The organism is Ligilactobacillus ubinensis (assembly GCF_024160875.1).
In the GTDB taxonomy this organism is placed as follows: Bacteria; Bacillota; Bacilli; order Lactobacillales; family Lactobacillaceae; genus Ligilactobacillus; species Ligilactobacillus ubinensis.
Genome location: NZ_JAIULA010000022.1, coordinates 1 through 48,356 on the forward strand (window position 1 = coordinate 1; position 48,356 = coordinate 48,356).

General features: G+C 32.8%; 35 protein-coding genes, 1 pseudogene and 1 other annotated feature. Of the genes and pseudogenes, 18 read left to right on the plus strand and 18 right to left on the minus strand.

All coding sequences use genetic code 11. The features are described from left to right. A pseudogene (locus LB941_RS12595) lies at positions 1-71 on the plus strand (IS200/IS605 family transposase); the annotation flags it as partial. Here LB941_RS12595 and LB941_RS09880 read toward each other — a convergent pair. Both LB941_RS09880 and LB941_RS09885 read right to left on the minus strand, forming a co-directional pair. Next, positions 59-331 (minus strand): hypothetical protein, encoded by a 273-nt coding sequence (locus LB941_RS09880; RefSeq protein ID WP_253361714.1) that lies wholly within the window; start codon positions 329-331, stop codon positions 59-61. The pseudogene LB941_RS12595 and the gene LB941_RS09880 overlap by 13 nt on opposite strands. A 35-nt stretch (positions 332-366) precedes the next feature. After that, positions 367-720: a transposase gene (locus LB941_RS09885; RefSeq protein WP_253361716.1), complete on the minus strand. Its 354-nt coding sequence runs from the start codon at positions 718-720 to the stop codon at positions 367-369. An 89-nt stretch (positions 721-809) separates the two neighbouring features. Between LB941_RS09885 and LB941_RS09890 the strand changes: the two genes are divergently transcribed. The 7 genes from LB941_RS09890 to LB941_RS09915 all read left to right on the plus strand — a co-directional run bounded on the left by LB941_RS09890 (position 810) and on the right by LB941_RS09915 (position 4,270). After that, entirely contained in the window at positions 810-1,520 is a 711-nt protein-coding gene (locus LB941_RS09890; protein WP_253361718.1) for a potassium channel family protein, read from the plus strand. Positions 1,521-1,591: 71 nt separating this feature from the next. Next, complete coding sequence (locus LB941_RS12600) at positions 1,592-1,738, plus strand: S24 family peptidase (RefSeq protein ID WP_425270535.1); 147 nt, start codon at positions 1,592-1,594, stop codon at positions 1,736-1,738. Between the two features lie 239 nt (positions 1,739-1,977). Continuing rightward, positions 1,978-2,298 (plus strand): YjgN family protein, encoded by a 321-nt coding sequence (locus LB941_RS09895; RefSeq protein WP_253361720.1) that lies wholly within the window; start codon positions 1,978-1,980, stop codon positions 2,296-2,298. Between the two features lie 217 nt (positions 2,299-2,515). After that, on the plus strand, positions 2,516-2,905 hold the full coding sequence (locus tag LB941_RS09900; RefSeq protein WP_253361722.1) for a tyrosine-type recombinase/integrase: 390 nt from the start codon (positions 2,516-2,518) through the stop codon (positions 2,903-2,905). Positions 2,906-2,966: 61 nt separating this feature from the next. Then, complete coding sequence (locus LB941_RS09905; RefSeq protein ID WP_253361780.1) at positions 2,967-3,152, plus strand: hypothetical protein; 186 nt, start codon at positions 2,967-2,969, stop codon at positions 3,150-3,152. Positions 3,153-3,395: 243 nt separating this feature from the next. Beyond that, positions 3,396-3,788 (plus strand): hypothetical protein, encoded by a 393-nt coding sequence (locus LB941_RS09910; RefSeq protein WP_253361725.1) that lies wholly within the window; start codon positions 3,396-3,398, stop codon positions 3,786-3,788. A gap of 308 nt (positions 3,789-4,096) precedes the next feature. After that, positions 4,097-4,270, plus strand: coding sequence for a hypothetical protein (locus tag LB941_RS09915; protein WP_253361727.1), 174 nt, complete (start codon positions 4,097-4,099; stop codon positions 4,268-4,270). 98 nt (positions 4,271-4,368) lie between these two features. Here LB941_RS09915 and LB941_RS09920 read toward each other — a convergent pair whose 3' ends face one another. Then, positions 4,369-8,640: a 2-hydroxyacyl-CoA dehydratase gene (locus tag LB941_RS09920; RefSeq protein ID WP_253361729.1), complete on the minus strand. Its 4,272-nt coding sequence runs from the start codon at positions 8,638-8,640 to the stop codon at positions 4,369-4,371. 362 nt (positions 8,641-9,002) lie between these two features. Then, positions 9,003-10,019 carry a glycosyltransferase family 2 protein gene (locus LB941_RS09925; RefSeq protein ID WP_253361731.1) on the minus strand — a complete coding sequence of 339 codons (1,017 nt, stop codon included), beginning with the start codon at positions 10,017-10,019 and terminating at the stop codon, positions 9,003-9,005. Positions 10,020-10,239: 220 nt separating this feature from the next. Between LB941_RS09925 and LB941_RS09930 the strand changes: the two genes are divergently transcribed. Next, a complete protein-coding gene (locus LB941_RS09930) occupies positions 10,240-10,554 on the plus strand; it encodes a heavy metal-binding domain-containing protein (protein WP_253361782.1) in 315 nt (104 codons plus the stop codon). Between the two features lie 139 nt (positions 10,555-10,693). Here the strand turns inward: LB941_RS09930 and addA are convergent, their stop codons facing one another. From addA to LB941_RS09950, 4 genes are read right to left on the minus strand one after another with little or no spacing between them, the layout of a single operon-like run. After that, the gene (addA, locus tag LB941_RS09935) at positions 10,694-14,770 is read right to left on the minus strand and encodes a helicase-exonuclease AddAB subunit AddA (protein WP_253361733.1); all 4,077 of its coding nucleotides are present in this window, start codon (positions 14,768-14,770) and stop codon (positions 10,694-10,696) included. Continuing rightward, positions 14,760-18,521 (minus strand): PD-(D/E)XK nuclease family protein, encoded by a 3,762-nt coding sequence (locus tag LB941_RS09940; RefSeq protein WP_253361735.1) that lies wholly within the window; start codon positions 18,519-18,521, stop codon positions 14,760-14,762. The genes addA and LB941_RS09940 overlap by 11 nt, the downstream gene beginning before the upstream one ends. Before the next feature lie 15 nt (positions 18,522-18,536). Then, positions 18,537-21,629 (minus strand): AAA family ATPase, encoded by a 3,093-nt coding sequence (locus LB941_RS09945; protein WP_253361737.1) that lies wholly within the window; start codon positions 21,627-21,629, stop codon positions 18,537-18,539. Continuing rightward, the gene (locus tag LB941_RS09950; protein ID WP_253361739.1) at positions 21,626-22,771 is read right to left on the minus strand and encodes an exonuclease SbcCD subunit D; all 1,146 of its coding nucleotides are present in this window, start codon (positions 22,769-22,771) and stop codon (positions 21,626-21,628) included. Before LB941_RS09950 ends, LB941_RS09945 begins: the two co-directional genes overlap by 4 nt. 170 nt (positions 22,772-22,941) lie before the next feature. Between LB941_RS09950 and LB941_RS09955 the strand changes: the two genes are divergently transcribed. After that, positions 22,942-23,484: a biotin transporter BioY gene (locus LB941_RS09955; protein ID WP_253361741.1), complete on the plus strand. Its 543-nt coding sequence runs from the start codon at positions 22,942-22,944 to the stop codon at positions 23,482-23,484. A gap of 79 nt (positions 23,485-23,563) precedes the next feature. Then, positions 23,564-23,860: a hypothetical protein gene (locus tag LB941_RS09960; RefSeq protein WP_253361743.1), complete on the plus strand. Its 297-nt coding sequence runs from the start codon at positions 23,564-23,566 to the stop codon at positions 23,858-23,860. A gap of 63 nt (positions 23,861-23,923) precedes the next feature. On the opposite strand, the gene LB941_RS09965 is transcribed toward LB941_RS09960, so the two are convergent. The 5 genes from LB941_RS09965 to ezrA all read right to left on the minus strand — a co-directional run bounded on the left by LB941_RS09965 (position 23,924) and on the right by ezrA (position 31,911). Beyond that, a complete protein-coding gene (locus LB941_RS09965; RefSeq protein WP_253361745.1) occupies positions 23,924-24,619 on the minus strand; it encodes a glycerophosphodiester phosphodiesterase family protein in 696 nt (231 codons plus the stop codon). A gap of 55 nt (positions 24,620-24,674) precedes the next feature. Next, entirely contained in the window at positions 24,675-27,329 is a 2,655-nt protein-coding gene (locus LB941_RS09970) for a valine--tRNA ligase (protein WP_253361747.1), read from the minus strand. Between the two features lie 52 nt (positions 27,330-27,381). Continuing rightward, positions 27,382-27,596: a binding site (T-box leader), on the minus strand. A 38-nt stretch (positions 27,597-27,634) separates the two neighbouring features. Beyond that, complete coding sequence (thiI, locus tag LB941_RS09975) at positions 27,635-28,852, minus strand: tRNA uracil 4-sulfurtransferase ThiI (protein ID WP_253361749.1); 1,218 nt, start codon at positions 28,850-28,852, stop codon at positions 27,635-27,637. Positions 28,853-28,870: 18 nt separating this feature from the next. Further along, positions 28,871-30,019, minus strand: a complete 1,149-nt coding sequence (locus LB941_RS09980) for a cysteine desulfurase family protein (protein WP_253361752.1) — start codon at positions 30,017-30,019, stop codon at positions 28,871-28,873. Positions 30,020-30,213: 194 nt separating this feature from the next. Further along, complete coding sequence (gene ezrA / locus LB941_RS09985; RefSeq protein ID WP_253361754.1) at positions 30,214-31,911, minus strand: septation ring formation regulator EzrA; 1,698 nt, start codon at positions 31,909-31,911, stop codon at positions 30,214-30,216. A 162-nt stretch (positions 31,912-32,073) separates the two neighbouring features. Between ezrA and msrC the strand changes: the two genes are divergently transcribed. Beyond that, complete coding sequence (gene msrC / locus LB941_RS09990) at positions 32,074-32,547, plus strand: free L-methionine (R)-S-oxide reductase MsrC (protein WP_253361757.1); 474 nt, start codon at positions 32,074-32,076, stop codon at positions 32,545-32,547. Positions 32,548-32,744: 197 nt separating this feature from the next. Next, positions 32,745-33,353, plus strand: a complete 609-nt coding sequence (rpsD, locus tag LB941_RS09995) for a 30S ribosomal protein S4 (protein WP_253361759.1) — start codon at positions 32,745-32,747, stop codon at positions 33,351-33,353. A 159-nt stretch (positions 33,354-33,512) separates the two neighbouring features. On the opposite strand, the gene LB941_RS10000 is transcribed toward rpsD, so the two are convergent. Further along, on the minus strand, positions 33,513-35,591 hold the full coding sequence (locus tag LB941_RS10000; protein WP_253361761.1) for a hypothetical protein: 2,079 nt from the start codon (positions 35,589-35,591) through the stop codon (positions 33,513-33,515). A gap of 112 nt (positions 35,592-35,703) precedes the next feature. On the opposite strand from LB941_RS10000, the gene LB941_RS10005 reads away from it, so the two are divergent. Continuing rightward, on the plus strand, positions 35,704-36,981 hold the full coding sequence (locus LB941_RS10005; RefSeq protein ID WP_253361784.1) for a replication-associated recombination protein A: 1,278 nt from the start codon (positions 35,704-35,706) through the stop codon (positions 36,979-36,981). An 880-nt stretch (positions 36,982-37,861) separates the two neighbouring features. Further along, positions 37,862-38,371: a universal stress protein gene (locus LB941_RS10010; protein ID WP_253361763.1), complete on the plus strand. Its 510-nt coding sequence runs from the start codon at positions 37,862-37,864 to the stop codon at positions 38,369-38,371. Between the two features lie 185 nt (positions 38,372-38,556). On the opposite strand, the gene LB941_RS10015 is transcribed toward LB941_RS10010, so the two are convergent. The 3 genes from LB941_RS10015 to LB941_RS10025 all read right to left on the minus strand — a co-directional run bounded on the left by LB941_RS10015 (position 38,557) and on the right by LB941_RS10025 (position 42,233). After that, the gene (locus LB941_RS10015) at positions 38,557-39,096 is read right to left on the minus strand and encodes a DNA-3-methyladenine glycosylase I (protein ID WP_253361765.1); all 540 of its coding nucleotides are present in this window, start codon (positions 39,094-39,096) and stop codon (positions 38,557-38,559) included. A 22-nt stretch (positions 39,097-39,118) separates the two neighbouring features. Then, positions 39,119-40,753: a glycerophosphodiester phosphodiesterase gene (locus LB941_RS10020; RefSeq protein ID WP_253361767.1), complete on the minus strand. Its 1,635-nt coding sequence runs from the start codon at positions 40,751-40,753 to the stop codon at positions 39,119-39,121. A 343-nt stretch (positions 40,754-41,096) separates the two neighbouring features. Further along, positions 41,097-42,233 (minus strand): D-alanine--D-alanine ligase family protein, encoded by a 1,137-nt coding sequence (locus LB941_RS10025; protein ID WP_253361770.1) that lies wholly within the window; start codon positions 42,231-42,233, stop codon positions 41,097-41,099. A 296-nt stretch (positions 42,234-42,529) separates the two neighbouring features. Between LB941_RS10025 and LB941_RS10030 the strand changes: the two genes are divergently transcribed. From LB941_RS10030 to LB941_RS10040, 3 genes are read left to right on the plus strand one after another with little or no spacing between them, the layout of a single operon-like run. After that, positions 42,530-44,050, plus strand: coding sequence for an exopolyphosphatase (locus LB941_RS10030; protein WP_253361772.1), 1,521 nt, complete (start codon positions 42,530-42,532; stop codon positions 44,048-44,050). Beyond that, entirely contained in the window at positions 44,050-46,206 is a 2,157-nt protein-coding gene (locus LB941_RS10035; RefSeq protein WP_253361774.1) for an RNA degradosome polyphosphate kinase, read from the plus strand. Before LB941_RS10030 ends, LB941_RS10035 begins: the two co-directional genes overlap by 1 nt. After that, entirely contained in the window at positions 46,206-47,141 is a 936-nt protein-coding gene (locus LB941_RS10040; protein ID WP_253361776.1) for a Ppx/GppA family phosphatase, read from the plus strand. The genes LB941_RS10035 and LB941_RS10040 overlap by 1 nt, the downstream gene beginning before the upstream one ends. 212 nt (positions 47,142-47,353) lie before the next feature. Here the strand turns inward: LB941_RS10040 and LB941_RS10045 are convergent, their stop codons facing one another. After that, on the minus strand, positions 47,354-48,199 hold the full coding sequence (locus LB941_RS10045) for a phosphotransferase (protein WP_253361778.1): 846 nt from the start codon (positions 48,197-48,199) through the stop codon (positions 47,354-47,356). Positions 48,200-48,356 lie beyond the last annotated feature (157 nt).

Below are 48,356 nucleotides of genomic sequence, written 5' to 3' on the forward strand. Positions count from 1 at the left end.
AACACGATCAGGCAGTAGATAAATTGAGTGTCAGGGAATATGAAGACCCTTTTAAGGGTCAAGGTAAGTAGTTCAGGTACCGCTTAAAGCGGTAGCAAAAGTGGCAAATGCAGTTTGACTTTGATATAAAAAGCCAGCGCCTTGAGACGCTGGCAAGTACATAGGGCTTATAGCTCTGGAGCAAACCACCCGTTTGACGGGTGGTCATGATTTTTTGGTATCTCTCTTCTTTTTTTGACTCTTTTTCAAGCAATTTGCTATTTTCATCATTTGCATTAATAATTGCTTTTTGTTGAGAAGTCAAATGATTTGTATCATACCTATATCCCAAATAATCACCACCTTTATTTTAAAAAAACTTGTTGATTAAAGCAATAAAAATAGCACTAACCACAATGGTAAGCACCACGGAGTGGCATATATCAGTCCTTTATAAACTTGAGAAGCTGAGATATTAAAAACAGCAGCAACTTTAACAACTCCAAGATTGTGCGTTTGATAATATTCTACCACTTTGGCCTTAAAATCGAGACTATATTTGTTTGTGTGTCGTTTGACTCTCAGCGCTTCAAGTCCTTGTTGGCAAGCAGTATAGATCCATCCTCTTAAAATAGTACTATTTGGCAGTTTAAGTTCTTTAGATAAACTACTTATCGAAATATTTCCCTCAAAATATTTTTGAACGGACTTAATTTTAAAATCAGTTGAATGTTTGGTCATAAAAGCACCCCATAATATAAAAAATTCTCGGATATTTTTATATAAAATTGTATTATAATTAGAGCATAAAATACGAATTGGGTGTTCTAATGAAAAAACTATACGATATATTTATTGTTATTTTGGCTGTAATATCAATTGCAATGGTTATTTTAGATTATTGCGGTCAACTAAATATAGGTGCCTTCCCCTATAATATTGTTGATAATGGCATTCTGATAATTTTTGCGATAGATTATTTCACGCGCCTAGCCCTTTCAAAGAACAAGAAATATTTCTTTACTCACAACATATTTGATCTTTTAGCAATTATTCCAGCTAGTTCTTTTTCACTGTTCAGAGTGGCTAGAATCGCAAGACTATCTCGTATCTTTAGATTATTTAGGCTTGTCGGTTTATCGGGTAAATTGCAACGCAATGCAAAGAAATTTTTGAAAACTAATGGCCTTATCTACTTAATTATTACTTGTACAGCTATACTATTGATTTCTGCAGTTCTCTATTCTCTTTCAGAGAATGTTTCCTTTAGCGAATCCTTGTGGTGGGCGATTGCCACCGCCACAACTGTTGGATATGGTGATATTTCGCCTCATACTGCTATTGGAAAACTAGCCGCAGTATTATTAATGTTTGTAGGTATTGGCTTCATAGGCATGCTCACGAGCTCAATAACGGCATACTTTACTAATGAAAAAGAAGATACTAACGCTGAAGAAAAACTTGATTTTTTAATTAAAAAAGTAGATAGTTTAGAAAATGAAATATCTTCTTTAAAAGAAGAACTGAAAAATAAGGAGTAATTCGTCATCACATTGTTCTACCTTAAAGCAAAGGTAAATAGCATGAGTCCACCTATTGCTAGTAAATCCCTGTGAGACACACGCTAAAACTTATTAGGCACATAGGTAATTCAATTTTGTTAATGTCTGATAATCCCGATTACGATCCAATAGTAATCTATAGTAGCAACCCTATACGAGTTTTAGGAAAAGCCGTTAAAATGACTACTGATTTTTAGGCAAGAAAATAAGCTCTAGCCTCTTACGTGAAGGAAAAAAGGCTAAAGCTGATGAAATGTCCGAGTTATTATTACCATATTCTCGGATATTTTTATACATATAATTCTCTAGGTTATGATATTATTAAGATAGTTAGGCTTATATAAAGCACATAAAAAGAAATAATTATTGAATATCTAACTTATGTCTAAATACTGATGACATTAAAAGCTGAATACTAGGTTCGGGGGAATCACATATGGAAATGAAACATGGTCGTAGCTCTTTTTTTGATGGTAGCTTACTATCTTATATTGGATGGAACATTCTAGGTCTTGTACTTACTATTTGTACCTTTGGAATTTGTTATCCATGGGCTTTATGCTTAGTTTACGGATGGAAAATAAATCATACCGTTATTGACGGTCATAGAATGAAGTTTAAAGGATCAGCAATTGGACTATTTGGAAATTGGATTAAATGGTTCTTACTAAGCATCATAACAGTTGGAATTTACTTGTTCTGGGTTGGTATTAAATTGGAAGACTGGAAAGCAAAAAATACAAATTTTATAAATTAATATTTATTATGGGAAAACAATATGATTTGGAAAAATTGCAATAGAAAATATCAGATGGTTATTACCACCTATGGTAAACACCATGCAAAATCTACCATCTACAAATACAATTCTTTGTTTCATGCATGTGTTAAAGATGCTATCTATGATGGTGTCATATCCAAAGGATTCATTCAAAACGTTAATATAGTTTTTAACAAAGGCAAGACAAGGAAAATTGACTATCAAAGAAATGAATTCTTTGGTAGAATATATTATAGACAGTCATAATATTAATTATACTTCTAAATATCTAATATTATTAGCCATCTACACTGGTGCCCGCTTAGGTGAACTACAGGCACTCACATGGAAAGATATTAATTTTCCATTTAAAACTATCAACATCAATAAGTCCTGGCAAGAAGGACTTCAAAAGACTAAAGATACTAAAAACGAATCTTCCAAAAGAATTATTCGTGTTAACTCGGACATACTTGATGTAATCAAAGAATTGGCAGTGAATAATTCTAACTATATTTTTACAAATCAATATGGCACTATAACAACGTCAGTAGCCGTAAACAAGACTCTAAGGCAGTGTTTAAAAGTATGTGATATAAAATAAGCCTAGTTTCCATTTTCACAGTCTAAGGCATACTCATGTCGCATACCTGCTGGCTAATAATATAGATTTATATGTCATTTCTAAACGACTAGGCCACTCGGATATTTCAACAACCCGTAGAGTATATTCCTACCTGATTGACGAATATAAGATGAGGTCAGATAACATGATTGAAAACGTATTAAATAAGCTTTGTGCACAGGTGGTGCACAAAGAGACTACAAACGTTGATAAAACAGCAATGTAATATCCTGTGCTGTCCTTATTTTATTAATTCAATATGTTACAAGACATATAGAAATACCTATATAATGGTATTTCCTTTTTACTTATCCTATTATAAAATGTTCTATGATACTTTGTTATACGATATCAAAATAATTTCATTTATTCTTATAAAATTATTTAGTATGCTTATCTCTATAAAAGATATCTTGAACAGATTTTACTCCGTAACTCACTTTCCTCTTTTATTTTTCAAGGAGAATCTATGCAATTTGAAAAGAAAATAGCTTTACCTCGCCTATTAGCTGGTATCCTCTTATTATTACTTTCAACTTATGAATTTCTTGAAAGTGCTGAGTTTGTCGAAAATGGAAATAGCATTAACCTATATGAAACAATCAGCAATTATACAAAACAGGGGCAAGTAGGTTTCATTGTTACTCTAATTAGCTTTATAATCGCATTAACCTTTTTAATGACTATTAAAATAAAGTTCATTCCTTGGTTAGAAATTGCTATTGTTATTACAGTGTTTCTTCTTTTTATCCTAGTATCAGTTACTAATAGTAATCTTTATACAGATCTAAGATGGTTTAAATGGTGTAATCTCATATTGACTTTATTAGGAATTCACTATCCTAATAATATTTTCAACTAACCTTGGTTGATATATATAACTAACGACTGTAACTCTTTAAAGACATGAACATATTTTATCTCTGGATGTTTGATGCATAAAACATACCAAAAAAAGCAACTAGTTGCGCACAAATTCTGTGTCACTAGCATATCTGATTTACAATGTTAGTATTCTCTAGCTAATTGCCCTTAGTTCCATCATCAGGAAAAATAATAGACTTTCATTTATTTTTCAAAATCTATTAAAGAAAAAAACAAATTTACTTCTATTATACTAAGAATTATTGACCTATACTTTTCTTTAAATTACTTTAAGGGGATCTTATTATGCATACAAAAAAAACAAAGAAAGCCGCAACTATTCTAATTACACTATTACTAATGTTTACAAGTGGTGTTGTCGGCTATTACTTTGGAATTCATAATACACAAGGAAATTTAAGAAGAACAAAAATAGTTCATACTAAGAAGCAGCACACATTCAAAAAGAATATTAATTAATGTTATTAAAGAGGCGTTATACCTAGATTCATTACGAACATAGATATAACGCCTCTTTAAGGCTAATCACATTTTACAATTTTAACATCTCTAGAAAACTATGCTTTTGCAAGTATGACTTCGCTACTGTCTTTCTTTAAATTTTTCTTTGCCGTAGCCAACATTAGGCGCAAACGATTCAACTGATTTACCACTGACAACGATGGATCATAGTCAATCATTGCTATATTAGCTTTAGGATATTGGTGACGCAACTCTTTTGCAACACCCTTTCCTACAACATGATTTGGTAAGCATCCAAACGGTTGCATACAAACAATATTATTAATATCATTTTGCAAGCATTCAACCATTTCACCAGTTAAAAACCAGCCTTCACCGGTCTGGTTACCTAATGAAATAATGGATTCTGCTCCTTGTGCAACCTTCTCAATTGCTTGAATTCCATCAAAACGTTGTGATTTCTTTAGCGCCTCGTTCATTGGCTTTTCGCACCATTCAATTATTTTCAAAGCAACTTCAGCTATCCACTTAGTTTTAAGTGAAAAGCCAAGATGATCATGTCGATAAATTTGATTATAAAGTGAATAGTTCATAAATCCTACAATATCTGGACAAATTACTTCTGCGCCCTCTTCTTCAAGAACACGAACTATATTGTTGTTGGCAATTGGTGAATATTTAACTAAAATTTCACCAACGATTCCTACACGTGGCTTAACAATATCTTGTAGCTCAATTTCATCAAAATCATTGATAATTTTCTTAACATTTTTCTTGAATTCACTAAATTTACCATTTTCTACATTAGACTTAACCTTACTCAACCATTTTTCATGTAAAGCATCTACCGAACCTTTAACCATTTCATATGGTCGTGTTCGATAAACAACTCTCTCAAATAAGTCACCATATAAAAAGGCTAAGGCTGCACGTTTAAGTAGGATTGGTGTTAACTTAAACCCTGGTGTATCTTCAACGCCTTGATTTCCTAGTGAAATCGAAATAACTGGAACCTGCGGATAACCTGCATCTTTTAACGCTTTTCTAATTAAAGGTATATAATTTGTTGCACGGCACCCCCCACCAGTTTGACTCATCATCACAGAGGTATTATTTACATCATATTTACCACTATTTAATGCTTCAATCATTTGACCAATCGTTATAATAGCTGGATAACATGCATCGTTATTTACATATTTAGTCCCTTCATCAACTGCGTGCTTATCTTTAATAGGTAAATTAACAACATTGTACCCTGATGCACGTAACGCAACATCAACTAATTTAGATTGATGAATTGGCGATAACATTGGCATTAACAATGTATGTTTCTCTTTCATTTCCTTGGTAAACTTAACTGGTTTATCGTTTTCAAACATTTTTTGTGGCTTAATGTTTTGCTCATGTCTTTCGGTGACTGCCGCCTTAAGAGAACGAATTCTAATTCGAATTGCGCCTATATTTGTTCCTTCATCAATTTTTAAAACTGTATATAACCTATTATATTGTGCTAGGATTTCCTGTACTTGATCTGTAGTAATTGCATCAATTCCACATCCAAATGAATTAAGTTGAACAAACTCTAATTCAGGAATTTTAGCAGTAACACGTGCAGCAGCAAATAAACGTGAATGATAAGTCCACTGATTTACAACTCTTAGTCCTGAAACATCTCCCATATGTGAAACACTATCTTCTGTCAACACATTGAATCCTTCAGCCGCAATCATTTGCGAAATTCCCCGATTAATTTGTGGGTCTAAATGATATGGTCTACCTGCTAAAACAATACCTTTTTGCCCTTTTTGACGCATATTGAGAATTGTTTCCTCACCACGGTTTTGAATCCAACGCTTGAAACTATCCATTTCTTTCATACCTGCATCAAATGCTTGACTTACTTCTTTTTTTGAAACTTCAAAATCTTGAAATGCTTGATATAAGTTTTCAACTGTAGATTCACGATCAGCTAGATTCAAATATGGATTACGATAATCGACTTTATTTTCCCTAATCTCATCAACATTCATTCGAATTACATCTGGATATGACTGAACAATTGGACAATTAAAGTGATTATCTGAATTTTTGCTTTCCTGACGTTCAAAAACGACTGCAGGATAAAAAATAGTTTTTAGTCCGCGATCAATTAACCATTTTATGTGACCATGAACCATCTTAGCTGGATAACAAACAGTGTCCGACGGAATTGTTTCCATCCCTGATTCATACATTTCATCTGAAGATCTAGTTGATAATTCTGCTCGAATTCCCAACTCTTTAAAAAATGTAGCCCATAATGGATAATTCTCATACATGTTTAAAACTCTTGGAATACCAATTGTTCCATGAACAGCTAGTTTCTTTCTTAAAGGACGGTACGAAAATAGTTTGTGGTATTTCTCTTTAACCAAGTTAACTCGTTCATCTTGACGTTTTAACTTGATTCGTAGTCCCTTTTCACAGCGATTTCCTGTAATAAACTGGCGACCGTCATTAAAATGTGTAATTGTTAACAGACAATTATTTTCACAACGTCCACAATGATCAAATTCTTTTTCGCATGACATCCCAGCCATTTCATCAGTAGTCATCAAAGTGGTTATATCGCCTTCTTTAGCACGCTCTTGAGCAATCAATGCAGCTCCATAAGCTCCCATCAAGCCTGCAATGTTGGGACGAATTACTTCTTGTCCACTTAATTTTTCAAACGAACGTAAAACTGCTTCATTATAAAATGTTCCACCTTGACAAACGATATTTTCGCCTAAATCACGTGCTGAACGTGCTTTGATAACTTTAAATAATGCATTTTTTATAACTGACATTGAGAGACCAGCTGAAATATCAGCAACTGATGAACCCTCTTTTTGCGCTTGCTTAACGCGTGATTGCATAAATACAGTACATCTTGAACCTAAATCTGCCGGATATTTAGCTAATAATGCTGCTTTCGCAAAATCCTTTATATCATATTTCAATGACTGTGCAAATGTCTCTATAAAAGAACCACAACCTGATGAACATGCTTCATTTAATTGAATTGTTGACAATGCCCCATCTTTGATATGCATTGCTTTCATATCTTGACCACCAATATCTAAAATAAAATCGACATTTGGCATAAAGAAATGTGCGGCTTTATAATGAGCTACTGTCTCAACTTCACCTATATCACATTTCAAAGCTGATTTAATTAAATGTTCCCCATATCCAGTGGTACACGTTTTTACAATTGTAATATCAGCAGGTAAATGTGTATACATCTCTGTTAAAATATCAATTGTCTTTTGTAATGGATCACCATCATTATTTCCATACCATGTATACAATAATTTATTATCTTCACTCATTAAAGCAATTTTTGTTGTAGTTGAACCAGCATCGATTCCTAAATAAGCCTTCCCTGTATAATCCGTTAAAGAACGAGACTCTACTTTTGCTTTTGCATGCCGATTCCTAAATTCTGCTAATTCTTCTTCATTGTTAAATAGTGGTTCTAGAGCTTTAGTTGGATGTAAAGCTTGTCCTGAATTATCAAGATGCTTTATTAAGGTCTTAATTGTTGTATTTTGTGAATCTTCAGCATATAAAGCAGCTCCATCAGCAACAAAAAGTTGTGGATTTTCCGGAAAAATAACATTTTCTGGTTTCAAATTTAGCGTTTCGATAAAACGTTGGCGTAACTCACTCATAAAATACAGTGGGCCACCTAAAAAAGCTACATTTCCCTTAATTTTATGTCCTGAAGCTAATCCTGCAATCGTTTGGTTAACAACTGCTTGAAAAATACTAGCTGCTAAATCTTCTTTGCGTGCACCATCATTAATTAATGGTTGAACATCCGTCTTGGCAAATACACCACAACGAGAAGCGATTGGATAAATTGTATTATAGCTTTTAGCTAATTCATTTAGTCCATTAGCGTCGGTCTTCAATAAAGATGCCATTTGATCTATAAAAGCACCTGTTCCACCAGCACAACTACCGTTCATTTTTTGTTCGGGTGATCCGCCTTCAAAAAAGGTGATTTTGGCATCTTCGCCACCTAGTTCAATAGCTACGTCTGTCTTTGGTATCAAGGTTTCAACTGTTCGTGTACATGCTATCACTTCTTGCACAAAATCAAGATCCAATACATCGGCTAAACCCATTCCCCCAGAACCAGTTATTGTAAATGCGATTGGCGTATTTTCACCTACTATTTGTGCTGCTTCATGCAATACTTTTTTACTTGCTTTTTTTACATCAGAATAATGACGTTGATATGTTTGATACAGCGGATGGTTATTTGGATCCAAAATAACTACTTTTACTGTAGTAGAACCGACATCAATTCCTCCGCGAAGTTTATTTTGTTTCAACTTTTTCACCTGCTTAAATTTAACCCACTCTTTTAACAAAAAATTAATTTATAACTTCATTTTAAAATTTCAATTTAAAGTGTCAAGACTAATGATTTTATAAATCCTTGATAAATCAATATTTCATGAAGATTGTTGTGAAAATGAATGTACGTTCATTCCTAGTATGGCAAGCTTTTTTGCTGATTATTTTTTTAAATATTCCATATTTAGAATATTTTTGTATACTATTCTTTTTTTATTTTGTCACAATTATTGTGCTTTATTTGAAATGAAGCATCGTAATTATAAACTTTTCTACACAAAAAAATGCCCTAAAATAACCTCATTAAATTTGGTTACTTTATGACATCATCTTGTCACTAGTTAAATCCATACATCCTACGTGCTAACTTATATACACCAATCGCTGTTTTACGTCCTAGTTTCCATGGTAAATTTACACCGGTCCCAAAAAGTCCCCAGCGCAGTTCTCGATATAAATGTACATCTTTTCGTTTAATATAGTTCCATAGTGCTCTTTTCTTACGTAAATTTTCTTTAGTTCCAGACTTCAATAACAAAATTGAAGAAACAGTTGTTATTATCTCAATGTATCTAAATAAATAAGTCCGCAAAGAAGAATCTATATCGTCCAACTGAGCATAGTAGTTGATTAGTAATCTATTAACTTTTAGTTGTTGATCAATTCGACTAATCATTACTTTTTCATTAACTGATTGATCATCTCGACCAATAAAATAATGGTAAAAATTAATGTCTAAGTAATATATTTTTTTTACATATGGTAATGGATTAAATACGTATATATTATCTACATAAAACGTATGGATTGGTAATTCAAGCTGTGCTTGTTGTACTACGATATTTCGTCGATAAATAACAGAATGCATTAATAAATATTTTCCTAACGGAAAGTGTACTTCATCCCATGAAAATACCCGATTAGTTGGTAAAAAGCTTGCATAGTTCATTGCCTTCTTACGCTTTACTCCCTGCTTGTCATAGATAAAATTACTAACTAGCATGTCAATTGTATCTTCTTTTTCACTCTCTCCTTCTAAAAAAGAAAGTATTTCTTTATATGCATCTGCATCAACCCAATCATCGCTGTCAACTACTTTTATAAACATTCCGGTTGCTTTTGACAATCCAGTATTGACTGCTTTTCCATGTCCTCCATTTTCTTGATGAATAGCTCGAACAATTGTCGGATATTCATTTGCATATTCATCTGCAATTTGTGCAGTTTCGTCTGTCGAACCATCATCAACCAATAAGATTTCAACGTGTTCTTTACCTACCAATAATGATTCAATCGCATGGCGCATATATGTAGCTGCATTATAACAAGGAACTATAATACTAAGTATCTTCATCTATATAATCTTCCTAACTGTATCTACTAATTATATTTTATCATTATTTGCTACTCTACTAAATAACTATTTAATTAAAACCGTTTTTATTCTTAAAAAAGATTAAAATTATTACGCTAAAAGAAATGGTCTTATCTAGGAAAGTTTAACTTTTACTATACCAAATTTTATATGGTATACTAAAAGAAATTACCCTTGGGGGGACAAAGTAATGACTAAAATATTAATTACAACGACTGAAAATATACCAGGAAAAAATTATGAAATTATTGGCGAGGTCTTCGGTGTTACCACACAAAGTAGAGATGTCCTTAGTAACTTTGGTGCTGGACTTAAAAACATCGTAGGTGGCGAAATTAAAGGATATACCAAAATGCTAACTACTTCCCGTAATAATGCCATTGATCGAATGTGTGATGAAGCACTTGAAAAAGGTGCTGATGCTATTGTTATGATGCGTTTTGACTCTGGCTCTATTATGCAAGATATGCAATCCGTTGTTGCCTATGGTACAGCAGTAAAATTTATAAATTAATAATTATCAACTAAAAAAACTATTAACTATTGCCCATTAATGAAACAAACCGAAGAAAGGGAGAACAAACCCAGACTGTGGAACAATTCATAAAAGCAATTAACTAATAGTTTTTTTGTTGTCTAACTAATTTATACAATTAAAGTTCAATAACCTGCCCACTATCTACCAAATATAAATAGCGATGTGCTACTTTTTTTCCCGTAATGCTTTGTAAGGCTAACGAATATAAATTAAGTTGACCTTGATAATTTTCTTTGATTTTCTTAATATTATTTTTAGGTGTCACATGATCTGTCTTGTAATCAAAGATTGTTATTTCGCCATGACTGTCTTTAAAACAGCCATCAATTATTCCATGAATTAAAATTGGATAATCACTATCTGTATCTAAACTATCAAACAAACCACTTGCTGGATAAATTAACGAAAAAGGCATTTCACGCTCTACTCTTTTCATATTTTGCTGAATATCCAATCCAAGCTTAGTTTGATAAAGCTGGATAATTCCTTCAATATTCACCTGCTTAATTAATTCATCAGTAATTAATTTGGCCTTTTTTAACTTATCAATTGTTTCTTGGACTACCTTCGCTGTTATCTCCATCGTTAATGGTAAATGCTGAAAAATCAAGTGTGTCGCCGTTCCCACAGCTCGTGGTGTAATATTAATTTCCGTAGTAATAAATTCTGGTCTTTTAAATGGATGATTTCCATAACTGAAATTATCTTTTTCTGCTGTTTTGAAGTTCAGTTTTGCTCCAGATAGATTTGTGATTTCAATATTATCCATTAAACTATTATCTGGATCATCAAATAAGCGTTTAATATCCGTTACTGCTTGATAAGCAGTTGTCTGCGTCAATTTAATATCAGGATATTTATACTCTAAAATATTTTTTATTTCTTCTATGTCTACATCAGTTTTCTCTAACTGCTTTTTTTCCCATTCCGCAAAAGGCCTTTTTGCATTATTTATACCAGTCTCATTAATTACTTGGCTTAAACTCGCCTGAACTTCCTCTTTATTCCAAAATTCGACTTTAAATGGCACCTGAGCGAGCTTAGCTGAATTATTGCCTACAGTTTCAAAATCAAAGTCAAGATCTCTATCAGTAGCTGCTTGAACATACTCAATGAGATTAGCATGTCTCATTAAAGCAAGACCTATCCAGTCTATATATTTTGATACATCTGCACGCATCTTTTCATCTAATACTAACTGATCTTGTGAAGTACTCTTATTCCAACTTGTGAGCAACTCTTGGGCATCTTTACAATATCCAACGATATATAAGCGTTGCTCTGCACGTGTTAATCCCACGTATAGTTTTCGCATTTCCTCTGCTAAAGCTAAATTATGCTGTCTTTGTTTGATAACTTCATATACCATTGAAGGTGCAACTACTGTCACATTTTCAGGAATATCTGCTTTAAAATTAGTTTCTTCATTTATTAATTTAATTCCCATACCCAATTTATCATCTAAAATATAACTGTTATTATTAATATTTCGCATATTAAATTGTGTAGACGTATTAATTAAAAAAACAATTGGAAATTCCAAACCTTTACTTTTATGAATCGTCATAAAACTAACTGCATTGCTATCTTGATGAACCTCTAATTCAGCTAAATCATCATTATTGGCTTGCATTTGTTGGATGAATCTTAAAAACTGAAAAATACCTTTATAACTTATTTTTTCGTAGTCTGCTGCCCTTTCATATAACGCATGTAAATTTGCTAAACGTTGTGCTCCACCCGGCATTCCACTTACGTATTCTAAAAAACCAGTTTGCTCATATATTTTCCAAATCAACGAAGCTAATTCACTTGTACGTGCTAATTCACGAAAAATTGCTAAATCGTTTAAAAAGGTGTTAACTTTATCTGCCAATTCTTTTTCAAACATAAAGTCATTATCTAATTTAAACCTAAATAATTTATCCTGATTGTTTTCAAATATCATTTTAAAATGCTTTAAAGTTCCATAAAAATCACCATTTTTTTTCATAATACGTAAATATGATAATTCATTTTCATCAAATTCATATAATGGCGACCGTAATACCGCAACTAATGGAATGTCCTGATGTGGATTATCAATAATTTTTAATAAGGCTAGCATTATCTGAATTTCAGTTGTCTTAAAATAATTGTTTGTATCGCTAACACTAATTGCAATCCCTTGCTTCTTAAATTCTTCTGCAATCAATGCCCCATCTCTATGTGTTGAGGCTAAGATGGCAATATCCTGATACTTTATTTTACGCATACTGCCCAATTCACGATCATAAATATCTTTTTTATCCACAAGCTCATTTATCTTAGCGCTAATTATATCAATCTGTGCTTGCTCTTTAGAATCAATCGTAAAATCAAGAGTGTTTTCTTTCTCATCCATTTTCTTATCATCAGTTTCATAAATCAAAACTTCAGTTGGAATTTTCGAAAGGAGCATATTCTTTGCATATTCTTCGTTTGCAGAAATCAATTTGTCATCTGCGTAATTTATTTCACCTAGTTTTTCATCCATAATCTGTGTAAAAATTAGATTAGTAAAATCAGTAACATTTTTGGCTGAACGATAATTTTGAGGTAATTTAATCAGTTTATGTCTTGTACTATTTTGCTTGTAGCTATGATACTTAGAAATAAATAAACTTGGATCGGCTAACCGAAAACGATAAATTGACTGTTTAACATCACCCACCATAAAAAATGTGCAATTTTTATTTTGAGCAATTGCATTTAATAAAGCTTCCTGTAACCCATTAGTATCTTGATACTCATCAACCATTACTTCTGTATATTTAGCTTGCAGTGCTTGCTGAATTCTTTTTTTCTCTTCACTGTTACCAGTCATTAATTCCAAAGCTAAATGTTCCATATCACTATAATCCAGAAGATGCCGATGCATTTTTTCTTTTTTATAACTCGTTTTAAACACACGTGTGATTTCAACTAACTTTTTTACAACCTGATAAGATTCAGCTAACACTTCTTTAAACTCTGTCTTTGTATATAAAAAATAGCGTTTAGTCAATTTATTTATGTCATCACTTATGGCATCTTTCTCGCTTTTAATTTTTTTCCATACATCAACTAAATCAGCAGGATAATCTCCCTTACTCTTTCCAGCAGCACGTAAAGTAGGTACTTTGAAATCAATTTGTAATTGTTCTTGCAACTTTTCATACGTATATTCCTGACAATGGGCACTTAAATTGGCTAATTCACGTGCCTGTCTTTCAAAACTTGCTTTTATTTCTTCAAATTTTGTATATCGTTTTTTTATATCTTGGTCATAATTTTGCTTTGCTTTCGTTTTTCCTTCAAAATATGCACCAAAAACTGTGTTTTCCCAAAACACTCGCATTTTTTCATCAAACTTCTGATATGCTTCATAATTAGCATGTGCCCTTTTTTCAATTTGGGTTAATTGTTGCTTAACATCAGGAAATAAATATTCTTGCCATAAATTTGAATCTTCGATATTGCCTTCACTTATATATAAGTCAGCTAAATGTTCTAACCATTCATCCGGATTGGCATTTGCATTTGCGTATGTATCCATACTCATAATAATATCAGTTAACGCATCATCATCTTTTCCTGTATTAAACATTTGGCATACTTGTAAAAAACTATCAGCTTTTTTCTTTTCTAAGTTTTCAGCTAAGTTTTGATAATACTTCTCGCGCACTTTTTCCCAAACATCAGCCTTAATCATTTCACTCTCAGCTTGATCTGCCAAAATTCTAAAGTCTGGATCTATATCTAAAGCATAATAATATCGTTTTAATAAGCGTGAGCAAAAAGAATCCATTGTACTGATATCAGAAATATTCAATGTCAGCAGCTGCTTATGAATATGAGAAAGTGCTGTTTTAGCCTTAGTGGGATTTGTTTTTTGCAACTGCTCAATTGCTACTAAACGTTCCCGTAATGCTTTTTCCACTCGGTCTTTCATTTGTTTTGCTGCTTTATTAGTAAAAGTCACTACCAGTAAGTTTTCAATGTTTTGCAACAAGTTTCGTTCATCGCTGTCATCATCTTCTAAATAATGACCTACAAGCTTATAGACAATACGTTCAACTAATACCGCGGTTTTCCCCGAACCAGCAGATGCAGCAACTAAGATATTTGAACTTTCATCTTTAAAAGCTTCTAATTGCTGTTTAGTTGCTCGTAGTTCAAATTTACTTTTCATCTATTGCCTTCCTTTCTTGCACTGTTGCAATAATTTTTCGCCAAGCATCCGTATCCGTTAACGGTACAATCTGTTTATATTCGTTACCCACCAAAGGATCAAATACCATAATTGGCTGATAATCACTATATTGTAACCCATTAGCATCATCACCTAATTTAAATGGACGTAAATCAATCACACCATTAAAAATATCTTTGCGGGCTTCATCTATCTTCAATAAATCTAGGTCAATCAATGTTTGCATCTGATCCAACGTTAAAATCTGACTACCGTGACTTGCTTTATAGCCATTTTTTTGTTGCTTTAAATTATATAGATAGCTCTTATTCGATACATTAGCTAATCTTTGGTCTAATGCATTTAACAAATCATCGTCCTTTGTTTTTTCGCCTCTAAACAAACCTCTATACTGATATTGTTGCATAAATAATTCTTCAAAGTTTTTGTTTTCGTTCAAAACTTCGCGATAGTCTTCAAATTTAAACTTAGGCCCAAATAAGTTTTGATAAGTTGTGCTTCCAAGTTCTAACTCACTCTTTGCATCCAATTGGACGTTTGGATTTGTTTCTTTCAACATTTGGATTAACTTAGCTTGATTATTTTCCTTTTGTAAAACTGCTAAGTATGTCAGCAACTGTAATGAAAGTCCATTTAATGCCTTAGTCAAAAAGTTTTTTAATTTGATATCAATATTACCCGATTTGTAGTCAATAACATTTAGATACTTGCGTTGTAAATCGCTTATAACTAAATCTAACCGATCAATTCGTCCCTGTAGGTTCAGTGATAAATCACTGCCAAATTTTTGATTTTCTGGAAAAACAAGTCCTTCTAACTCTGTTGCACCACCAAAACCAAATGTTGTTTCCGAACGTAAGGTCAAACTCGAGTCATCTTTTCGTTGTTTCCACAATGTTTGTGCGACTTGATATGCCTTTTTTTCTAGTTGTTTTCTTTGAAACACTATTCGTGCCGTATTATCAAAAATTGCTGTTTTTTGTTGTTTATTTAACTCATGCACTTTATCAATCGCCACGTGCATTATTCCATCAAACTCTTGGCTGCTCAATTCACGAATATACCTTTTTTGATCATGGACAACTTTAATGAATTGATCTAACAAACTATGAAAATATGTTCCTGTATCTGCACTTGTTACTTCAAATGTCGCACGCTTATTTAAGCGAAGTCCATATTTTAAGAAAAATTCATATGGATTTGAATAGAAATTCTCTAACCGCGAAATTGAGCCAAACATATATGTTTTTTCACCATGCTTATATAATTCGCGCACTAATTCTTGAATCAGCTGCTTGTGTCCGTTTGTATTTGGTGTATTCGGTAAAATTTCATTTTTGTATTTTAAACTCATCAGCAATTTTTTGCTAAGCTTAGGTAAAGTAGCTAATTCATATTGTAAGATAGCTCGCCAAATTTCAGCTAAATCAATGTCACTTTGAAATGCAATTCGACTTTTATCCATTACATCAGTTAATATCGTTCTAGGTGTACCAATATAAGTATATACATCATTCTTTTTATTAATTTTTATATCAAATGCCTTGGCAATTCGGATTACATATGGTGAGATCTCTAGCAATTCTCCTTCACTATCATTTAATGGGTATGTAAACCATAATTTTTTAGTCGGTGTCATGAAAGCTAAATAATTCTGATAAGGTTCATTTGCCATCATTATAGTTGAACGCTCATTTAGAAATTTAGTCGGATTACTTTCTTCATCTTCAATTTTCTTTCGCTCTTGTTCTGTTAATAAACTAGCATCTTCAAAGTGTGCAGGCATCACATCATCGTTCACACCAATAATAAAAGCCTGCTTTCGATTATTTCTTTGCATAATGCTTGTTTTTGAAAAAATTACTTGATCTAACGTTGTAGGTACCTGTTTGTAAGTTGCAGAATCAAAGCCATTTTTAAAGATATCAACTGTATTTTCTTGATCAAATGGTTCATCGCCTAACGCTAAAACATATTCATCTAACAAATCACAAAATGTATTCCATACTTGCTCTGCTTGTGTCGCATCTTGAGCTGTTGTCTGCATTGTCAAATTGCTTTGCTTTTTTAGATTTGTTTGCATTTTATTTTGTAAATAAGCCAAGTTTTGCGGTACACCTGCACGTGTTAAAAAGTTAATAAGCACTTTAGCAAAATCTCGATTAGTCTTAACTTTATCAAGTTCATGCCAAAAATAATTTAATAATCCTGCTACCTCATCTTTTATCAGATTAGCATTTTTATTGTGCACTAACTTCAATTCTCGCTCTAACAGTTCCTGTTTTGACTCTTGTGCACGTTGACCTAAGTTCTTAACTATCCAAACCTTTTTTGTTTCCCAACTGCGCCGTAAATTAATTCCCATTTTTAACAAGTAATTTTCCAACCAATCAAGTGTTTCACGAAAAGTGTCTTCTGATTGTTGGAGAATTAACTCTGATTTATTTTTATAATCACTAACGTATAATTTGGGAATAAATAGTTCTGTCTTTAATAATCGCATCATTTCTTGATAAGTATACAGATTTCGATGCCGCATCAAATCAAATAGCGCCTCTAAAAATTCAACTAGCGGGTGGTTTGACATTGATTTACTTGAATCCATAAAAAGTGGAATTTGATACTGCTTAAACACAGGTTCAATTAAATTAGTATATTTCGTTATATCAGGTGTTAAAATCAAAAAATCGCGATACTTAAAGTGGTTTTTTGATACTGCTTGTCTAATCTGACTTGCAACAAAGCGAACTTCTGCTATCCTATCTGGTAACTCATGGATCTCTACATCATTATCTATTGACTTTTGTTTTTTTACAGGTCCATAAGAAACTGATTCTTGCCAATAGTTAGCTAGGTTTTCTAGCCCTGTACTAACTCTTTTTGAACTTGCAAATATAACTGGTTCCATTGGTATTTGTCGTTGTTGTGCCCAATCACACAGGTAATGATATATTTTTTGAGAGCGTTTAAACAATCCCGTTCCATCGTCTTGGTACGTTAACGCACTTTTTTTATCCATAATTAAACTGATTCGGACATTCTTAGCTCGTTTCGCTAAAATCATTAAGATTTGAATCTCAAGCGCTGTAAATTTTTCAAAACCAGTAATAATAAATGAACTAGTACTCAAATCAGCTGTGTTCAAATATTCTGCTAGTTGTAACATCACTTTTGCACTATCAACATAATCATCTTTTACCAAACGTTCAAATTCACGATATACTAACACTAAATCATGCAATTTAGCCTTTAAATCACCTGTATTATCAGTTAAGCCCTTTGCTAAATCTTCCAAATTTTCAGGCGTATAGCCACCTGTTTTAATCTCCAATAATTGCGTCGCTAATTTTTTTGCAAATCCAATTTGCTTTTTTTGACTACTAAATACATAAAGATTATCCAACTTTTGTAAGATATGCTCCACAATCATCGTTAATCCCGTTTCAGTTAAGTGCCGCCCTTGCATTGTCCGATGATCTTTAAGAAAATACCATGCTAAGCGTGAAAAGGAAAAAATTTGAGTGTTTGTTGTTGCAAATAAACCTTTAGCCGTTGAATCTTGCTGACGTAAATATTCTAATACACTAACTTCTGTTTCAAATTTTATATGATTAGGAACAATATAAAAGCTTTTATCAGTTGGATTTTGTTTGCGCCACGTTGCTAATTGCTCAAGCAACACTTGCTCATGATTAACAGCTGCTGTACCTAATATAAAACCTAATGTCATCTTTTCTCCCTCCCTTTATTCATGAATATATGCTATTTTACTTTTACCATCTTGATTTGCAACTTGCAGTCTATCTGGAATACTCGATTTTAATTCTGTTACATGGCTAATAATTCCTACCATTTTATTTTCATCTTCATTTGTTTGCAAATATTCAATTGCTCTACTTAAATAATCCGCATCTAAACTACCAAAACCCTCATCAATGAAAAGTGCATCAATACTAATACCACCATTTTCGTTTTGAATCGTTTCTGCCATTGCCAATGCAAGCGAAAGTGAGGCAATAAAACTTTCTCCTCCTGACAAAGTCTCCGTCGATCTTTTTTCACCAGTCGTTTTATCAATTACATCAAGCAACAATCCCGCCTTAGTTCCACTTCCTACCTGACTATCTGTATTGATTTGAAAGACATACCTATCTAACGTTAAATTTTTCATGATTTGGTTTGCAATTACTATTATTTTTTGAAAATGCTGTTGTAATACAAAACGTTGCAAGTCAAGTTTTCCTTGACCTTTTCCTTGAATTGGTTCAGTTAATGTGATTAGTTGCTCATACTTTTTTGTTAATTCATCATTTTTTTTGAGCTCTGTTGCAATATTAGTAGCACTTTTTTGTAAAGCACTTAACTCTATTTCTTGTTGTCCCAATTGCTGACGCTTTTCAACCAAGCTTTGTGTTATCTCACTAAGCTTTTCGCCTATTTCTGCAAGATCTTGTATTTGAACATTTTCTAATCTTTGCTTTAAATCTAACAATGTTTCTTCAACAAATTTAGCTTGCTGCTCATATTCCATAATATTGCTACGCACAATTTCAATTTCAGAAAGATGCTTGCGTAATTCTGCTAGTAATTCTAAACTCGCACTAAAATCTGCTTGTTTACAAGCTATTTCCAATTTGTCTAAACTTACTTCAATTTCTTTTTCAACTTGTTTTTTTTCAGTTGTGCTCGATGTTATGTTGTCGCGCGCTACGGCTTGTTTACGACTAACTTCATTCACTAAATTCTGATATTCTTCAATTTGTGCTTTATTTTTTGTTTGCTGTTCACTTAATCTACTAATTTCGGCTTTTATCTTAATTTCATCAGAAAAATGTGAATCTAATCGTGTTACCGTATTTTCAAAGTTAACTTGTTGCTTAATTCTTACTTGATTTAATTCTGTAACCACTTGCTTTAGTGTTTCTGCTTGTTTTCGATATTCTTCAAGATTATTATTTAAATCACTCACTTGGTTATTCATTTTAGTACTTGTTTCTTTTTTCACCACAAATTTTTCTTCAAATTCTGCATTTTTATTCTTTTTTGCTTGTATAAATTTATTGATTTGTGTTTCATCAGTTAATGCATAGCTGCTCAAAAAATCACTTATCTCAGATTGATATTTTCCTTTTATCTGCTGCAGTTTTTGCCGTTGTACGTCTATTTTTCCCACTAATTGATTATATAGCTGTTTTTCTCTTTCTAATTGCTCCTTACTGATTGCTAAATTTTTATCTAATTTTGCTAAATCAGTTTCTTTTAAGTCCTCTTTTAAAGCAATTGCTGGATGTTCTACAGCACCACAAACGGGACATGGTTGGCCTGGCTTGAGCTTTTTTGTTAATCTAATAATCTGCGTACGTGTATATTCATCATCCAATTTTGCATATATTTCTTGTCTCTCAATAACTCTTTGTTTAGTCGCAAGCTCTTCTTTTATTAATGAATCTAATTTCAACTGGTTTTCTTGAACTTCTTTAATTAATTGACTTAACTGTTTGTTTTTTTGTAATAATTCCTTTAAATCATTTTTTGACAACAATAATTCTTCTTGCAATTCATCTAAGTCATCGTACTTTACCAATTCTTTTTTTAATTCAGCTACTTTATTCTCTACCTGCATCATTTTTTGCTCATAGCGTTGCAATGTTATTTGCTTTTTGTTCATTTTATTTTCTGTTTCTTGTAGTTTTAGCTTTTGTTCGGTTGCAGTTGCATAAAATGGTAAAATTTCTAGTAATGTCTTTTTTCTTTGCGTATAGTCTTCATTAGCCTGAATAATTATTGTAATCTTGGGTTTTTTCAATTCTAAACTTTCTTGTTGTTGCTTACATTCAAGTATTAATTGCTGATTCTTTAAAATTTTTTGTTCAAGCTCATTTTTACGTTTTTTATTTTGAGTCATAATTAACCAATTTTCCTGGTTGTTTTGAGCCCATAAAAGTTGCTTTAATCTTTCTTGTTTTTTCGTTATTTCAGGTGTCTTTTCCTTTAGTTCTTCTTTTTCTTTTTGAAATTCTTTTAATTTTCTATAATCAGCCTGAATAGTTTCTTGACGGATCTTTTGTTCAGTTAATGTGTCTTTCATTTCTTCAAGCTTTTTTTCTTGCTGTTTTAGCTGGCTTTTCAAAGTGTTTTTGCTTTCTATTTCGCAATAAACTGCATCTAGCCACTCCATGTTTGTTAATTCATTTTCGAAAGTAAAACTTTGTCGTTCCTTTGTAATATAGTTATTTTTCTGCTGGATTTTTTCAGCTAACATTTTACTTTTAAAAATTAATTTTTCTTCTATTCTTTTATAGATTTCTGTATCAAAAAACCTCTCCAACAGTTCGCTCTTTTTATTAGCATTCGCACTTAAAAAATTAGCGAATTCACCTTGCGGTAATAAAATAACTTGCTTAAATTGTTTAACATCTAAACCTAAAAGTTCTTCTATTTTTTTATTAACAGCAGTGATTCCTGTGATAACTTCTTGCTTGTTATCATCCGTTTTATATATTAAATCTGGTTTTTCATTTTTTAAATTCCCGCCACGAGTGACTTTCATTTTTCTACTAACAGTGTAAATCACACCATTGTGCTCAAAGATAAATTCAATCAGCGTAGGTTCTGTTTCAGGAGCAAATTTTGAACGCATTTCTTCGCCACTGCGTGCCCCAACTTCTACAGATGTTTTTCCATATAATGCATAACACATACCATCAAAGATTGTTGTTTTACCGCTGCCCGTTTTACCACTAATTAGAAAAAGCGGACTGGCATAAAAATCCATAAAATCAACTGTTTCATCTACGTAAGGACCAAAGTTTTGCATATGTAACTTCATTGGTTTCATTGTTGATCCTCCTCTAAAACTTCATCAATAATTTTTTGTAATACATCTTTATCTTGAGTGGTTAGTTCTCTATCTTGTGTTTGACTAAAAAATTGACTTGTCACTTCAAATGGTGTCAATTTAGCCTCTAATAAATTAATCGTGTTCTCTTTTAATGCAATTAATCCATATTTTCTTTCTACATGGACTACACGTGGGTAACACTGTTTTAGTTGTTGCATCACAGTCGGAATAACCTCACGATCAGTAAGCGTTACAAAAACAAATGCATTATCTGGAACAGCCCGATATTTTGAGGGCTGACATAATTCGTATAAACTTCCTTCAATTTTTACAATTGGCGTTTTATCCTTTAAAGCTACAAATTCTTCTGTTTTGGTTAACGTATCATAGATATAAACACCTTTTTGATTTTTGATTTCTGATAAAGAAAATTTAACTGGTGAACCACTATATTTCGCATTTTTTGCTTTTAAGGCATTTTTATTATGCAAATGACCTAAAGCGACATAATCAAAATCTTTAAAGATATCAACTGGAACCTCATCTAAGCCTCCAACCATACTTTGTATCTCAGAATCTTCATGGCTACTACCCGCAACAAAACAATGTCCAACTAAAACATGTGCTTTGTTTGGCTTAAATTGCTTTTTACATTCTGCAACAACACATTTCATCGCATCGCTCATTGTTTCAATTTTTTCGTTATTAAAATAGCTTCGCGTGCTTTTGGGATTAAAGAAAGGAACCAAAAAGAATTGCGTATCTGCAAATTCAACAGCATCTAGCGTTCGCACTCCTGTTTCTGATACGGTCAACTCTGTTCTTAAATAATACTTTCTCGCTTCATACCAACGCTTTGCTGCACCTAATCTACGTGCTGAATCATGATTTCCACTAATCGCAATTATCGGAAATTCATTTTCGATATTCAAATCTACCAACATTGACTCTAGCAACCTAATTGCCTGTTCGCTTGGAATACTACGATCATATAAATCACCAGCAATTACAATTGCATCAACTGCATACTTATTAGCAATTTCTTTAATTTGTTGAAAAGCATATTTTTGCTCATCATATAAGTCATACTCATATAATTTTTTCCCAATATGCCAATCTGCTGTATGTAGAATTTTCAAACTGAATTCACACACCCTTCGAATAATCATTACCGTTATTATACCTTAAAGCAATAAAAAGTGAAATTATGTTCGCTTTACGTTAACTATTTATAAAATTAAGGTTGACATTGTTTTTAGAATTATCTATTATAATTTTATATCAATCATCTTATTTGTTAGGAGAAAAAATGCAAAAATCACGTATTCAAAACAATCTTAATATTGCTTTAATTTCAACTGTTATCGTTATTCTCGGTTTTATACCACCTATTCCTTTAGGTTTCATACCTGTACCACTTGTCCTCCAAAATTTGGGTGTCATGCTTGCTGGAATTTTATTGGGGGCAAAAAAAGGCACAATTGCAATTATCCTTGTTTTTTTAGTCGGAATAATTATTCCTACCTTTTCTGGTAGCCTTACTTTAGCAGCCATTACTAGTCCATCTTCTGGTTATGCTATTGCTTGGTTATTTGTACCTTTTTTTACATCGTTAGGATTACAAAAATTTCCAATTCAAAACAGCTACTCCCAATTTTTTATTGTTTGGCTAGCTGGTGTTTTATTTGTCGATCTCACCGGTGCACTTTGGTTAGCTTATGCAACACAAATTTCAATATATAGTGCCATATTATCCAGTATGATTTTCATCCCTGGAGATACACTAAAGGCATTTATTGCTCTAATTATCGCAAAACGATTACTTAAAATAAAACCTATGTCTAATGTTTAAATCTTAATTTTGATTTTTAATTGACAACGTATATTATGTAGCTTATTCTGAAGTTAAAATATACGTGGAGGTAATAGTTATGGATAAAAAACAATTTGAACAAGAGATGTATACTGAAGCATACAAAATTGCTCGTTATTTAAAGGATACCAAGCAGGATCTCATTTTTTTCAAAACCATTCAACAACGCGGAAAAGATATCTTTAAGAGCACAGCCGCCTTGGGACTTACTATTACAGGATTAAGTATTGAACTAAATCTGCGCTTAGTTAAGTTAGTAATAAAATATGGTATAAACATTATTGATATAGTAATCGACATCTTAGAAGGAAAAGCCACTGGGATAAAATTAACAGTAGAAAGTAATAAAAAATAAATACCACAAATCGTCGATAATGCCGATTTGCGGTATTTATTTTTATCTAGAATACTATCTAGACTAACTATTATCCATGCTATGTTTTAATTGCATCATTTGTTCAAATCTATTAGTAAAAATACCAGCAACATGTTTAGATAATAAAAAACGAGCTGTTTTTTCATCATCAATTGTCCAAATACGTTGAACTATATTCTCATCTAGGTAGTGCTTAGGATGTAGTCCAGCTAATTTTTCTTCCGCAATAAAAGTAATTGGATCTTTCACTTTTGACTCTGTTAACCAACAGTATTGTTCAGCCGGTAAAATCTTCTGACAATTCTTTAATGTTTGTAAGTTAAATGACGAATATATTACTGGATTTAATAAGGCAAATTTGTTAACCATTGTTAAAACCGTTCTCTCGATATTTGGATACGCTATTTTATCTGTTTTGAATTCTAAGTTAACAACCAAATCTCGTCCAACTAACAGCTCTAAAAGTTCTGTTAATTTTGGAATTTTTTCTCCATTGGCTAATCTAAAATTACTCAATTCTTCAAAACTCATTTGCTTGATTAAACCAGTTCCATTAGTTGTTCGATCAATTTTTTCATCGTGCATTATCACTGGAATGCCATCTTTTGTTAAATGAACATCAAATTCAACTCCATCAATTCCATGTTCACAAGCATACTTAAAGCCAGCTAATGAATTTTCCGGAAATTTTGCTGGATAACCTCGATGACCAAAAATCAATGTTTTTTCTTGTTCCATATTGCGCCTCAATATTCAAAGTATTTATTATCCTAATAGCCTAAACAATTAAAATTTAAATTTCCTTTTGCAAAGCCAATATCCGCTTGTTTGTTGCATCTTTTTTAGCTTTATAATCTGCTAATTTTGTTTTCTCAGCTGCTACAACCTCGCTAGGTGCATTGGCTACAAAACGTTCATTAGATAATTTCTTTTCCGCTCTTGTCACTTCACCAACAAGCTTTTGTTCTTCTTTTTTCAAGCGATTAATTTCTTCTTTAAGATCAATCAAATCGCCTAATGGAATATAGACTTCAGCACCAGTAATTACAGATGTCATTGCTAAAGCAGGAGCTTCAACATCAGCACTAATTCTTAATTCTTTTGGATGACAAAAACGTTCAAGATAGTCTTTATTAGACTCTAGCATTGATTTTACCTTTTCATCTTGTGTTTTAATCAAGATATCAATTGCACTAGACATTGGTGCATTAACCTCAGCTCGCGTATTCCGTACTGCCTTAATCAATTCGATAAGAATACTCATTTGTGTATCTGCATTTTCATCGATTAATTCGTCCTTAGCAACTGGATAATTGGCAGTAACAAGTGATGTTCCCTCATGCGGCATAGAAAGCCAAATTTCTTCAGTTACAAATGGCATAATTGGATGCAATAATCGTAATGTTTGATCTAAGACATAGCACAGTATATTTTGTGTGTTTTTCTTTAAGCCTTCATTATCACCATAAAGATTATTCTTAGCCATCTCAATATACCAATCACATAAATCATTCCAAATAAAGTTATACAATGCTCTATCTGCTTCACCAAATTCAAAACTATCAAAAAATTTAGTTACATCACAAACCGTGCTGTTTAATCTATTCAAAATCCATTTATCAGCTAATTGCCAGTCTTCTTTGGGTGGCAAAACAGGCTTTGTATCGTCGGAAAGATTCATAATAACAAAACGACTTGCATTCCAAATCTTATTAATAAAGTTCCAAGATGCATCCATCTTTGTATATGAAAAACGAATATCTTGACCAGGTGTTGAACCATTTGTCAAGAACCACCGTAATGCATCAGTTCCATACTTATCAATGACATCCATTGGATCAATTCCATTACCTAAAGACTTGCTCATCTTTCTACCTTGCTCATCTCGAATCAATCCATGAATCAAAACATGTTTAAATGGACGTCGCTTCGTGAATTCAAGTGCTTGGAAAATCATCCGCGAAACCCAGAAAAAGATAATATCATAGCCTGTTACTAAGGTATCAGTTGGGAAGTAGCGCTTAAAATCAGGCGCCTCGGTATCAGGCCAACCCATTGTTGAAAATGGCCAAAGAGCACTTGAAAACCATGTATCTAAAACATCCTTATCTTGCTCCCAATTTTCAATATCAGCTGGAGCCTCTTCACCAACATATATTTCACCTGATTTTTTATTATACCAAGCAGGAATTTGATGTCCCCACCATAATTGCCGTGAAATAACCCAGTCATGAATGTTTTCCATCCATTGTGTAAAGGTATTTTCAAAGCGTGATGGCACAAAATCTACTCTATCAGCATTTTTTTGATTAGCTAAAGCTGCTTGCGCCAATGGTTTCATCTTAACAAACCACTGGGTTGACAAACGTGCTTCTACTTGAACACCTGTTCTTTCAGAGTGACCAACGCTATGAACTATTGGATCAATTTTTAGCATATATCCTTGGTCTTCAAGATCTTTAACAATTGCTTTACGAGCGTCAAAACGATCCATTCCCTCGTATTTACCTGCATTAGCATTCATGGTGGCATCTTCATTCATCGTATTAATACGTTCTAAATTATGACGATTACCTACCTCAAAGTCATTAGGATCATGTGCTGGTGTAATCTTAACCATCCCAGTTCCAAATTCAGGATCTACATATTGGTCAGCAATTATCTTGATATGACGTCCCTGCAATGGTAAGACTAAAGTTTTACCAACAATATCTTTATAACGTTCATCATCAGGATGAGCAGCAACGGCTACGTCGCCCATCATAGTTTCAGGACGTGTCGTTGCTATTTCAATATAATTTTTGCCGTTAAATGTCGTGTCATCTAAAAATGGATATTTAACATGATAAAATGCACCTTTATCATCTTCGTGAATAACTTCGATATCTGATAATGCTGTTCTAGCTTTTGGATCCCAGTTAATTATATATTCTCCACGATAAATTAATCCTTTTTTATATAAAGAAACAAATACTTTTCGAACAGCTTTAGATAAACCTTCATCTAAGGTAAATCGTTCACGATCATAATCAAGTGATAATCCTAGTTTAGCCCATTGATTATGAATAATATCGGCATATTCACCTTTCCATTCCCAAACCTTATCGACGAATTTTTCGCGTCCCAAATCATAACGTGAAATTCCATCTTCAGCTAAACGAGCCTCTACTTTTGCTTGGGTAGCAATACCTGCGTGATCCATTCCAGGCAACCATAGTGTATCAAATCCTTGCATTCTCTTTTGTCGAATAATTAAATCTTGTAATGTTGTGTCCCATGCATGTCCAAGATGGAGTTTGCCTGTGACATTTGGCGGTGGAATTACAATTGAATAAGGTTTTGCTTTCTTATCACCACTTGGTTTAAATAAACCTGCATCAACCCATTTTTGATATCTGCCTGGTTCAACTTTACTTGGATCATATTTTGTTGGTATTTCTTTTGCCATATTCATCTTCCTTTCTTACTTTAAACAAGCATAAAAAAACACCATCATCCATAAATAGGACGACAGTGCCGTGGTACCACCTAAATTGGGTTATTAAACCCCACTTGTTTTCTTGTTAACGAATTTTTGCATCCGGTCATTTCTACTTTTTAAATCAAAATGACAGCTCCCAAGCTACAAGAAAAACATATGGTCAAATTCTCTCAGCTGCTGAATTATTCTCTGTAACACATAATTTGTTTTTCCACTCTTGTTCATTGCTTATACGTGTATTTTAGCGTTGAAATTAAATAACGTCAAGACAATTATAATAATTGTGCAAATGATTCTTCTTGTTCATTCATAAATTCATCGCCAATTTTAATTTCAGTAATTTTAACACCATCTAAAGACCGTTGCATAAGTCCATTTACATCTAACCGTTTTTCATATTCACGGGCTCTGTCAATACGCGGCTTTGTTTTTGGTGCTGGTGGTGCAAAAATAGTACAGCAGTCCTCAAATGGCATTATTGATAGGTCAAACGTATCAATCTCCTGTGCAATTTTAATAATTTCATTTTTGTCCATTGAAACAACCGGACGGATAACTGGCATTGTTGTTACATCATTAATTGCAGCCATACTTTCTAATGTTTGCGAAGCAACCTGACCTAATGCTTCACCATTAAAAATTGCAAGTCCTTTACGTTTCTGGGCTAATGCTTCTGTTAAACGTAACATAAAACGCCTTTGTACAGTCATTAAATAACCGGAGGGCACATCATGTTTAACTGTTTCTTGAATTTCTGTAAACGGAACTTCAATGAATCGGATACTGCCAACATATGGTGTTAATTTGGCGGTTAACTCTTTAGCTTTATTCAAGGCTTGTTCACTTGTATATGGTGGACTAAAGAAATGCACCATCTCAATGTCCACACCGCGTTTCATTGCTAAATATCCAGCAACCGGTGAATCTATGCCACCAGAAAGCATTAACATTCCTTTGCCAGCTGTGCCAACTGGAAGACCACCAGCTCCATTTATGGTTTCGTATGACAAGAAAATTCCATTTAAACGGACTTCTACTCGTAAAATAAAATCAGGATTCTTCATCTTAACTTTAATTCCGGGAATATTATCTAATATATATCCGCCAATCATATCATTCAGTTCATTAGTATCATAAATAAATTGGTGATCTGATCTGCGTGTATTAACTTTAAAGGTAACGCCTGCGTGAAATTTTTCTTGTAGCATTTCAACAGCAACTTTTTCCACTTCTTTTACATCGCGTTCAACTTTAATTGAAGGTGAAAAATTTTGAATTCCGAAAACTTGACCTAAACGTTGCATTACTTTTCTGGAATCTTCACCATTTAGTTGAATATGCATCCTATCTCGATGTGCTTTAGTTACTAATTCAGGAAAATCATGTAAACTTTGCCGTACATTAGTTGCAAGTCTATCAATAAAGCTACGTTTATTTTTTCCTTTTGTAGAAAGTTCGCCATAACGAACCATTATTTCAGTATATTTCATTGAACAATCCTTTCATTCCTATGAATTAATTTTTTCAAACTGCTTATATAAAATATCAAAAACTCGATTAAATTCAGTTGCTTCTGCCAATGTATTATGTTCATCTAAACTAACACGAATTGCTGAAGTAGCAATCTTTTCAGGTATCTTCATTGCACTTAGCGTCCCTGAAACTGTTCCTTTTTTTGAAGAACATGCACTAGTCGTTGAAATATATATATCATATTTCTCAAAGGCATGTACAATAGTTTCGCCCCGTACACCATCAATTGTAAAACATAGAATATGTGGTGCAAAATTATCATTTAATTGTGAAAACATTGTCACTTTAGAAAAGCTTGTCACATGTTGATAAATTGCTTGTCTAACAGCTTGCTGCTTAGCTACTTTTTCACCTTCATTGGTTAATAACAAGCGTAATGCCTTACTCATAGCTGCAATAGCAGGTAAGTTTTCGGTCCCACTTCGCTGGTTTGTTTCTTGTCCGCCACCAGCTATAAGAGGTGCTAATTTTCGTCCTTGACGTTTATAAATAAACCCTGTTCCGCGTGGGGCATGAAACTTATGTCCTGAAAAAGTAATAAAATCAACACGTGAATTCATTATTAATTCTTGAATACCTTTTCCAATACCTTGTACGGCATCAACATGAAAATGAATCTTAGGTCTTTCCTGTAATAATTCTGCAATTTCATTTAGCGGTTGAATTGCCCCTACTTCATTATTAACTGCCATCACCGAAACTAATATTGTATCCTTGCGTAAAGCATCCTTAACATCCTGAACGCTTACTTGCCCATTCTTATCAACTGGTAAGTATGTTACTTCAAAACCAAGTTTTTCTAATTGTGCCATTGTATTTAAAACCGCTGGATGTTCAATACTTGTCGTTATCAGATGTTTTCCAAACTGCTGTTTTTCAAATGCAGTTCCTTTAATCACCATATTATCGCCTTCACTACCGCAACTTGTAAAAACAATTTCATTTGGCTGACAGTTGAGCAATGTCGCAATTTGTTTACGTGATTGTTCCAACAAGTTATAAGCACTCTCTCCCATTTTATGCAAAGAGGAGGGATTTCCCCATACTTGTTGACTTACTTTTGTGTATGTTTCTAATACTTCTGGCGCTATCTTAGTAGTTGCACTATTATCAAAATAAATCATGTTCACCCTTCTTAATCCTTACTTATAGTTAACAAATATTTTACTAGAAAATTTTAAAAAAACAAGCAACTATCTCACTATTCTGAACTTTGTCTGGCCTAACAATAAAACAAGAAGGTCAGATGCTTACACCCTTTCCTTCTTACCAAGTTATGCTTTTACCGCTATATTAAATTTTTAGATTTAACTCTTTATTATCTCTTCTGTGCTTTGTATCGATCTGCTATTCTTTGGTATGCCCCAGGTTCAACTGTATCAACAGCCTGTGCAATTGCATCGAGTGCGCCTACATAATCATAATCATGTTCAAACAACTGCTTTGCATCCTGATATGCTTGTAATACCTCAGGATACCGATTTCGATAACGATTTGAATATTGCAACATTTCTTCCGTCAACCTTGAACTATCAATTATTTCAGTTGTTCTTTCTTCTAATGAATCTAAATCAGACTGAATATCAATCATATTTTTGGTAATTTCATCTATATCTATTTTTACATGGTTTAAATCTGCATATAATGCATCAATTTCATCACTTACACGGTAGTAATAATCTAGGTATTCTTTGCTTAACCCAGGTAAGTTTAATTTTTCAATTTCACGTCGATATTGCAAAATATCAACTCCAAATTGATTCACAGCTGTCCATGCCTGCTTTTCTTCTTTCCAAAGTCCTGAAACACTGTCATTTATCCGCTTTTGTTCTTTTTCGATCTCAGTTAACTCATTCAATGCATTTTGAATCTTTTCCCAAATTTGCGAATATATAGCACCTTCTTCGCTAACATGTGCAGTGTAATCCGTATACTCTTTTCTTAGCTTTTTTAAATTTGCTGCTAAAGCTAACGTATCATCATTTTCATTATGATTTAAAACATAGTTTTGTTCTAAGCGATCTAATTCCAAAACTAATTCATGTTGCTGCTTTTCTGCATGCTTAAGAAAATCATTCCAATAGTCAACTTTTTTTTCAACTCGGTTTCGTGCTGTGTATTCACTCTCAAATAATGTATATACTTCATCAATGGCTACTACTATCTCAGAATCCACACTCTTAGCACTCGGTAAATCAAGTATTTTTATATTTTCTAAGTTGGTATCACATAAAGCGTCAATATTAGCAAGTAAATCGTGAACATTCTTCGTAAATTTATATTTTTGACTCTCTAAACGTTCTAAAGCATCTTCTAATTCTTCAATCTGCTTTGGAAAAACATTATGTAAGTTTTTATATAAAGGCGGTATATCCTGAAGCGCCACTTGTATTGTTTTAACATTTTTCTTCAAAGAAATAAGTATTTTGGCCGCTTTTACATAATCGCCACTCTCTGCAATATTATTGTATTCTTTAAAACTCTTTTCTAAATCCGCAAAATCATTTTCCAAACGATCAATTGCCGGTCCATACGAAAAATTCTTAGCTAACAATTTTTTTCGGATATCTTGGTATTCATTACGTAAATTATTTACATTTTTCTGATGTTCTCTAGTTCTTAAACGAATTGCCTTAATTCCGGCATTAATATCGTCAGCTTTTTTTAATACTAATTCAGCATCTAATTCTAGATTTTTTAAGTCTTGGTGGACAGCAAAAAAATTAAATCTCTGATTAGCTTCTTTAATTTCTTTAGTTTGTTCTACTAATGTAGGTAGGTTTTTATTGACTAAAAAGCGATATTCTTTATCAATTTTGTCAAAATCCGTTAAACTTTCACCTGTTAAATTCAACTTGCTAATTGCAGCTAATTCAGCTTCTTGTGAATTATTCTCCAATTCTGCAGTCAATTCTTCTATGGTGTTAATACGTGAGTTATTTGCGCGTTGAAGATAGACCACACCCAAATAAAACACAATCGCAACAATAACGATTCCAACCAAAACTGCTACCATTTAAATCCCATCCTTTATCCCAAATCGAAAATAAAATCAATTTGACCTCATTTGCATACACTTAAATAATTGCATAATTACTCAATCAAGCATAAAATATATCTATTCTTGATTATACCATTATATTGTATATTAAAAAAGAATTAATCCGGAGGAACTCATATGGAACTATCACTTGTCGCTCAACAATTAGACGCACTATTGGAAAACGAAACAAATGTAATTGCTAATTTAGCAAATGCAGCAGCACTATTAAACTCTACATTAGCTGATATTAATTGGGTTGGGTTTTATTTATACACTGAAAAAACTGATTCTTTAATTCTTGGGCCTTTTCAAGGTAATGTTGCCTGTATGCATATTGCTAATGGATCTGGTGTATGTGGAACAGCACTTAAAACTCAAAATATTCAACGGATTGCTAATGTTCATGAATTTGCTGGTCATATTGCGTGTGACTCAGCAAGTAATTCAGAATTAGTCGTTCCGCTAACACTTTCTTCTGGAAAAAAGCTAGGTGTACTCGATATAGATTCACCCATACTTAATCGCTTTAAAGCTTCAGATGAAGCCTTAATTAAAGAATTTGTACAAGTTTTACTGCAACATCTACCCTCAACTATAAATTTACCTTGACAATTACATGTAAAACTGCTATGCTTGCGTTTGTGTAAAATAACGCAGCAGTGAGTGGTAAGCTCGTCAACATTTTATTGCCATAAGGTCCGATAAGTACCCCTTCGGCTGCAAGGGTGAACACGCAAAATAAAATGCACGAATACTAAACTCATACAGCTTATTTTACTCCAACAAAAATATTGGAGGAATTTTTAATGTCACGTTATACAGGTCCTAGTTGGAAAATTTCACGTCGTTTAGGCGTTTCTCTTTCTGGCACAGGTAAAGAATTAGCTCGTCGTCCATACGCACCAGGTCAACATGGTCAAAATAATCGTCGTAAATTATCAGAATATGGTATGCAATTACGCGAGAAACAAAAGCTACGTATGACTTATGGTGTTTCAGAACGTCAATTTGCTAACTTATTCAAAAAAGCTGGTAAAGTTCGCGAAGGTAAGCATGGTGATAACTTCATGATTCTCTTGGAACGTCGTCTTGACAATGTTGTTTACCGTTTAGGTTTAGCAACTACTCGTCGTCAAGCTCGTCAATTAGTTAACCATGGTCATATTACAATTGATGGCAAACGTGTTGATATTCCATCATATGAAGTAAAACCAGGTGAAGTTATTTCATTACGTGAACGTTCTAAGAATTTAACAATCGTTAAAGAAGCTTTAGAATCAGTTGTTGGTCGCGCTCCATTTGTTTCATTTGATGAAAACAAAATGGAAGGTTCTCTTGTTCGTTTACCAGAACGTGATGAATTAGATGCAAACATTGATGAAGCTCTTGTTGTTGAATACTATAACAAACTTTAATAATCTGCATTAAAGTCCCAGCATCGAAGCTATTATGTTTCGATGCTTTTTTATTTTCCAAAATAAAAAATCCGATAGCTATCAAACAATATTACTTAAAATCATACTTCTAAGTCTTGTTTTAAGTAACCTGTTCTCTTAATCAGATTTTTTAGAAAACTATTCAATTAACGTTTGTAACACCATGCTGCCAATATCTTGTTTTGGTTGCATCAGCACATTTTCATGCAATTCAAAATCTGCATTTGAGTGAGCGTTTAAAAAGACTAACCTATCAGAATGCTCAGCTGTGTATGGTTGATATAAGTTTGGAATTATTATATCGATTGCACCTTCGCCCATTTTTAAGCCTACTGCCATTTTAGCTAACTCTTCCAAATATGATTCATCAACTTCGTTTATACTTTCAACTGTTTGACATCCTGTCTTTTCTGTAGCATCGTAGCGTAATAATACTTGTGTACCACGAGGGATTATCCTTTCTAATCCAATGCCTCTTTTTTTAAGCAAATTAATTTCTGTTTTTTGTAACCTTATTTTCCTTGTTAGAGACACCCTATTATTATAATTTTCGATTAATTTCTGTACTGAGTTTCTTCCATCACCTACAATATTAACCGGAATTCTCTCAATAAGACTGATTACTTTTCCCTTAACTATTAATGCACGGTAAACAGCTCCTGAGACAACTTGCTCAATTAACACTCGCTTAGTATCCTTTAACACATTAGCAACTGCGCGTTTTAATTCAGATTCAGTTGGTGGTAACCGAAAAACTTGTGTCTGCGTACTGTATGTTGCTGTGGCACTTTTCACAACAACTGCACGTTTCTCTAGTTGTGAGTATAACCCATCTAATTCTTGCAAGGATCTGACGCACCACCCTTTGGCCGTTCGATATCCAATACTTGCTATTAATTGCTTTGCACTTTGCTTATCACTCCAGATTTCTTGCATCAAAGCACTATTGTGTGGTGTCTGCAGGCCATGTGCTAGTAAAACATCACCTATTTTTACAATCCCTTTTTCTTCTATAATTACTTGAAAATCTATGCCCCTTAAAATAGCAGCTTCAAGAATGCTTTGCGAATTGTAATCCAAATGTCCAAGTTTTATTAAATTGAAATTTCTTTTCTGTAACATCGCATCCGTTAATGTTGCAGCATTTCCTTGATTCCGCAAGACTTTAGCAGCCGGCGTTTCTTCAGGAGAATTTAACCGTTTATTCAGAGCATTATATACTTCTTGCCAATTTGGATAAGAATATTTTTTAGCAAAATTGTTTATTTCTTCAAGAAACTTGCGTAAATTAGTATATTGCTCTGTTTTAGCAAAAGGATTTTCTGTCGCAATTTTTTGATTTAATTCTCTTCTTTCATTCAATACATTTTGCAAATCAACGTTTTGTATTCCTGGAGTCATCAAAAAATAACCTACAACAACATTAATAAAAGTCAACATTACATTATCAATCCGTAACTCACTATTAGGGTTGAAATCACATCCTCTAATTTCTAAACATTCAATTGCCTGTTTTCTTTCTTTTCTAGAAAAGTTCTGTGTTTTTATCACAATATTATCTAACGTTGAATTGGGAGATTGACTATCCAAATAAGCATCTAGATTCGTATACATTAACGCTTTTACTTCTTTTAATTGAACCGGATTCAAATAGTTAGCTACGCTTCGTTGTGGAGAACTACTATTTTCTTTTTGACCATTCAACCAGTTAAATGGCGTTGCACCAAAAAAATATGTAAATACATATCTATTAGCAATTAATTGTTGCGCGATTTTTAAATAAACTTGATTTCTAAAATCAACATAGTCTATTCCAGCTTTTTTAAAAGTTATCTCATACATTTCTTTAAATAATAACTCTGGAAGCATAACACGAATCTTTGCTCCTAATGTTTCTTGTGAGTTTTTAAATAATCCCATACTAAATGGCCAAAGTAGTTTGTTTGAATCTAGTCTTTTAATAAAAATATTTTCTTGTAACTTAAGTTCTTCCTTAACTCCAATTAAATCTTGGACTTCTCTCGTACACATTATCAAGTTGTTTTTATTTTGTTTTAAATATTTACAATCATTTTTAAAAATTGAAAGTGGTTCAATCACTTGTTGCCCATTTGAGTTGCATATTTCAACACATTGCTCAATTTGCCAAGCAAAATGCTGTAATGAATCTGTTAAATAGCTATTTTCTATTTGTCTGCCAATCTCGTCAAATTCCACTTTTCTCACCCTTCATATCTTTTTCTATATTATAACAGACACTTACTGAAGAGACCAAAATGAAAAAGGATTTGTGTTAAAATAAATATATAATTTAGATGAAAGGAAAAATATAATGAAACCTTTAGCCTACCGTATGCGTCCTAAAAAGATTGAAGATATTGTTGGTCAACAACATCTGATTGGTCCAGGAAAAATTATTAGACGAATGGTTGATGCACGCTTGCTTTCTTCAATGATCCTATACGGACCTCCAGGAACAGGAAAAACTAGTATAGCAAGTGCCATTGCTGGTTCTACTCAGTATGCATTTCGTTCATTAAATGCTGCAACTGATTCAAAAAAAGATTTAGAGGTTGTAGTCGAAGAAGCTAAAATGAGTGGCACCGTGATTTTATTACTTGATGAAATTCATCGTCTGACAAAACCTAAACAAGATTTCCTTTTACCTCATTTAGAAAGTGGTAAAATCATTCTCATTGGCGCAACAACTGAAAATCCATACATCTCAATTAACCCAGCAATCCGAAGTCGTACTCAAATTTTTGAAGTTAAACCCTTAACAGAAGAAAATGTAAAGCAAGCTATTCTAAGAGCACTAAAAGATACAGAAAACGGCTTAGGTTCTTTACCTATTACACTGACAGATGATGCGCTCCTTCATCTAACTCGTGTCACTCATGGAGACTTACGTAGTGCTCTAAATGGACTAGAATTAGCTGCCAAATCGACCCCACCATCTACTAATGGTGAAATACTTCTTACTCTTAAGATTATAGAAGAATGCGTCCAACGTAAGGCACTTGTTCATGATAAAAACGGCGATGCTCATTATGATGTTATTTCTGCTTTTCAAAAATCAATTCGTGGTTCTGATGCTAACGCTGCACTTCATTATATGGCGCGTTTAATTGAAGCTGGTGATTTGCCTAGTATAAATCGACGCTTACTAACTATTGCATATGAAGATATTGGACTGGCTAACCCCCAAGCAGCTGCTCGTACTGTTTCGGCTGTTACAGCAGCTGAAAAAATTGGATTACCTGAAGCAAGAATACCGCTTGCCGTAGCTGTAATTGATTTGTGTCTTTCATCTAAATCAAATTCTGCTATTGTTGCAATTGACTCTGCCATCACAGATATTCAAAAAGGTGATTATGGTGAGATTCCCAACTACCTTCGAGATGCTCATTATAAGGGTGCTGCTGACCTAAACCGTGGTGTTGGTTATAAATATCCGCATGACTATGCTCATGACTGGGTTAAACAACAATATTTGCCTAACAAAATAAAAAATGCTCACTATTACCAACCAAAGGAAAATGGGCGTTATGAAAAAGAACTCAAAGAACGTTATTTAGGCTTAAAAAACGCTCAAATTCCTCATTAAGTTAGCGCTGCCATTAACATTTGAAATACACAAATTCCTATGGTATCATGTAGGTAGAAAATCTGCTGTGTACGCGTTATCCTTTAACGTAAGGTTGACCGAACAATTTTAATCTAAATACTCGGATTTTGCTGTTGTAGCTGTTATACCATCTCACTTGGGAAACAAAAACTCAGCTAGGAGTATATTCCTGCTATCTGCGGGTACAACTACCGGGATGATTAACGACACAAGCGGAAATTCACAAAGTTAAGTCTTTGCAAAAGTCTGGGATAAAAAATCCCGGGCTTTTTTGTAGTCACCTATTTGGTTAACAAAATACAGCCGATTACGCTTAACGTCATAATCTAAATTTTATGATACCAATACTTTACATTTGACCGCTCTTATTTTATTTTGCATTTCAAATCATTAATGTAGTATCATAAATACGTAATATCTAGAAAGGAACCTAAGTTAACTTAGGTTAGTGTATTAACTTGAAATTATTACCATTTATCTTAATTATCAGTTTAAGTTTAATTATTATTTTCATGGGTATCTATCTCTGGAATCACCGTAAGAAACCTTTTTTTATTTATCATCCCGAGTCTACTCCTACTCTTTCAAAGGTAGTCGCTTTTTGCGGAATAAGTCTTATCATATTAGGGCTATTAACTCTTATCTTCAGCTTGTTAAATATGATTTTACTTGCCGTTATCTTTATGATAATTGATGCTTTCTTTGTTTCTGCACTCTCATTTCTAATGGTCATTTATTCTAACTGGAAATGATATTTCCGAAAATCATATTTCTGCTTTACTTTTAATCATCTTGATACTTTTAATTTTTCTAAAAATGAAGTAAAATAAGAGTGTGGAATAAAGAAAGGGTGATTCTTATGTTACAAAGATACAAAAACATTCTTGTCCCAATTGATGGTTCGTATGAAGCTGAATTGGCTTTTAAGAAAGCTATTGATGTTGCAAAGCGTAATGGGGATGATACCGCAATTCACTTAGTTCACGTTGTTGACACAAGAGCATTTCAAAACATTTCAAGTTTTGACACCGCAATGGTTGAACAAGTTACTGAAACAGCTAAAGATACTTTAAACGGTTATATTACTGAAGCTAAAAAAAATGGAATCAATAATATCGATTCTTCTGTTGAATATGGTGCACCTAAAGTTGTAATCGCAAAGGATCTCCCCAAAGAAAAAAGTATTGATTTGATTATGATTGGTGCAACTGGTCTTAATGCTGTTGAACGTTTATTAATTGGTTCTGTAACTGAATATGTGACACGGATTGCAGAATGTGATGTCTTAGTTGTTAGAACTGACTTAGATAACAAACCTGCATTAAGTAAAAAACAACGTAAACATGAAAATAAAGATTCACAATTATAGAATTCTGTAAGTGAGTCCGGAACTTTTGAGGTATCCCCCCAAAAGTTCCGGACTCATTTTATCTCTGCATGTTTTGTAAGAAACCGTGTATCCAAAAACACCTAGTTGTTTTTAGACAATCTAAGCAAAAAATTTTTGATACAAAACCTTTTAGCATTTTATATCAAAACTAATCTTAAACTATTTTATTTACATGGACATCCTATAATATGATCATTTACTAACCCTGTTGCTTGCATAAAAGAGTACATAATAGTCGGTCCTACAAATTTAAACCCCAATTTTTTAAAATCACGTGCCATTTGTCGGGATAATTTAGTTTGAGCTGGAACCTGCTCAATTGACTCCCACTGATTTAAGATAGGTGTTTCATCAACATATTTCCAAAGCAATTTCTTTAAACTAATATCCTTTTGATTTAATATTCGCGCATTATTAATAATCGCCTCAATCTTTTGGCGATTACGAATAATACCACTATTATGCACTAATTCCTCAATTTTTTTCTCATCAAAAGAAGCAATTTTTTCAATTTTAAAATCATAAAATGCTATTCTAAAAGCATCACGCTTTCTTAATACTGTTTGCCAACTTAATCCTGCTTGCATTAACTCTAAACTTAGTAATTCAAATATTTCGCGCTCGTCATATACAGGTTTTCCCCATTCATTATCATGATATAATTCTAATTCCTTACTTGCATAACACCAGTTGCACTTGTTCATATAAGTCCCCTCATTTCAAAAATTAATAAATTTCTTTTAATAATACTAGTAACCGAACTTCAATTAATTTATACTTATTCTTTTGCAAGACTCGCAATTGTTGTTTCACTTTTTGTGCTTGATCTGTAATTATTCCATCAACATTCAATACAATTGTAAGCTGTGCTCTGGTTGCATCATCAACTGTCCAAACATAGACCTCTTTGTTTTTTGCATGAGCTTTTTGTACAAATGAACTATTCAATGTAATTGCCTCAATTGAGTAAAAATTTGTTATAGTATTTGGAACACCCAAAACATTAAATGGCATAATATAACCTAGTTTAAGTCCTGGAACAAAGTGATGAAGTTTAACCAAAGTTTGATAATCCATCGAATGGACGGCAGATTTATTTTCCAATAAGGCCTTACCAAATCTTCGAGCAAATAATTCAGCCATATTTTTTGAATCAAATGGCGTAACTTTCAATTCGACTATTAAATGCTGATTAACCTGCTTAGCTTTAGCAAAATAATTTTTAAAACTAGTCACTTTCCCTAAGTTTCCATTTTCTCTTTCTTTTAATCCAACTAAATCAGCTAAAGTGTTCTGCTGTACTTGCATATTTTTACCAGTTAAATGCTTTAGGTTATCATCATGGCTTACTATAAATCTACCATCTTTAGTTTCTTGAATATCCATTTCAACATAGTTGGGTGCAACTTTCTTTTTTGTTTTAACCAAAGCTGTCACAGAATTTTGTAACCCATTATTGTTATCTACTCCCCTGTGCGCAATTATTTGAATATTCTTTTTCAATGGGGTATTTATAAAAACAAAGTTCTGATAACAAACAACACAAGTTGCCCCTATTAACAAGATACTTCCAATAACAGTCCATTTACTAGACCGAACAGACTTGTAAGGGAAACTATATTTAAAGCTTACATCTAAAGAAGGTTGTAACCAACACCAAAACAACCAACATATTACCATAAACCACAAATACCACGCTACTGTAGCAAGTAAACTTGCTACTAAACTAGCACTATGTATACTAATAACCATATCAATAAGTTGTTGTGCTTTAAATAACAAGAAAATAATAATAACTTGTACAAATACACTAATCAATCCCGTTTTAAATATTGTTTTGACTATTGTCCACTTAGAGCAACAGTTTGCTGCTTGTCTAAACGGATGTTTTGCTTGCATTACAATTAATGGCCCTGCACCTATGTAAAGTAACGCTACATAAAACAAAATAAAATAGATTATGATACATATCACAATAAAAATACGGCGATTAACTAAAATAGTATTTATCAATGTCATCGGCAAAGTCAGCGTTGTTGCTATATTTAACGTCCAGCTAATCCCAACGAAAGGAAATAGTAAGATTGAGATCCAAAAATTATAGATAACCAGGCTAACATATTGCCGTAAATTTGGATACAAATAATAATTAATCTTTTTTTGAGAATGCATTATCTCAATAATTTGTATTCCCGTAAAGCTTAAAAAAGGTAACAAAGCAACTATCATAATACCTGTCCAATTAGAATTTCTAATTTGCATAGTAATTAGCCATAATAAACTAATCTCACATAGAAAAATCCCCTTTAATTGCACTTTATTATTACATAACCAGTATAGCTGCTGTTTCAATTTTTTCATTTGTCATTGCCCTTTCTGAAACACTCAAAAACATTATAGCATATACGAATCATAACCTAATCGTAACTCTGCACTTAACTTTAAATACATAGCAAACTATAATGTTTTCTAAATAACAAACTAGCCTCAAAAATTAGCTTTTTCGATTAGCCTTTTGAAAAACAGTTCATAGACCAATTAGATAGTGTTACATCACCCAGATAATCTAGAGTGTCGAGATTGTTCTTTTACCGAGCTAAACGTAACTGGTTATTTCTGAGCACTCATTTTAGCATTCCATATCTAAATATACAAAAAAAGTCCCAGACATTTGTCTCGGACTCACTATAATACTATCTAATTTCTACTTTGAAATTAAACCTTTACCAACTTTTTCTTTACCTAATTCAACAAAATCATAATGTAATTTGCCATTGTCCGCAAATTCAGCAATAGCATACTGGATTAATTGATCAATTAATTCTTCATAACTAATATCTGACAACGACCATAATTGTGGATACAAAGAGATATTAGTAAAGCCTGGTAAATTGTTAACTTCTCCAAAATAAGGCACATCATTTTCATCAACTAAGAAATCCATTCGAGCCAATCCACGATTATCGAGAATGCGAAATGCATCAATTGACATTTGTTGAATTTCCTTAGTTAGTTTTTCAGGTAAATTAACGGGCAACTGGAACACAACACCTGAAGCATCAACAAATTTGTTGTTATAATCATAAAAGTCATCTTCTTCAGGAATATTAATTGCACCTAGTTGCGAAGCTTTTGGAGCGCGATTGCCTAAAACAGAACATTCTACTTCACGCGGATTCTTAATTGCTTCTTCCACCATAACCTTAAAGTCATAATGAAAGCCATCTTGAATTGCTTTATCATATTCTTCTTTATTACGTACCTTATAGATACCAACTGAAGATCCTTGGCGTGCTGGTTTAACAAATAAAGTTGCACCTAAATCTGCACTTACCTTTTCATACGAGTAGCTATCTTTGTTTTCAGGTGTAACTACTACATAACGTGTATTTCTAATTCCGTGCAGTGTTAGCAATTGCTTAGTCAAGTCCTTGTCAAATGAAACAGCAGATGATGCTACCCCACTTCCAATCCAAGGTTTATTCAAAAGACGGAAAAGACCTTGAACGGTCCCATCTTCACCCATGTTACCATGAATAACGGGATAAAATAGATCAATATCTTTAACTTCCGAAAGACTTTGAATATTAGCCAATGGGTTTGAAAAATCAACATCTTTTGTCGCCTCAGCAACAATTTGATCTTCATCTTCACCTTCAAAAATTCTCATAGACATTTGATTTCCTAGCAAGAAACCTTGCTTGGTGAACATAAAGACTGACACATCATATTTGTTTTTGTCCAAAGCATCATAAATATTATGAGCCGAACGTTTTGAAACATCATGTTCAGATGAATTACCTCCAAATAATAATGCAATATGCAATTTCTTATCTACCATCTATATATCCATCCTATTCTAATTTGATTTTCTATATTATACGGTCAGTTCTATTATACGATAAGTTATTGTTTAAAGCACGCAAAATATTAATTATTTTGTATGCTCAGCTATCAGATTGATAATATCATGTATTACATGAATTGTCAGTCACTATTAGTGTACTTTAAGAATTTTTCAATTACCATTTTATATTTTCAAATAAATATTATTCTATGGATTTCTCTTTAAAAAAAGTTAAAAACTTGCTATGATTATTATTGTAGTAGGCATTAATATAAAGAAGGTGCTTTTTAATGGCTAGTAAATTTTTTGGAGTAATTTATATAACCCCGCTTAAAATGGAACTTAGTATTGTTAATTTAAAAGAACTATCTGTTCTTGAAAGAATAAGCTCTGCCCCTTTTATCTATCAAGATGATAGTGAGCATAAAATATACCAAGAAGAACTTCAAAAAATCATCGCAACACTTGGTGATTTTAATATAACACTTAAAGAATATGGTGTTACTAACTACGCAGTTTGGGGTAATAAACAACTAATTGATGATGTTTCAGCTAGATACCTGACTGATCAAATATATGTTAGAACTGGAATAAAAATTAATTGGTTAAACACCAATCAAATTACTTATTATAAAGCAATTGCTGTCATGACATTAGTAAATAATTTTGATAAACTCAGCAACCATCCAACATATCTTTTAAATCTCGGTTCTGCCACTATTACCTTATCAAAATTTGAGCATCAACAATTTGTTACATCTTGGGACATTGACTTAAGTTACCAAGACATGGAAAAAATGGTTGCTAGTTTGCGGAAAACCGTTATTAGTCCAGTTGAGGTTTTAAGTGACTATATCGGCAGTAAACTAGAAACCATTCGAATCGCATTAAAAGCTACAACAACACAGGTAAATCTGATTATCCAAGGTTCCCGAGCCCTTAATGCTAAGTTTCTCTTTAAGGAGGATGATTGTATCGAATTAGAAAAGAACAAATTTTCTAAAATATATTCTGATGCACTATCCGCTCCTGATCAATATCTTTTTAAATACTTTATTCAAGATGACAATGCGATTGACCGAATTATCCCTGACTTATTGGTTATAAATAAAATTATTCAATATACACAAGCAAACAAACTGTATTTAACGAATCTTGCCGTTAGCACTGGTCTTGCTTTAGAAGAAGCTTTCAAAGGCACCCAAAAAAATGAGGTCTATACTAAATTAATTTTAACATCAGCTGAAAATATCGCGCAAAGATATCAAATCAGCTCTTATCATCATAAAGTTGTTTCAAGTTTAGCCCTCCATCTTTTTGATCAATTAAAAAGATTGCATAGATTAAATAAACGTCATCGTCTCCTCTTGCAAATAGCTAGTACTGTTGACGATATTGGCAATTTTATTAATCAACATGGACACTACCGTCATTCTGCGTATATTTTAGAATCTAATAAAATTATTGGACTTTCTGATATCGAAAATCAGATTATTGCAGAAATTTCTCGCTATCATAGCGCTGAAAGTCCCGAGGTCAATCAGCATCACTATCGTCATCTTGATGCTGATATTCAAATGCCGGTTGCAAAATTAGCTGCTATCTTACGTTTAGCAGATGCATTAGATGATTCGCGCGAACAAAAGATTACTAAAATATCAGTTTCATTGCAAGAAGAACAGGTTGTTATTACTGCTATTTCTAACCAGAATCTAGCATTAGAAAAATGGGCTTTTAGTCATAAACTATCCTTGTTTAAGGAAGTTTATGGTATAACACCTGTTTTAAAACAAAGGAGGTCGACTAAATAATGTCAAAAAAATATGGAAAAGCAAATTATTTTGTAAATCGTGAATTAAGTTGGCTTGATTTTAATGGTCGCGTCCTTGAAGAAGCACGTGATCCTGAAAACCCTTTACTTGAGCGTGCTAACTTTTTAGGTATAACTCAAAGCAACGTTGATGAATTCTTTATGGTTCGAATTGCTTCATTATATAAATTGCATTCCGCGGGTGTGACCTCAACTGACATTTCTGGAATGACTCCTAAAGAACAAATAGATGCTGTTAATGAAAAAGAGCAAGAGATGGTGGCTAAACGATATACAACATATAACCGTTCCCTTTTGCCACAATTAGAAAAAAACAATATTAACATCTTACAACCAGAAAATTTAAATACTCAACAATATGAATTTATTCGTCGCTATTTTAATGATGAGTTATATCCTGTTTTAACTCCAATGGCAGATGACTCATCACGGCCATTTCCATTTATTTCAAACGAGTCATTGAATATTGCCGTTCGTTTACAGAAAAACAAAGACAAGGAGCATGTTTTTGCAACAGTTCGTGTTCCTGACGTTTTTGCGCGTCTGGTTAAACTTCCAACCACTCCAAATGACTTTATTTTACTAGAAGATATTATTAAAGAGTTCATTTCGCAATTGTTCACGGGATACGAAGTCAAAAATAGTGCTACCTATAGGGTAATTCGGGACATGGATTTAGATGTTGCTGAAGAAGATACTTCTAACTTATTAAGAGCTGTTCAAAAGCAACTAAAAGAGCGCGAACATGGTGGTGCTGTTCGACTTGAGATTGAAAGTACTATGCATAAAAGTTTGCGTAATCGTTTATTAAATAATTTCAATATTAACGAAAAAGCAACATATACGATTAATGGCCCGATTGACTTAACATTTCTTAAGAAGCTGCCTAAATTAGTTATCAATCACGATGATTTAAAATATCCTACTTTTAAAAGTTATGCGAATCCTTTGTTAAGTAGCAACCATGACATTTTTCAAGCAATCAGACAGCATGATTATTTATTACAACATCCCTATGATTCATTTAGTTCTGTAATAAACTTTATTCGTCAAGCTGCTAATGATTCAAATGTCCTTGCTATAAAAATGACGCTTTATCGAGTTTCAGGAAATTCACCTATTATAAAATATTTAGGGCTTGCAGCACAACGTGGCAAACAAGTTACCGTTCTAGTTGAAGTCAAAGCACGCTTTGATGAAGAAAATAACGTCCGTTGGGCAAAAAAATTAGAACAGATGGGTTGCCATGTAATTTATGGTTTAGTTGGTTTGAAAACACATTCAAAAATTGCCTTAATCATTCGTCGAGACGCAGATGGTATCAGACGTTATCTTCATCTCGGTACAGGTAATTACAACGATATTACTGCGAATTTCTATACTGATATGGGCTTGTTAACTTGTGATCGCGATATGGGAATTGATGCTACTAATCTCTTTAATATGCTCTCAGGCTACTCGCAACCTCCTTATTTCCATAAATTACATCTTTCTCCCCAACATATTCGCAACTTCATTAATGAAAAAATAGACGCTGAAATACTAGCTGCTAAACAAGGTCGACCAGCTGAAATAAGAATGAAAATGAATTCATTATCGGATGGGAAAATTATTGAAAAACTGTATGAAGCTTCTGCTGTAGGTGTCAAAGTTAAACTTATAATTCGTGGCATCTGTTGTTTGAGAAACAACATTCCAAATATTAGTACTAATATTGAAGTTCATTCGATTGTAGGACGTTTTCTTGAACATAGCCGGATATATTATTTCTATAATGACGGTAATGAAGATGTCTATCTATCAAGCGCAGACATGATGAGTCGCAATTTGAATCGTCGCGTTGAGATTCTTTTCCCCATCCTTCAAAATGATATTAGATTGAGAACCATTGATATTTTTAATACGATGTGGCAAGATAACACTAAAACCCGGGTTCTTAATGGAACGCAGTTTAAAAAACTAAACCGCCGTGGGTTACAGTCACTAAATGCACAAGAATACTTTATTGAAGAAGCCAAAAAAATGAACAAAAAGCTATTGGCAAAAAATGAAGATAATACCAAAAGGTCAACTACTTTTCAACCGATGACAAAACGACCAAATGATCTATTATCTATGAAAGAAGAAGATAACTAGTGTTTAATTATGTTGTGATTGATTTAGGATCAAATTCCGTTCGTTTACGTATCACCAATGTTGATGATGATCAAAATTTGAACTGCACACATCAAGTTAAAGAGTATGTTCGACTCTCAGAAAATATGGGGGAAGAAAAAACACTTAAAGAAGAACCAATAAAGCGTACTTTAACTGCCTTAAAAAAATTCAAACAAATATATAGCACCCTTCCAAATATAAAAATCAATGCACTAGCAACCGCTGCAGTCAGACAAGCTGTCAATCAAAAAGAATTTCTTAAACGTGTAAAAAAAGAAATTGGTCTTGATTTTGAGGTGATTTCTGGCGAAAGAGAAGCTTACCTTGATTTTCTTGGAGTTACTAATACCCTTAACATTTCTGAGTGCTTAATTATGGATACAGGCGGTGCTAGTACTGAGCTTATCCTAGTAAAAAATAAACAAGTTCAAAACTTAATTAGTTTACCATTTGGTTCAGTAACATTGTCATCACAATTTCACCTTCACGATAAAATAACAGCTGGTTCACTTTTTTCAGCCATGTCCTATGCTGAACAAGAAATTACAAATATCGATTGGTTAACTATGGCACATAAAATTCCGCTCGTAGGTCTAGGTGGTAGTAATCGAACCCTTGCTAAAATTACACGTCGAGCTGAGAACCAAGGTCAATCAACTTTACCAAATTTACATGGTTACCGTTTAAATCATGAAGATGCTTTTGACATTATGAGTAAATTAGTTGATTTATCACGTACAGAACGTGAAAAAATCCCAGGTTTAGCTAAATCAAGATCCGATGTTGTTGTTGGTGGTTTAATTCCTATTATGTTAATATTACGCTCATTGCATATAGATGAAATTATCTTTTCTAATCATGGATTACGTGAAGGAAGTCTGTATGATTATCTGCAAAAAAATACTAAGATTTAATAAACATTAGCTATAGAAAAAGTAGGTTATAAACTGATTTCCAAAATCTAACTTTTGGAATCAATTCATAAATTAACCTACTTTTTTTTCGTGTATTGACTGAAGATACTACTTTTAATACCCATCTTTACACCTATTAAATGGAAAAACTATTGTCTTTTAGTTACTTTCAACTATATTCCTTCTATTCTGACAAATAGACACTTATTTTACTAGATATTTAAAACTGAGTCTCCTAATTCAATTGTTTCTAGCATCCTGTGTGCCATATCCCCAAATTTTTCTTCATGATGTGACATATGAAATTCACATATTTCAAGCGCAATTAGGAATAATAAACATCTCTGTAACTCAAATTGTGGTACCTCGAATTCACGGTTAGCTCTATATCCTTTGATAAAAGCTTGCCGTAATTCGATGTTATGAATTTCATTATAGAAAATTTTGATAAAATCTTCATATGCGACTCCAATATGGGCCCTTTCAAAATCAATTAAAATTTCTTTGTTCTGATAATGTTTTATATTCCGCAAACTGTAATCACCATGTAAAACTACTTTTGGTAATAGTTCATAGTCCTGATCTGCATTAGCTAAGTCTTGCGTTAAAAGCGCATAAATCTTATTTATATCATCTTTATAAGGTGAGTCTTGTAATATTTCTACATATCTCTTAATCTGCAAAGAAAGTTTTTGCGGGTTTTCATAAACACGAACATTTCCTGTAACTTGTTCATGAAAATCCGCTAGCAAGCGCCCATATTTTTTTGCTCTTTTTAAAGTTACTTCATTTTCATTACTATCAATATCTTTTAGCGTACGATCTTTTAAAACCACAATATAATTATTTTCAAAAATAACACTATCTAGATAGATTTCTGGACAATAAACCTGATTAACGTGTTGTTCGGCATAAAACATTTCTTCATTTTTAAAAATTTTCACGAATAGATTACACTTATGCAGTTCGCTATAACCAACTAAATGCTGATTACCTGCAATATCATGAATATTATGTAGTTTTGCCTGATAATACCCATCTAAAAAATCTAATAACATACCAGTTAACCCCTATTCTAATCTTGTTACTTAAATTGTACATTGTTTTCTTATCATAAAGCAAGTTTTTAATGTTGAAAGATAGTGTCAACTTTGTGTGGGTAAATTTTTAGAGAGCCTGTTTCGCTGCTTTTTGTAATTGCGATCTTTATTTTTA

Bases quoted from the DNA above. Each gene is read 5' to 3' on its own strand.
- LB941_RS09925 (WP_253361731.1), bottom strand. From the start codon at position 10,019: ATGAAGATACTTAGTATTATAGTTCCTTGTTATAATGCAGCTACATAT.
- LB941_RS10020 (WP_253361767.1), bottom strand. From the start codon at position 40,753: ATGAAAAAATTGAAACAGCAGCTATACTGGTTATGTAATAATAAAGTG.
- LB941_RS09910 (WP_253361725.1), top strand. From the start codon at position 3,396: ATGCAATTTGAAAAGAAAATAGCTTTACCTCGCCTATTAGCTGGTATC.
- LB941_RS09980 (WP_253361752.1), bottom strand. From the start codon at position 30,019: ATGATTTATTTTGATAATAGTGCAACTACTAAGATAGCGCCAGAAGTA.
- LB941_RS09960 (WP_253361743.1), top strand. From the start codon at position 23,564: ATGGATAAAAAACAATTTGAACAAGAGATGTATACTGAAGCATACAAA.
- LB941_RS10030 (WP_253361772.1), top strand. From the start codon at position 42,530: ATGGCTAGTAAATTTTTTGGAGTAATTTATATAACCCCGCTTAAAATG.
- LB941_RS09955 (WP_253361741.1), top strand. From the start codon at position 22,942: ATGCAAAAATCACGTATTCAAAACAATCTTAATATTGCTTTAATTTCA.
- LB941_RS10035 (WP_253361774.1), top strand. From the start codon at position 44,050: ATGTCAAAAAAATATGGAAAAGCAAATTATTTTGTAAATCGTGAATTA.
- LB941_RS09940 (WP_253361735.1), bottom strand. From the start codon at position 18,521: ATGACATTAGGTTTTATATTAGGTACAGCAGCTGTTAATCATGAGCAA.
- LB941_RS09945 (WP_253361737.1), bottom strand. From the start codon at position 21,629: ATGAAACCAATGAAGTTACATATGCAAAACTTTGGTCCTTACGTAGAT.
- msrC (WP_253361757.1), top strand. From the start codon at position 32,074: ATGGAACTATCACTTGTCGCTCAACAATTAGACGCACTATTGGAAAAC.
- rpsD (WP_253361759.1), top strand. From the start codon at position 32,745: ATGTCACGTTATACAGGTCCTAGTTGGAAAATTTCACGTCGTTTAGGC.
- LB941_RS09895 (WP_253361720.1), top strand. From the start codon at position 1,978: ATGGAAATGAAACATGGTCGTAGCTCTTTTTTTGATGGTAGCTTACTA.
- LB941_RS09970 (WP_253361747.1), bottom strand. From the start codon at position 27,329: ATGGCAAAAGAAATACCAACAAAATATGATCCAAGTAAAGTTGAACCA.
- LB941_RS10045 (WP_253361778.1), bottom strand. From the start codon at position 48,199: ATGTTATTAGATTTTTTAGATGGGTATTATCAGGCAAAACTACATAAT.
- ezrA (WP_253361754.1), bottom strand. From the start codon at position 31,911: ATGGTAGCAGTTTTGGTTGGAATCGTTATTGTTGCGATTGTGTTTTAT.
- LB941_RS09885 (WP_253361716.1), bottom strand. From the start codon at position 720: ATGACCAAACATTCAACTGATTTTAAAATTAAGTCCGTTCAAAAATAT.
- thiI (WP_253361749.1), bottom strand. From the start codon at position 28,852: ATGAAATATACTGAAATAATGGTTCGTTATGGCGAACTTTCTACAAAA.
- LB941_RS10015 (WP_253361765.1), bottom strand. From the start codon at position 39,096: ATGAACAAGTGCAACTGGTGTTATGCAAGTAAGGAATTAGAATTATAT.
- LB941_RS09890 (WP_253361718.1), top strand. From the start codon at position 810: ATGAAAAAACTATACGATATATTTATTGTTATTTTGGCTGTAATATCA.
- addA (WP_253361733.1), bottom strand. From the start codon at position 14,770: ATGAAAAGTAAATTTGAACTACGAGCAACTAAACAGCAATTAGAAGCT.
- LB941_RS10010 (WP_253361763.1), top strand. From the start codon at position 37,862: ATGTTACAAAGATACAAAAACATTCTTGTCCCAATTGATGGTTCGTAT.
- LB941_RS09965 (WP_253361745.1), bottom strand. From the start codon at position 24,619: ATGGAACAAGAAAAAACATTGATTTTTGGTCATCGAGGTTATCCAGCA.
- LB941_RS09915 (WP_253361727.1), top strand. From the start codon at position 4,097: ATGCATACAAAAAAAACAAAGAAAGCCGCAACTATTCTAATTACACTA.
- LB941_RS10025 (WP_253361770.1), bottom strand. From the start codon at position 42,233: ATGGTAGATAAGAAATTGCATATTGCATTATTATTTGGAGGTAATTCA.